The 54259-nt window shown below is 69.6% G+C and carries 66 protein-coding genes and 1 pseudogene (2 of these 67 only partly in view); 40 read left to right on the plus strand and 27 right to left on the minus strand.

From position 1 onward, the window contains the following. The 3 genes in view from FHR32_RS10180 to FHR32_RS10190 are tightly spaced (each overlapping or abutting the next) and all read left to right on the plus strand, a layout consistent with a single transcriptional unit that may run on beyond the window. Window positions 1-915, plus strand: partial view of a glycosyltransferase gene (locus FHR32_RS10180; RefSeq protein WP_184754081.1) — the 3' portion only. It extends 225 nt beyond the left edge of the window; only the last 915 of its 1140 coding nucleotides appear in the window; its start codon lies off the left edge, out of view; it ends in the stop codon at window positions 913-915. Continuing rightward, the gene (locus FHR32_RS10185; RefSeq protein WP_312882230.1) at window positions 912-1913 is read left to right on the plus strand and encodes a glycosyltransferase; all 1002 of its coding nucleotides are present in this window, start codon (window positions 912-914) and stop codon (window positions 1911-1913) included. The genes FHR32_RS10180 and FHR32_RS10185 overlap by 4 nt, the downstream gene beginning before the upstream one ends. Further along, on the plus strand, window positions 1910-3220 hold the full coding sequence (locus FHR32_RS10190; protein ID WP_184754082.1) for a glycoside hydrolase family 130 protein: 1311 nt from the start codon (window positions 1910-1912) through the stop codon (window positions 3218-3220). Before FHR32_RS10185 ends, FHR32_RS10190 begins: the two co-directional genes overlap by 4 nt. On the opposite strand, the gene FHR32_RS10195 is transcribed toward FHR32_RS10190, so the two are convergent. Then, window positions 3192-3413 (minus strand): hypothetical protein, encoded by a 222-nt coding sequence (locus tag FHR32_RS10195; protein WP_184754083.1) that lies wholly within the window; start codon window positions 3411-3413, stop codon window positions 3192-3194. The genes FHR32_RS10190 and FHR32_RS10195 overlap by 29 nt on opposite strands. A 6-nt stretch (window positions 3414-3419) precedes the next feature. Beyond that, window positions 3420-4274: a hypothetical protein gene (locus FHR32_RS10200; protein WP_184754084.1), complete on the minus strand. Its 855-nt coding sequence runs from the start codon at window positions 4272-4274 to the stop codon at window positions 3420-3422. Between the two features lie 193 nt (window positions 4275-4467). On the opposite strand from FHR32_RS10200, the gene FHR32_RS10205 reads away from it, so the two are divergent. The 4 genes from FHR32_RS10205 (at window position 4468) to FHR32_RS10220 (ending at window position 6493) form a co-directional block, all read left to right on the plus strand. Further along, window positions 4468-4605, plus strand: coding sequence for a hypothetical protein (locus FHR32_RS10205; protein ID WP_184754085.1), 138 nt, complete (start codon window positions 4468-4470; stop codon window positions 4603-4605). A gap of 98 nt (window positions 4606-4703) precedes the next feature. Beyond that, window positions 4704-5126 carry a hypothetical protein gene (locus FHR32_RS10210; RefSeq protein ID WP_184754086.1) on the plus strand — a complete coding sequence of 141 codons (423 nt, stop codon included), beginning with the start codon at window positions 4704-4706 and terminating at the stop codon, window positions 5124-5126. A 126-nt stretch (window positions 5127-5252) separates the two neighbouring features. Continuing rightward, window positions 5253-6374 (plus strand): sugar ABC transporter substrate-binding protein, encoded by a 1122-nt coding sequence (locus FHR32_RS10215; RefSeq protein ID WP_184754087.1) that lies wholly within the window; start codon window positions 5253-5255, stop codon window positions 6372-6374. Continuing rightward, entirely contained in the window at window positions 6350-6493 is a 144-nt protein-coding gene (locus FHR32_RS10220; protein WP_184754088.1) for a hypothetical protein, read from the plus strand. The genes FHR32_RS10215 and FHR32_RS10220 overlap by 25 nt, the downstream gene beginning before the upstream one ends. 93 nt (window positions 6494-6586) lie before the next feature. Here the strand turns inward: FHR32_RS10220 and FHR32_RS10225 are convergent, their stop codons facing one another. Further along, entirely contained in the window at window positions 6587-8248 is a 1662-nt protein-coding gene (locus FHR32_RS10225) for a PP2C family protein-serine/threonine phosphatase (protein WP_184754089.1), read from the minus strand. Window positions 8249-8373: 125 nt separating this feature from the next. Continuing rightward, complete coding sequence (locus tag FHR32_RS10230) at window positions 8374-9336, minus strand: anti-sigma factor RsbA family regulatory protein (protein ID WP_184754090.1); 963 nt, start codon at window positions 9334-9336, stop codon at window positions 8374-8376. A gap of 216 nt (window positions 9337-9552) precedes the next feature. Between FHR32_RS10230 and FHR32_RS10235 the strand changes: the two genes are divergently transcribed. Further along, a complete protein-coding gene (locus tag FHR32_RS10235) occupies window positions 9553-10551 on the plus strand; it encodes an NAD-dependent epimerase/dehydratase family protein (RefSeq protein WP_184754091.1) in 999 nt (332 codons plus the stop codon). Window positions 10552-10560: 9 nt separating this feature from the next. Here the strand turns inward: FHR32_RS10235 and FHR32_RS10240 are convergent, their stop codons facing one another. Continuing rightward, a complete protein-coding gene (locus FHR32_RS10240; protein ID WP_184754092.1) occupies window positions 10561-11145 on the minus strand; it encodes a YceI family protein in 585 nt (194 codons plus the stop codon). A 140-nt stretch (window positions 11146-11285) separates the two neighbouring features. Between FHR32_RS10240 and FHR32_RS10245 the strand changes: the two genes are divergently transcribed. The 4 genes from FHR32_RS10245 to FHR32_RS10260 all read left to right on the plus strand — a co-directional run bounded on the left by FHR32_RS10245 (window position 11286) and on the right by FHR32_RS10260 (window position 16174). Continuing rightward, entirely contained in the window at window positions 11286-11675 is a 390-nt protein-coding gene (locus FHR32_RS10245; protein ID WP_184754093.1) for a winged helix-turn-helix transcriptional regulator, read from the plus strand. Window positions 11676-11826: 151 nt separating this feature from the next. Continuing rightward, complete coding sequence (locus tag FHR32_RS10250; protein WP_184754094.1) at window positions 11827-12465, plus strand: TetR/AcrR family transcriptional regulator; 639 nt, start codon at window positions 11827-11829, stop codon at window positions 12463-12465. Further along, window positions 12459-14192, plus strand: a complete 1734-nt coding sequence (locus FHR32_RS10255; protein ID WP_184754095.1) for an ABC transporter ATP-binding protein — start codon at window positions 12459-12461, stop codon at window positions 14190-14192. Before FHR32_RS10250 ends, FHR32_RS10255 begins: the two co-directional genes overlap by 7 nt. Beyond that, the gene (locus FHR32_RS10260) at window positions 14189-16174 is read left to right on the plus strand and encodes an ABC transporter ATP-binding protein (RefSeq protein ID WP_281390857.1); all 1986 of its coding nucleotides are present in this window, start codon (window positions 14189-14191) and stop codon (window positions 16172-16174) included. Before FHR32_RS10255 ends, FHR32_RS10260 begins: the two co-directional genes overlap by 4 nt. Before the next feature lie 151 nt (window positions 16175-16325). Here the strand turns inward: FHR32_RS10260 and FHR32_RS10265 are convergent, their stop codons facing one another. Then, a complete protein-coding gene (locus FHR32_RS10265) occupies window positions 16326-17207 on the minus strand; it encodes an NAD(P)-dependent oxidoreductase (protein WP_184754096.1) in 882 nt (293 codons plus the stop codon). Window positions 17208-17303: 96 nt separating this feature from the next. On the opposite strand from FHR32_RS10265, the gene FHR32_RS10270 reads away from it, so the two are divergent. Continuing rightward, window positions 17304-17660 (plus strand): winged helix-turn-helix transcriptional regulator, encoded by a 357-nt coding sequence (locus FHR32_RS10270; RefSeq protein WP_184754097.1) that lies wholly within the window; start codon window positions 17304-17306, stop codon window positions 17658-17660. Between the two features lie 88 nt (window positions 17661-17748). Here the strand turns inward: FHR32_RS10270 and FHR32_RS10275 are convergent, their stop codons facing one another. After that, on the minus strand, window positions 17749-18462 hold the full coding sequence (locus FHR32_RS10275) for an HAD family hydrolase (RefSeq protein WP_184754098.1): 714 nt from the start codon (window positions 18460-18462) through the stop codon (window positions 17749-17751). A gap of 264 nt (window positions 18463-18726) precedes the next feature. On the opposite strand from FHR32_RS10275, the gene FHR32_RS10280 reads away from it, so the two are divergent. From FHR32_RS10280 to FHR32_RS10290, 3 genes are all read left to right on the plus strand, one after another. Next, window positions 18727-19092, plus strand: coding sequence for an ArsR/SmtB family transcription factor (locus FHR32_RS10280; protein WP_184754099.1), 366 nt, complete (start codon window positions 18727-18729; stop codon window positions 19090-19092). Between the two features lie 11 nt (window positions 19093-19103). Continuing rightward, window positions 19104-19439 (plus strand): DUF3703 domain-containing protein, encoded by a 336-nt coding sequence (locus tag FHR32_RS10285; protein WP_184754100.1) that lies wholly within the window; start codon window positions 19104-19106, stop codon window positions 19437-19439. 118 nt (window positions 19440-19557) lie between these two features. Then, window positions 19558-20673, plus strand: coding sequence for a MerR family transcriptional regulator (locus tag FHR32_RS10290; protein WP_221465346.1), 1116 nt, complete (start codon window positions 19558-19560; stop codon window positions 20671-20673). Between the two features lie 48 nt (window positions 20674-20721). Here FHR32_RS10290 and FHR32_RS10295 read toward each other — a convergent pair whose 3' ends face one another. Next, the gene (locus tag FHR32_RS10295; RefSeq protein ID WP_184754101.1) at window positions 20722-20937 is read right to left on the minus strand and encodes a hypothetical protein; all 216 of its coding nucleotides are present in this window, start codon (window positions 20935-20937) and stop codon (window positions 20722-20724) included. A gap of 114 nt (window positions 20938-21051) precedes the next feature. Between FHR32_RS10295 and FHR32_RS10300 the strand changes: the two genes are divergently transcribed. Further along, complete coding sequence (locus FHR32_RS10300; protein WP_184754102.1) at window positions 21052-21261, plus strand: hypothetical protein; 210 nt, start codon at window positions 21052-21054, stop codon at window positions 21259-21261. Here FHR32_RS10300 and FHR32_RS10305 read toward each other — a convergent pair. Both FHR32_RS10305 and FHR32_RS10310 read right to left on the minus strand, forming a co-directional pair. After that, window positions 21251-21898, minus strand: coding sequence for a response regulator (locus tag FHR32_RS10305; RefSeq protein WP_184754103.1), 648 nt, complete (start codon window positions 21896-21898; stop codon window positions 21251-21253). The genes FHR32_RS10300 and FHR32_RS10305 overlap by 11 nt on opposite strands. Continuing rightward, entirely contained in the window at window positions 21886-23238 is a 1353-nt protein-coding gene (locus tag FHR32_RS10310) for a sensor histidine kinase (protein ID WP_184754104.1), read from the minus strand. The genes FHR32_RS10305 and FHR32_RS10310 overlap by 13 nt, the downstream gene beginning before the upstream one ends. A 287-nt stretch (window positions 23239-23525) precedes the next feature. On the opposite strand from FHR32_RS10310, the gene FHR32_RS10315 reads away from it, so the two are divergent. Then, a complete protein-coding gene (locus FHR32_RS10315; protein WP_184754105.1) occupies window positions 23526-24308 on the plus strand; it encodes an ABC transporter ATP-binding protein in 783 nt (260 codons plus the stop codon). Beyond that, window positions 24308-26845: an FtsX-like permease family protein gene (locus FHR32_RS10320; protein ID WP_184754106.1), complete on the plus strand. Its 2538-nt coding sequence runs from the start codon at window positions 24308-24310 to the stop codon at window positions 26843-26845. Before FHR32_RS10315 ends, FHR32_RS10320 begins: the two co-directional genes overlap by 1 nt. A gap of 521 nt (window positions 26846-27366) precedes the next feature. Here the strand turns inward: FHR32_RS10320 and FHR32_RS10325 are convergent. From FHR32_RS10325 to FHR32_RS45850, 4 genes are all read right to left on the minus strand, one after another. Beyond that, complete coding sequence (locus FHR32_RS10325) at window positions 27367-27588, minus strand: hypothetical protein (RefSeq protein WP_184754107.1); 222 nt, start codon at window positions 27586-27588, stop codon at window positions 27367-27369. A 217-nt stretch (window positions 27589-27805) separates the two neighbouring features. Beyond that, entirely contained in the window at window positions 27806-28690 is an 885-nt protein-coding gene (locus FHR32_RS10330; protein ID WP_184754108.1) for a phosphotransferase family protein, read from the minus strand. After that, on the minus strand, window positions 28687-30051 hold the full coding sequence (locus FHR32_RS10335) for an NsdA family TPR-like regulatory protein (protein WP_184754109.1): 1365 nt from the start codon (window positions 30049-30051) through the stop codon (window positions 28687-28689). Before FHR32_RS10335 ends, FHR32_RS10330 begins: the two co-directional genes overlap by 4 nt. Before the next feature lie 187 nt (window positions 30052-30238). After that, entirely contained in the window at window positions 30239-30367 is a 129-nt protein-coding gene (locus tag FHR32_RS45850) for a hypothetical protein (protein ID WP_281390859.1), read from the minus strand. Between the two features lie 251 nt (window positions 30368-30618). On the opposite strand from FHR32_RS45850, the gene FHR32_RS10340 reads away from it, so the two are divergent. From FHR32_RS10340 to FHR32_RS10410, 15 genes are all read left to right on the plus strand, one after another. After that, entirely contained in the window at window positions 30619-30939 is a 321-nt protein-coding gene (locus FHR32_RS10340; RefSeq protein WP_184754110.1) for a hypothetical protein, read from the plus strand. A 225-nt stretch (window positions 30940-31164) separates the two neighbouring features. Then, on the plus strand, window positions 31165-31497 hold the full coding sequence (locus tag FHR32_RS10345) for a hypothetical protein (protein WP_184754111.1): 333 nt from the start codon (window positions 31165-31167) through the stop codon (window positions 31495-31497). 96 nt (window positions 31498-31593) lie between these two features. Continuing rightward, entirely contained in the window at window positions 31594-31911 is a 318-nt protein-coding gene (locus FHR32_RS10350) for a hypothetical protein (RefSeq protein WP_184754112.1), read from the plus strand. A gap of 304 nt (window positions 31912-32215) precedes the next feature. Continuing rightward, the gene (locus FHR32_RS10355) at window positions 32216-32656 is read left to right on the plus strand and encodes a 6-pyruvoyl trahydropterin synthase family protein (protein WP_312882234.1); all 441 of its coding nucleotides are present in this window, start codon (window positions 32216-32218) and stop codon (window positions 32654-32656) included. Beyond that, window positions 32653-33378, plus strand: coding sequence for a 7-carboxy-7-deazaguanine synthase QueE (locus FHR32_RS10360; protein WP_184754113.1), 726 nt, complete (start codon window positions 32653-32655; stop codon window positions 33376-33378). Before FHR32_RS10355 ends, FHR32_RS10360 begins: the two co-directional genes overlap by 4 nt. Before the next feature lie 67 nt (window positions 33379-33445). Next, on the plus strand, window positions 33446-34084 hold the full coding sequence (gene folE / locus FHR32_RS10365) for a GTP cyclohydrolase I (RefSeq protein WP_376773362.1): 639 nt from the start codon (window positions 33446-33448) through the stop codon (window positions 34082-34084). 50 nt (window positions 34085-34134) lie between these two features. After that, a complete protein-coding gene (locus FHR32_RS10370; protein WP_246466084.1) occupies window positions 34135-34599 on the plus strand; it encodes a phosphoribosyltransferase in 465 nt (154 codons plus the stop codon). Beyond that, complete coding sequence (locus FHR32_RS10375; RefSeq protein WP_184754116.1) at window positions 34583-35410, plus strand: class I SAM-dependent methyltransferase; 828 nt, start codon at window positions 34583-34585, stop codon at window positions 35408-35410. Before FHR32_RS10370 ends, FHR32_RS10375 begins: the two co-directional genes overlap by 17 nt. After that, a complete protein-coding gene (locus FHR32_RS10380; protein WP_184754117.1) occupies window positions 35407-36123 on the plus strand; it encodes a dTMP kinase in 717 nt (238 codons plus the stop codon). The genes FHR32_RS10375 and FHR32_RS10380 overlap by 4 nt, the downstream gene beginning before the upstream one ends. Then, the gene (locus FHR32_RS10385) at window positions 36113-37150 is read left to right on the plus strand and encodes a radical SAM protein (RefSeq protein ID WP_184754118.1); all 1038 of its coding nucleotides are present in this window, start codon (window positions 36113-36115) and stop codon (window positions 37148-37150) included. Before FHR32_RS10380 ends, FHR32_RS10385 begins: the two co-directional genes overlap by 11 nt. Then, window positions 37147-38256: a DegT/DnrJ/EryC1/StrS family aminotransferase gene (locus tag FHR32_RS10390; RefSeq protein WP_184754119.1), complete on the plus strand. Its 1110-nt coding sequence runs from the start codon at window positions 37147-37149 to the stop codon at window positions 38254-38256. Before FHR32_RS10385 ends, FHR32_RS10390 begins: the two co-directional genes overlap by 4 nt. 88 nt (window positions 38257-38344) lie before the next feature. Beyond that, entirely contained in the window at window positions 38345-39115 is a 771-nt protein-coding gene (locus FHR32_RS10395; protein WP_184754120.1) for a dTMP kinase, read from the plus strand. Window positions 39116-39217: 102 nt separating this feature from the next. After that, window positions 39218-40183: a phosphoribosylaminoimidazolesuccinocarboxamide synthase gene (locus FHR32_RS10400; protein WP_184756457.1), complete on the plus strand. Its 966-nt coding sequence runs from the start codon at window positions 39218-39220 to the stop codon at window positions 40181-40183. Between the two features lie 49 nt (window positions 40184-40232). Then, window positions 40233-40937, plus strand: a complete 705-nt coding sequence (locus FHR32_RS10405) for a 3'-5' exonuclease (RefSeq protein WP_312882236.1) — start codon at window positions 40233-40235, stop codon at window positions 40935-40937. A 59-nt stretch (window positions 40938-40996) separates the two neighbouring features. Continuing rightward, the gene (locus FHR32_RS10410; protein ID WP_184754121.1) at window positions 40997-41629 is read left to right on the plus strand and encodes a mycothiol-dependent nitroreductase Rv2466c family protein; all 633 of its coding nucleotides are present in this window, start codon (window positions 40997-40999) and stop codon (window positions 41627-41629) included. A gap of 154 nt (window positions 41630-41783) precedes the next feature. Here the strand turns inward: FHR32_RS10410 and FHR32_RS10415 are convergent, their stop codons facing one another. From FHR32_RS10415 to FHR32_RS10425, 3 genes are all read right to left on the minus strand, one after another. Further along, window positions 41784-42344, minus strand: coding sequence for an NUDIX hydrolase (locus FHR32_RS10415; RefSeq protein WP_184754122.1), 561 nt, complete (start codon window positions 42342-42344; stop codon window positions 41784-41786). Between the two features lie 335 nt (window positions 42345-42679). Then, window positions 42680-43153, minus strand: a complete 474-nt coding sequence (locus FHR32_RS10420; protein WP_184754123.1) for a hypothetical protein — start codon at window positions 43151-43153, stop codon at window positions 42680-42682. Next, entirely contained in the window at window positions 43153-43425 is a 273-nt protein-coding gene (locus FHR32_RS10425; protein WP_184754124.1) for a hypothetical protein, read from the minus strand. Before FHR32_RS10425 ends, FHR32_RS10420 begins: the two co-directional genes overlap by 1 nt. A gap of 21 nt (window positions 43426-43446) precedes the next feature. Here FHR32_RS10425 and dcd point away from each other — a divergent pair, with 21 nt between their 5' ends. Beyond that, a complete protein-coding gene (gene dcd / locus FHR32_RS10430) occupies window positions 43447-44022 on the plus strand; it encodes a dCTP deaminase (RefSeq protein WP_184754125.1) in 576 nt (191 codons plus the stop codon). A gap of 5 nt (window positions 44023-44027) precedes the next feature. On the opposite strand, the gene FHR32_RS10435 is transcribed toward dcd, so the two are convergent. The 4 genes from FHR32_RS10435 to FHR32_RS10450 form a co-directional block, all read right to left on the minus strand. Then, window positions 44028-44276: a hypothetical protein gene (locus FHR32_RS10435; RefSeq protein WP_184754126.1), complete on the minus strand. Its 249-nt coding sequence runs from the start codon at window positions 44274-44276 to the stop codon at window positions 44028-44030. 99 nt (window positions 44277-44375) lie between these two features. Further along, window positions 44376-44597, minus strand: coding sequence for a hypothetical protein (locus tag FHR32_RS10440; RefSeq protein WP_184754127.1), 222 nt, complete (start codon window positions 44595-44597; stop codon window positions 44376-44378). Window positions 44598-44650: 53 nt separating this feature from the next. After that, window positions 44651-45178, minus strand: a complete 528-nt coding sequence (locus FHR32_RS10445) for a tyrosine-type recombinase/integrase (protein ID WP_312882649.1) — start codon at window positions 45176-45178, stop codon at window positions 44651-44653. Window positions 45179-45309: 131 nt separating this feature from the next. Next, complete coding sequence (locus FHR32_RS10450) at window positions 45310-45978, minus strand: TetR/AcrR family transcriptional regulator (RefSeq protein WP_221465349.1); 669 nt, start codon at window positions 45976-45978, stop codon at window positions 45310-45312. Between the two features lie 110 nt (window positions 45979-46088). On the opposite strand from FHR32_RS10450, the gene FHR32_RS10455 reads away from it, so the two are divergent. Next, window positions 46089-46823 carry an SDR family NAD(P)-dependent oxidoreductase gene (locus FHR32_RS10455; RefSeq protein WP_184754129.1) on the plus strand — a complete coding sequence of 245 codons (735 nt, stop codon included), beginning with the start codon at window positions 46089-46091 and terminating at the stop codon, window positions 46821-46823. Between the two features lie 431 nt (window positions 46824-47254). Here the strand turns inward: FHR32_RS10455 and FHR32_RS10460 are convergent, their stop codons facing one another. The 4 genes and pseudogenes from FHR32_RS10460 to FHR32_RS10470 all read right to left on the minus strand — a co-directional run bounded on the left by FHR32_RS10460 (window position 47255) and on the right by FHR32_RS10470 (window position 50479). Then, on the minus strand, window positions 47255-48496 hold the full coding sequence (locus FHR32_RS10460) for an IS4 family transposase (RefSeq protein ID WP_184754130.1): 1242 nt from the start codon (window positions 48494-48496) through the stop codon (window positions 47255-47257). A gap of 158 nt (window positions 48497-48654) precedes the next feature. Beyond that, window positions 48655-49150 (minus strand): annotated as a pseudogene (locus tag FHR32_RS47650) (ISKra4 family transposase); the annotation flags it as partial. Next, on the minus strand, window positions 49060-49791 hold the full coding sequence (locus FHR32_RS47655; RefSeq protein ID WP_246466086.1) for a hypothetical protein: 732 nt from the start codon (window positions 49789-49791) through the stop codon (window positions 49060-49062). The pseudogene FHR32_RS47650 and the gene FHR32_RS47655, both read right to left, overlap by 91 nt. A gap of 112 nt (window positions 49792-49903) precedes the next feature. Continuing rightward, window positions 49904-50479: a hypothetical protein gene (locus tag FHR32_RS10470; protein WP_184754131.1), complete on the minus strand. Its 576-nt coding sequence runs from the start codon at window positions 50477-50479 to the stop codon at window positions 49904-49906. 267 nt (window positions 50480-50746) lie between these two features. On the opposite strand from FHR32_RS10470, the gene FHR32_RS10475 reads away from it, so the two are divergent. From FHR32_RS10475 to FHR32_RS10485, 3 genes are all read left to right on the plus strand, one after another. Then, the gene (locus FHR32_RS10475) at window positions 50747-51343 is read left to right on the plus strand and encodes an FBP domain-containing protein (RefSeq protein WP_312882237.1); all 597 of its coding nucleotides are present in this window, start codon (window positions 50747-50749) and stop codon (window positions 51341-51343) included. Between the two features lie 100 nt (window positions 51344-51443). Then, on the plus strand, window positions 51444-51896 hold the full coding sequence (locus FHR32_RS10480) for a GNAT family N-acetyltransferase (protein WP_184754132.1): 453 nt from the start codon (window positions 51444-51446) through the stop codon (window positions 51894-51896). Between the two features lie 54 nt (window positions 51897-51950). Then, the gene (locus FHR32_RS10485) at window positions 51951-52448 is read left to right on the plus strand and encodes a hypothetical protein (RefSeq protein WP_184754133.1); all 498 of its coding nucleotides are present in this window, start codon (window positions 51951-51953) and stop codon (window positions 52446-52448) included. Window positions 52449-53013: 565 nt separating this feature from the next. Here the strand turns inward: FHR32_RS10485 and FHR32_RS47775 are convergent. Together FHR32_RS47775 and FHR32_RS10490 are read right to left on the minus strand one after the other, a co-directional pair. Next, window positions 53014-53139 carry a hypothetical protein gene (locus tag FHR32_RS47775; protein WP_512700853.1) on the minus strand — a complete coding sequence of 42 codons (126 nt, stop codon included), beginning with the start codon at window positions 53137-53139 and terminating at the stop codon, window positions 53014-53016. 15 nt (window positions 53140-53154) lie between these two features. Next, on the minus strand, window positions 53155-54021 hold the full coding sequence (locus FHR32_RS10490) for an AraC family transcriptional regulator (protein ID WP_246466088.1): 867 nt from the start codon (window positions 54019-54021) through the stop codon (window positions 53155-53157). A 154-nt stretch (window positions 54022-54175) separates the two neighbouring features. On the opposite strand from FHR32_RS10490, the gene FHR32_RS10495 reads away from it, so the two are divergent. Next, a protein-coding gene (locus FHR32_RS10495; protein ID WP_184754134.1) for an alpha/beta fold hydrolase crosses the window boundary here: on the plus strand, window positions 54176-54259 show its start. It continues 867 nt past the right edge of the window; 84 of the gene's 951 nt are visible here — the first part of the coding sequence; the start codon lies at window positions 54176-54178; its stop codon lies off the right edge, out of view.

Consider the following 54259-nt stretch of genomic DNA (forward strand, 5'->3'; position numbering starts at 1 on the left):
TTCGACGTCGCCGTCGTCCAGCATGAGTACGGCATCTACCCCGGCCAGGACGGCCGGGACGTCCTGCCGTTGCTGCGCTGTCTCACCGTGCCCAGCATCGTGGTCCTGCACACCGTCCTGACCCGGCCCAGCCCCCGGCAGAGAAGGCTGCTGGAACAGATCGTGGCCGCCGCCGGCGCGGTCGTCACCATGACCGGCACCGCCCGCGACCGGCTGCTCGCCGGTTACCACGTCGACGCCGGCAAGGTGTCCGTCATCCCGCACGGCGCCGCCGACCACTCGCACGTCTCGGCTCAGCGCCGCATCCGGCCTCACCTGCTCACCTGGGGACTGCTCGGCCCCGGCAAGGGCATCGAATGGGCGCTGCACGCGCTCGCCCTTCTGGGGGACCTCACCCCTTCGCCCACGTACACCGTCGCCGGGAAGACCCACCCCAAGGTCCTGGAGCACCAGGGGGAGGCCTACCGCGACCGCCTGCGCCGGATCGGCGCGCGGCTCGGCGTGTCGACCGCCGTGCGATACGACCCCGTCTATCGTGACAACGCCTCGCTGAGCCGGCTGATCCGCTCGGCCGACGTCGTCGTCCTGCCGTACGACTCCCCCGAGCAGGTCACCTCCGGCGTCCTCATCGAGGCCGTGGCCGCGGGCATCCCGGTCGTCGCCACGTCCTTCCCCCACGCCGTGGAGCTGCTCACCGGCGGGCCCGGTCTGCTCGTCCCCCACGAGGACCCCGTGGCCCTCGCCACCGCCGTACGCCGGGTCCTCACCGAACCCGGCCTGGCCGACGACCTCGTCAATCGCACCCGTGCGCTGCTCCCAGCCCTGCTGTGGCCGGCCGTGGCGGCACGCTACGACGACCTCGCCCGGCATCTTCTGGCTGACCGCTCGCCTGCGGTGGTCGCGGCATTACCGTGAATCCCGCCGCCGGCTTCAGGCATCTGGACCGGCTGAGCGACGACACCGGACTGTTCGAACACGCCCGGCACGCCGTCGTCCGCCGCGAGCACGGCTACTGCACCGACGACGTCGCCCGCGGGCTCATCGTCACCAGCCGGGAGCCGAGTCCGGCCCCCGGGGTGGTGCGGCTCTCGGAGCGCTACCTGTCCTTTCTCACACACGCCCAGGACCCGTCCGGCGCGTTTCACAACCGGCTCACCTACGACCGGCGCTGGAGCGACCAGCCCGGCGTCGGCGACTGGTGGGGACGGGCGGTGTGGGGACTGGGCACCGCCGCGGCCCGCAACTCCGCTCCGTGGATCCGCGAGGAGGCCCTGCTCGCCTTCACCCTCGGCGCCGCCCTGCGGTCTCCGCACCCGCGGGCCATGGTGTTCGCGGGGCTCGGCGCGGCGGAGGTCCTGCGGGCCCATCCGGACAGCGCCCTGGCCGCCGGCCTGCTCGCGGACGCCGCCGTCGCGGTCGGCGCCCCCGCCGGAGACCCTGACTGGCCGTGGCCGCAACCGCAGCTCACCTACGCCAACGCCGCCCTCGCCGAGGTGGTCATCGCCGCCGGTCATCTCGGCGGCGACGGCTCGATGCTCGCCGACGGCGTGCGGATGCTGACCTGGCTGCGCGGCGTCCAGACGAGGAGCGGTCTGCTGTCGGTCGTCCCCGACGCCGGCTGGCGGCAGCACGCGCCGCGGCCCCGCCACGACCAGCAACCGATCGAGGTCGCCGCGCTCGCCGACGCCTGCGCCACCGCGGCCGCCGTCACGGGCGACCCGGGCTGGCACGCGGGTGTACGGCAGGCGGCGGCGTGGTTCCTGGGCGCCAACGACTGCGGCACGGCCATGTGGGATCCCGCGACAGGAGGGGGCTACGACGGCCTGACCCGGGACGGCCCCAACCTCAACCAGGGCGCGGAGTCGACCATCGCGCTCATCTCCACCATGCAGCACATCCGGCACCTGCCATGACCATCCGAGACCTGGCCACCCGCCTCGACCTGACCCTCGCCCCCGACCCGCGCAGAGTGATCATCAAGCTGTTCGTCCCCGGAGAGGACGCCGCGCTGGCACGGACCCGTGCCGCCGCTCTGATCGACCGCATCACGCTTCTCAGCCACGACGAGACCGCCGGAATGCTGCGGGACACGTTGCGGCGGTTCGGCGGCCGGCACCACGATCTCGAGGCGACCTTCCTCCACCACTACGACCTGGTCCGCTACCTGGTCCCCCACCACGTCGACCTGCGCCCGGCCGACCGTCTCCTCGTCGGCGCCTACTTCAGCCACGAGTACGCCGTGGAGGCCGCCGCGCTGTGCAATCCCTCGATGGTGGCCCATCCCGACCAGTCCGACCTGAGTCCCGGGCAGCTCCGTGTGGTGATCAGCATGCGGCAGATCGGCGAAGGCCACCTGTCGTCCATCGGCTTCGCCACGGCGCTGCTCGGACCCGGCACCGGCCTCACCGTCGCGGACCGCTCGGGACCGCTGACCGTCGGCCGCACCACCACACCCAGGATCCTCGAGGAGCTGCGCCGGATGACCGCCTCGGACTACACCGTGGCCTTCCCCGCCGACGTCCCCCTCGAACGGCGGGTGCTCTGGCCCGCCACCGCGGCCGAGAGCAACGGGATGGAAGACGCCCGTTTCGTGAGAGTCCTCCGCGAGGACGGCACGCTCTCCTACCGCGCCACCTACACCGCCTATGACGGACGGAACATCAGCTCACGGATGCTCGACAGCGACGACCTGCGCCGTTTCGAGATCACCCCGCTCCGCGGACCGGCCGCCGCCAACAAGGGCATGGCCGTGTTCCCCCGGCCGGTGGGCGGGCGTCGGCTCGCGCTGTGCCGCTCCGACGGCGAGACCATCGGCCTGACCGTCCTCGACCGGCACAACAGGTGGCAGCGGCCGATGCCGATCCACGCTCCCCGCAGCGGCTGGGAACTGGTCCAGGCCGGCAACTGCGGATCTCCCCTGGAGACCGAGTCCGGCTGGCTCGTCCTCACCCACGGCGTCGGCCCGATGCGCCGCTACGCCATCGGCGCCCTCCTGCTCGACCTGCACGAGCCGCAGCACGTCATCGCCGAGCTCCCCGGCACGCTCCTGACTCCCGACGACGCCGAACGTGAGGGCTACGTGCCCAACGTCGTCTACTCCTGCGGGGGTCTGCTGCACGCGGGCGCCCTGTGGCTGCCGTACGGGGCGAGCGACGCCCGGATCGGATTCGCCCACGTGGCCCTCACCACCCTCATGGAGGCGATGCGCCGGCCCCGTTGAGGCGGGTGAGCCCGGTCATGGGGACCTCGCGGCCGTCGAGGGTCGCTGCGATGAGCGCGTCACGCAGCAGGCCGGCGGGAGCGCGGACCACGCCTGAGCCGATGGCCGGGCGGTCGCGAGTGCTGCGGCCGCTCCACCGCATCACCACCACCACCGCCCGCCGGCTGACGCTGTCCGACCTGGACCGGCGCATCACCCCTCAGAACAGCCAGTCGAGCAGGCCGCCACCGCCTCTGCCCGGATTCTGGCTGGGGGCCGGGGCCGGGGCCTCCGTCGGGGCGGGAGCCTCCGTCGGGGCGGGAGCCTCCGTCGGGGCCGGGGCCTCCGTCGGAACGCTGGCCTCGGGCTTGGAAGAGGCGCGCTGCCGGGGGGTCAGGTCGTGGGTGTCGTCCTGGTTGTTCTCGGTGACCCTGGGGCGCGGTTTCACCGGCGGGGTGCTGTGCGTCGGGGCCGGCCGGGAGGTCTGCGTGCGAGGCACCGGAGCCTGGGAGACCTCGGGCTGGGGGGTCTCGCTCTCCTCGGCGGACGGTTCGGCCGTCTCCACGGGTTGGGTGGGTTCGGCGCTCGCCGTCTCCTCGGGAAGATCCGGCAGCTCGATCTTGGCGCATCCGACATCGGCCGAGCATGAGGCGTCGGGCGTCGACTTCATGGTGGAGGAGAGCATCCAGCCTGCCGTGAGCCCCACCACCACGATGCCCCCGACGGCCGTCAGCAGCATCCGGCTCCGGCGCCGGGGCCGGGGCCGGGGCCGGGGCCAGGGCCGGTCCTCGACCTCGGGCTCCTCCCGCCAGCCCGACCCCAGGAAACCGCGCGCCGGCTGCGGATCGTTGTCGGTCTCACGCGCGGAGTGCCAGTCGTCCTCGTCGTCCTCGTCGTAGGAACCCGCGGCTGCCGGGACCTCCGAAGCCCCCGGAGTCTCCCGGGTTCCCATGGTCTCCAGGATTCCCAGGGTCTCCGAGACCTCGTCCTTTCTGACCGGCTCCCGGGCGTCCTCCGGGCCCCACCCGTCCGACAGCACGTCACCGTCCGGGCGACCGGGTTCACGCTGTGGCACGACGGGCCCCATGGGTCCTGTCTGCTCACGGGGATCTTCGTCGTATGACCCATGCATACCGTCTCGCCCCACAATGAACCTCTCTGACATGAATTTCGGTCGGGCATCTTCCTAGCAGACCCGACAATGATCTGTCCGAAAAACTCACCCGATGATGGAAATTGTCAAACATTCGTGCCCCCAAGACAGGGCGGTGACGGTCCGGCCGGGCATGCACGCCGACGGCGAGACCGTGGCCGACGTGGTGCGGGTGTGCCGGGAGAGGGCGTCCTCCTCCGGAGATCCGGCGCCCGTCCCCGCCTGCGATCGGACCGTTCTCGGCGCGCGGTGACCGCCGGTTCCCCGTCTGCCGCGATCACCGGGCCCGGCGGGTGGATATCTGGTTCTCCGAAGACCATGGCATGGGCATACGAGAGGTACGGTCGGCTCATGTCTGAGCGCAGCATGCCGCACGACGCCGCCTCCTGGGCGTGCCCCCACGGGCAGGACGCCCGCCGAGGCTGCGTGGCCTGCTACCAGGAATCGGTCGATCCGGATCCGGCACTGTCGTGCTGGGAGGTCGCGGCCTGGTTCACCACCGAGCGGCCGGTCCCCATAAGAACCCTTCAGGACGTTCATCACCATGGCCGCCGCTTCGCCCTGGACCAGCCGTCCACCCCGCTGGTCTACCTGCTGACCGGCCATGCCCGCGCCCGCGGCAGCGTCCAGGCCGTCGCGGGCGTGATCGGCTTCCTCCTGCACAACCGTCACGTGGTCGCCAGCTTCACCGTGACCGAGATCCGGTCGACCTCCCAGTCGGCCGCGGGGGCGAGCACGACCCGCCAGACGGATGTGTGGGTCAGGGGCGCCTGAACGAAGGGATCGCGGCGGACCAGGTCTTCTCGCCCGGACCGGGGCCGCCGGACGCCGCACCCCCCACGACATATGACACCGAATGCCCTGTTTGGGTATACATGGTGATATTTCGGGGGGTTCATTGTGGGGATACGGCTGGCGCGACTGATGGCGTGCGGGATGGCCCTGGTCATGGGACTCGGAACGGCGGGCTGCGGGGCCTTCGGACACGCCGGGAAGGAGAGCTCCATCCCCGGACGCTCCGCGGCCGAGGGCTTCAAGATCGGCCTGCTGCTGCCGGAGTCGGAGACGACCCGTTACGAGAAGTTCGACCGTCCTCTCATCACCCAGAGCGTCGCCGCGCTCTGCCCCAAGTGCCAGGTCGTCTACGACAACTCCGACCATGACGCCTCCCGGCAGCGGCAGCAGTTCGAGGCGATGCTCGCCGAAGGCGTCAAGGTGATCATCGTGGACCCGGTGGACGCCGGCGCCATCGCGTCGTCGGTGTCCGAGGCCAGGGACCAGGGCGTGCGGGTGGTCGCCTACGACCGTCTGGCCCGCGGCCCGATCGACGCCTACACCTCCTTCGACAACATCCAGGTGGGCAAGATGCAGGGCCAGGCCCTGCTCGACGCACTCAGCGCGGGAGGCGATCCGAAGAGGGGCCCGATCGTGATGATCAACGGTTCGCCGCTCGATCCGAACGCGAGCGACTTCAAGAAGGGCGCCCACGCGATCCTCGACGGCCGGGTCGTGATCGGCAAGGAGTACGACGTCCCGGGCTGGAGCCCCGGGCAGGCCGGCGCCGACGCGGCCGAAGCGTTCGCCGCGCTCGGCGCCTCCACCGTCATCGGGGTGTACGCGGCCAATGACAGCATGGCCGGTGCTGTCGCCAACGCGATGCGGAGCGCGGGGGTGAGGAAAGGCACGCCGCTGACCGGCCAGGACGCCGAGCTGTCGGCCATCCGGCGCATCCTGCTGGGCACGCAGACGATGACCATCTACAAGCCGATCAAGCCCGAGGCCGAGAACGCGGCGCGGATGGCCGTCGACCTCGGCCTGGGCAGGAAGGTGAAGGGCAGCGGCAGCGGCAGCGGCACCGTGGACAACGACACCTCCTCGTCGATCCCCGCCCGGATCATCCAGCCGGTCGTGGTCACCAAGGACAACATCAAGGACACCGTGGTCAAGGACGGGTTCTGGAGCGTCCAGGAGATCTGCGTGGCGAGCGTGCGGGCCGCGTGCAAGGCCGCCGGGCTCTCCTGACAGGGAACGCTCTCCTGGAGGGCGACTCCGCCGAGCGGATCATCTCCGACAGGGTGGACGACCCCGAGAACCTGCGTGCCGAGCTGATCCGGCTGATCAGCGGCATCCGGGGGCAGTGACCCGGCCGCCCTCCCGCTCTCCGGTCCCGCGCGGGCTCCTGGAAGGACGCAGGACGATGGTTCGCCGGCCTGCGCTGACGGAAAAGATCGTTTTCACGAGCGCGCTGCGCTGAGCTCACCGGCCCCGGTGACCTGGGCGATCAGGACGCAGGTGTCGTCGGCCGCGTTGATCGGCACCATGGCCTCCATGACCGCCGACAGCCGGTCGGGAGACGCCGGGGAGATCGGCCGGAGCGCCTCGGCCACGGCGGCGCTCATGAGGTCGAGGCCCTCGTAGAGGTCACGGCCGCGCTTCTCGATGAGCCCGTCGGTGAACATCACCAGCAGGTCGTCGGGGCGGAGCCGTACGGTGCCGCAGGTGTAGCTCGCGTCCTCGAAGACACCGAGCAGGACGCCCGGGTGCAGCAGCCTCTCCACGTGGGAGCCGCGGGCCAGGAGCATCGGAGGATGGCCGGCGTGGGTCCAGCGCAGGGTGCGGTCGCCCGGGTGGTAGCGGGCCACGAGCGCGGTGGCCAGCGCGTCGGGCCGTAGCCTGCACAGCAGGCGGTTCAGCGCGGTGAGGATCTCCGCCGGGTCGTGGCGGGCGAAGGCCAGGCCGGTGATGGTGTGGCGGAGCTTCGCCATGGCGGAGGCGGCGGCCAGGCCGGTCCCGGCCACGTCGCCGACGACGAGCAGGACGTCACCGTCGTCCAGGCCGATCGCCTGGTACCAGTCGCCTCCCAGGTAGGCCGCCTTCTCGGCGGGCTGGTAACGCCCGGCCACCCGCAGGCCGGGCAGGGTGGAGGGCTCCGTCTGGACCGGCATGATGATTTTCTGCAGGTGGGCCGTGAGCCGGTTCTCCTCTTCCAGCTGCCGGCTGACGCTGGCCGGCTCGCCGGTCGTCTGGCGCCAGCTGGTGATGTCCTGCATGACGCCGTGGATCTCCAGGAGCCGGCCCGACGCGTCGTGGGTCGCCTCGGCCGAGATCCGGACGTGGCGGAGGGAGCCGTCGACCTCGATCCGGACCTCGAACTCGTGGGGCTCGGTGCTGCGTGTCCACACCTCCGCCGCCCGCTGGAGGATGGGGCGGTCGTCACTGTGGACGAGGGTGGCGTAGTCCTCGGCGGTGAGCGGGCCGTCGGCCGGATCCCGCCCGTGGATGCGGTAGAGCTGCGGTGACCAGGTGATCTCTCCGGTCAGCAGGTTCCAGCTCCCCCAGCCGAGGTTGCCGAGATGCTCGATGCGGGCGAGGCTCGCCTCCAGCCGTTGCCCGATGTCCGCGCGCACCCAGCTGACGAGCAGGCCGCCGTCGAACCGGGTGATGCGCATGACGTAGGTCGAACGGTGCGGGACGCCGTCGGCGACCTCGATGTGCTCGTAACGGCCGAACCGCTCGGCCACGCCGGTCTCCATCACGCGCAGATGGGTCTGCCAGAGCTCCGTGTCCATCACCGAGGGGTAGCTCAGCCGGACGCGCAGGCCGATCAGCTCCTCGCCGCGCCGACCGTGGATGTCCTCGGCCTCCGGGCTCACGGCCTGGATGCGGAGGTCGACGATCGCGCCCGACACGTCGCGGACCGGCACCGACCAGCTCGCCGAGCCGGGCATCACGTCGAGCATGGCCCGCGTCGCCGCGGAGGGGACGGACACGCGGTCCGCGGGCAGGAACTCCATGAGCCCCTCGAATGCGAGATCGGCGGCCGAGGCCGCGCGTGCCCGCGCCGGATCGGCGTCGCGCCTCGTGGGAAGCGGCGTGACCCCGGTGGTCGTCTCCAAAACGTTCGACCCGCTGGAGGGCAACAGTCGACGTTCGTCTCCTGGGCTCAGGATGGTCTTCCTTCCGGATGGCCCGTACAAGGCTCGGACGAGGCCGGTGACGAGAGCACCGGCACGGGCTTCAATCAGATGGTCGAGGTGGCTGGGAGGGCGAAGTACACGCGCACGGTGGTCCCGCCCTGGCCGGTGTGGGTGCGGACGAGATCGCTGAGGAGGTTGGTGACGAGCAGGCCGCGGGAGCCCCGCTGGTGGGGGTCGGCCGGTCTGCGCCCGGCCAGCGGGTCGGCGATGTGACCGGCGTCGCTGATGTCCATGACCACCTGCCCGTCCTCGGGCCAGATACGGACGACCCCCGAACCGCCCCCGTGGTCGAGGCTGTTGGCCGCCAGCTCGCTGGCGATCAGCCGCAGGTCCTCAAGGCGCTCTCCGGAGAGCCCCATGCGGGAGGCGTGCCCGACGACGAAGTCGCGCACACCCCCCAGGAGGCCCGGGTCCACCCGGCCGCCGAAATGATGAGTGGCGGCGCGCTCGGGGTCGGGCAGCGACCGGTTGCCGTCGCGGATGACGCGTCCGGGCGCGTAGTCGCCGCTGATGCGCGTGCCGGAGCCGTCCATGATGACGGGATGGGTCATGCGGGCGTCCTTGACGACCGAGGGATCGAGCCCGTCGAGGTCGTAGGGGCAGAGGATGGTGACCGCCCGGCCGGAGAACGCGAGGTTGATCAGCGCCTCGTGCTGGAGACACGCGGGATACTCCGCCGCCGACCGGCTGGGCCAGATCGGTTCGCCGATGATGCGGGCCCGGCGGGCGGGATGGAGGTCGGCGAAGGCGCACAGGACGGCGGGGATGATGCGTCCCGGGTTGCGGCCGACCTCCGTCATGTCGGAGAACCGCACCTCGGAGGCCGCCTCGCCGAGCTCGGCTCGGAGCAGCTCCATCCTCGGCGTGGGCACGGCCACCGCGACCGGTTCGCCCGCCGCCAGGCCCTCACGGATGAACGGCACGGTGCCGTCGAGATACTCCTCGATCCCCCGGTAGAAGAGTGCCGGATGGGCGAACGGCTCCACTGGGGTGATCGTGGTGCTCATCGCGTCTCCACTTCGATCGGGGGAGGGGTCCGATCCGAGCAGGGCGGGGACGGATCTCAGACGGTTAGACAGTAGGGCGCACGGCGAAAGAACACCTTCAAAAGTACCTGTTGTCGCCTTTCACGGTGAAAAGATGGCCGTAACCTCGGCAGCACGGCCTTCCGGAACGGGGAACGGGGCTTATCCAGTCATCCCTTATGCGGGAAAATGACAGTCATGCACATTCTGATCATTGGTGGCACCCGGTTCGTCGGGCGGCACATCACCGAAGCGGCGATCGCGGCCGGGCACGAGGTCTCTCTGCTGCACCGGGGGCAGACGGGACCGGAGCTGTTCCCCGAGGCGGAGCACCTGCGGGCCGACCGCAACGCGGACCTGTCGATCCTGCGTGACCGGCGGTGGGACGCGACGATCGACGTCAGCGCCTACGTCCCCTCGCAGATCGTCTCACTCGCCGGCGCGGTCTCCACCGGCCGGTACGTCTTCATCTCCAGCACATCGGTCTACGCCGTCCCCGAGGCGCCGGGCTTCGCCGAGGACTCTCCGCTGACCGAGTTCGACGGCCCGGTCCCGGAGACGGTCACGGGCGCGACCTACGGGGCGCTGAAGGTGGCCTGCGAGCGCACCGCGGTGGACTCCTTCGGGCCGGGGACGCTGATCGTACGGCCGACCTATGTGATCGGCCCGTACGACTACACCGGCCGCTTCACCTACTGGGTGAACCGGATCGCACGCGGCGGCGAGGTCCTGGCGCCGGGTGACCCCTCGGACCCGATCCAGGTGATCGACGGACGCGACATGGCCGCCTGGATCATCACCGTGATCGAGAAGGCGGGCTCAGACGAGAAGGCGGGCGCGGGGACCTTCCACGCGGTCAGCCCGGCCCCGCCGTTCTCCTTCGGCGACATGCTGGAGGCGATCGTGGCCGAGGTAGGGCCCCCTGGGACCACGCTGACCTGGGTCGGCACGGACTTCCTGCTCGCCGAGGGCGAGGACGGCCGGTCACTGCCGCTCTGGTCGGAGGGGAACGAGGGGATGGCGGCCAACACCGCGGACCCGGCCGCCGCCACCGCGGCCGGGCTCACCCCGCGCCCGCTGGGCCGGTCGGTGCGCGAGATCCACGCGTCCGAGGCGGGTTTCTCGACGGACACCATGCTCAGCCCCGCCAGGGAGGCCGACCTCCTGGCCGGATGGCGTTCCCGCCCGGAGAGCTGATCCGGCTCGCTAAGCGGCGGCACGGTCCTGGAGGACCGCCTGGATCTCGATGACGATCTGGACCTTCTCGCTCAGGGCCTTGCCGCCTCCGGGGATGGGTCCGTTGTAGCTGACGCCGAAGTCCATGCGGTTGATCTCACCGGTGGCCGTGAACCCGGCACGGGCACCGGCGAAGGGGTCGGCTGCGAACGGGTCGGGACCGAACCCGTTGATCTCAAGCTTCAACGAGACCGGGCGGGTCACCCCCTTGAGCGTGAGCTCGCCGTCGAGCAGGAAGTCGTCACCGTCGGGGCGGATCCCGCTGGAGGTGTAGGTCATGGTCGGGTACGTGCCGGCCTCGAAGAAGTCGGCGGCGCGCAGGTGCTCGTCCCGCTGCGCGTTGCCGGTGTCGACCGAGGCCAGCTCGACGGTCGCGGTCACGCTCGACTCCAGCGGGTTGGCGGCGGTGACGATCCGGCCCTCGAACGAGCTGAAACGCCCGCGCACCTTGGTGATCATGAGGTGCCTGACGACGAAGCTCACTTCTGAGTGGGTCGGGTCGATGCTCCACGTCCCGGCGACATAGCCGGGAACCTCGACAGCACTGGCCGTCATCGTGTCTCCTTTGGTTACGTAAGGTAAGTCGGTTCCCCTCCATCAAGTGGTTCTGAAGAGGAACCACCCTTATCCTGGGGATACTTTCCCGAAGAGCACAAGAAGGCACTTTTACCTCATTCGGTTACCTGGAGAGAACCATGGACGTCAGGGCCCCCTTCGAGCACACCCCGGCGAACTGCCGCGCCCGCGAGATCCTGGACCGCATCGGGGACAAGTGGTCGCTGCATGTGATCTCCCAGCTCAGCGACCGCACCAAACGGTTCACCGAGCTCAGGCGCGACATCGACGGCATCAGCCAGCGCATGCTGACCGTCACCCTGCGCGGGCTGGAACGCGACGGCATCATCTCCCGGACCATGTACCCGGTCATGCCTCCCCACGTCGAGTACGCGCTCACCCCCTTGGGGAACACGCTGCTCGACACCGCCAGCACCTTCATCTCCTGGGCCGAGAAGCACGTCGACGAGATCGAGACCACCCGCGCCCTCTACGACGCCCGCGTCCAGAGGTTCCACGAGCCCGGCTGAGGGACGGCCTCACACGCCGGCCGCGGGCGGTGATCCCGTCCAGCACGCCCATCCTGACTCCCCCGGCCTCCGGCATGGGCGCCGCCGCCGTAAACGAGGCCGCCGTAAATGAGTGAGTGAGTCACTCACTCATTCCTGTAGGGTGGCCCGCGTGACCTCCACTTCCCAGCGCGCAGCCCCCCTTCCGCCCGACGAACGGCGGGCCGCCCTCATCGCCTCAACCCTGTCGCTGGTCCTCGCCCACGGCCCCGACGTGAGCACCCGGCAGATCGCACAGGCGGCAGGCGTGGCAGAGGGGACGATCTTCAGGGTCTTCGCCACCAAGGACGAGCTCGTGAGCGCGGCCGTGACCAGTGCCTTCGACGCCACCCAGCTCCTGGCTGAGCTGACGGCCATCGACCACGACGCCCCGCTGGAGGACAGGCTCGTGGCGGTGGTCGAGATCCTGCAGCGCCATACGGCACGCATCTTCCGGCTGATAGACGCGCTGGGGATGAAGGGAACCGTGGAGACCCGCCATCACCGGAAGACCCGAGCCGACCAGGCCGCCATGATCCGGCAGGCGATCGCCGGACTGCTCCGGCCCGACCGCGACCGGCTGCGGTGCGAGCCGTACGAGACCGCGCGCCGGCTGCAACTGATGACCATCGCCGGCAGCCACCCCCGGCTCGTCGAGGAGGACCCGCTGCCCCCCAAGGAGATCGTCTCCACACTGCTGGACGGAATCCGCCTGCGCCCCGACCACGACGCGCTCCCCCCGGACGCGTCAGAGGGAGAACCCCCATGCTGAGCCGTCTGCTCCGCACCTACCTGCGGCCCTACTCGTCGGCGCTGACCGCTGTGGTGGCGCTGCAACTGGTCGGCACCATGGCCTCGCTGTACCTTCCCAGCCTGAACGCCGACATCATCGACCAGGGCGTCGCCACCGGCGACACCGGCTACATCCTGACCACCGGCGGCTGGATGCTGGCCGTCTCCCTCGTGCAGATCGCCTGCTCCATCGCGGCGGTCTACTACGGCTCCCGCGCCGCGATGGGATTCGGCAGGGATGTCCGCTCCGCCGTCTTCCACCAGGTGGGCGGTTTCTCCGCCCGCGAGGTCGCCCAGTTCGGGGCGCCCTCGCTGATCACCCGCAGCACCAACGACGTGCAGCAGGTCCAGATGCTCGTCGTGATGACCTGCACGATGCTGGTCGCCGCGCCGATCATGTGCGTCGGCGGCATCATCATGGCGTTGCGCGAGGACATCGGCCTTTCCTGGCTCATGCTGGTCTGCGTCCCGGCGCTGCTGATCTCCATCGGCCTGATCATCTCCCGTATGGTCCCGCAGTTCCGCGCCATGCAGACCCGGATCGACACGGTCAACCAGGTTCTGCGCGAGCAGCTCTCCGGTATCCGCGTCGTGCGCGCCTTCAGCCGCGAACGCGAGGAGACCGTCCGGTTCGGCGGGGCGAACGACGCGCTGACCTCGACGGCGCTGCGCGTCGGACGGCTGACCTCGCTCATCTTCCCCGTCGTGATGCTGATCCTCAACGCCTCCAGCGTCGCCGTCCTCTGGTTCGGCGCCGGCCGGGTCGACGGCGGCGACATGCGGATCGGCGCGCTCACCGCCTTCCTCATGTATCTGATGCAGATCCTCACCTCGATGATGATGGCCACCTTCATCTCGATGATGATCCCCCGCGCCGCGGTCTGCGCCGAGCGCATCGGCGAGGTGCTGGACACCGAGTCGTCGGTGCGCCCGCCCGACAGTCCCGTGCGGCAGCCGCACGGCCACGCCGAGCTGGAGCTGCGTGACGTCGAGTTCCGCTACCCGGGTGCGGCGGCGCCGGTGCTGTCCGGCATCTCCTTCCGTGCCGTCGCGGGGCAGACCACCGCCGTCATCGGCAGCACCGGCTCGGGCAAGACGACGCTGGTCTCCCTGGTGCCCCGGCTGTTCGACGCCACCTCCGGCACCGTGTCGGTCGACGGCGTCGACGTCCGCGACCTCGACCCCCAGGCGCTCTGGACCCGCATCGGCCTGGTGCCGCAGAAGCCGTACCTGTTCACCGGCACCGTCGCCAGCAACCTGCGGTACGGCAACCCGGACGCCACCGACGAGGAGCTGTGGGAGGCGCTGGACGTCGCCCAGGCCCGCGACTTCGTCGAGGCGATGCCCGAAGGTCTCGACGCGCCCATCACCCAGGGCGGCACGAACGTGTCCGGCGGGCAGCGGCAGCGGCTCTCGATCGCCCGGGCGCTGGTCAGCAGACCCGAGATCTACCTGTTCGACGACTCCTTCTCGGCCCTCGACCTGGCCACCGACGCCCGGCTACGCGCCGCCCTGCGCCCCCACACCGCCCAGGCCGCCGTCGTCATCGTCGGCCAGCGGATCTCCACCGTCGCCGACGCCGACCAGATCATCGTCCTGGACGACGGCGTGATCGTCGGCAGGGGCACCCATGACGAGCTGCTGGATTCCTGCCCGACCTACATCGAGATCGTCGAGTCCCAGATGACCGTGGAGAGCGCAGCATGAGCGAACGGCCCATGACCACCACGCGGCGTCCCCCGGTGGGAGCCGGCGGCTTCGGCCGGGGGCCCTTCGCGGGAGCAGGGATGCCCGCGGAGAAGTCGATGAACTTCGGACCGTCCACGCGACGGCTGCTACGGCGCCTCAGCCCCGAGCGCATGCGGCTTTTCGCCGTGCTCGGCCTCGCCGTGATCAGCGTCGTGTTCGCCGTCGTGGGGCCGAAGATCCTCGGCCGGGCGACGGACCTCATCTTCAGCGGCGTGATCGGCAAGCAACTTCCCGCCGGAACGACCACCGAGCAGGCGGTCGCGGCCGCCCGCGCGTCGGGCAACGACAACTTCGCGGGCCTGCTCGCGCAGATGGACGTCGTCCCCGGCCAGGGGATCGACTTCCCCGCGCTGGGCACCGTCCTGCTGTGGGTGCTGGGGCTCTACGTCGCGGCATCGGTCTTCAGCTGGCTGCAGGGCTACCTGCTCAACGACGTGGTGCAGCGCACCGTCTTCCGGCTCCGGTCGGACGTCGAGGACAAGCTGAACCGGCTCCCCCTGCGGTTCTTCGACGGCCAGCCGCGCGGCGAGCTGCTCAGCCGGGTCACCAACGACATCGACAACGTCTCGCAGACCCTGCAGCAGACGATGAGCCAGCTCCTGACCTCGCTGCTGACCGTGATCGGCGTGCTGGTGATGATGTTCGTGATCTCGCCGCTGCTCGCGCTGATCGCCCTGGTGACCATCCCGCTGTCGATGGTCGTCACCGGGCAGGTCGCGAAACGCTCGCAGAAACTGTTCGTCGCGCAGTGGGCCGGCACCGGCGCCCTGAACGCCCACATCGAGGAGGCCTTCACCGGCCACGAGCTGGTGAAGGTGTTCGGCCGCCGGCCGGAGGTCGAGAAGGTCTTCCAGGACAGGAACGAGGAGCTGTTCAAGGCCAGCTTCGGCGCCCAGTTCATCTCCGGGATCATCATGCCGACGATGATGTTCATCGGGAACCTCAACTACGTCGCCATCGCCGTCGTCGGGGGCCTGCGGGTCGCCACCGGGTCGATGAGCCTGGGTGACGTCCAGGCGTTCATCCAGTACTCCCGGCAGTTCACCCAGCCGCTGACGCAGGTCGCCTCGATGGCCAACCTGCTGCAGTCGGGGGTGGCGTCGGCCGAGCGGGTCTTCGAGCTGCTGGACGCCACCGAGCAGGACCCCGACCCCGCCGACCCGGTGCTGCCCACCACCCGGCAGGGCCGCGTCGAGTTCGAGCACGTGTCCTTCAGCTACACCCCCGAGCAGCCCCTCATCGAGGACCTGTCGCTGGTGGCCGACCCCGGGCACACGATCGCCATCGTCGGCCCGACCGGTGCGGGGAAGACCACCCTGGTCAACCTGATCATGCGCTTCTACGAGCTGGACGCCGGCCGGATCACCCTCGACGGCGTCGACATCACCGCGATGCGCCGCGAGGACCTGCGCTCGCACATCGGCATGGTGCTCCAGGACACCTGGCTGTTCGGCGGCACCATCCGCGAGAACATCGCCTACGGCAACACGCAGGCCACCGAGGAACAGATCCAGACCGCCGCGCGGGCCACCTACGTCGACCGGTTCGTCCGCACCCTGCCCGACGGCTACGACACCGTCATCGACGAGGAGGGCAGCAACGTCAGCGCCGGTGAGAAGCAGCTGCTGACCATCGCCCGCGCCTTCCTCGCCAACCCGTCCCTGCTCATCCTCGACGAGGCCACCAGCTCGGTCGACACCCGGACCGAGGTCCTGGTGCAGCACGCGATGGCCGCGCTGCGGACCGACCGCACCAGCTTCGTCATCGCCCACCGGCTGTCCACCATCCGCGACGCGGACCTCATCCTGGTGATGGAGGCGGGAAGCATCGTCGAGCACGGCACCCACGACGAGCTGCTCGCCGCCCGGGGCGCCTACCACCGGCTCTACTCCGCGCAGTTCAGCGGAGCCCTCGTGCCGGAGGACGACGGGGCCCCGTGAGCTGAACCCCGCATGCCGTACGGCACCGCGCCGTACGGCATGCGGCCCTGCTGCAACGTCACCACCCCGCGTGAGCCGGGGAGGAACCGCCCGGTCATGGTGTGGATCCACGGCGACGGGGCGGTCGGCGTGGTGCTGATCCTCACGTCCTTCAGCGGACGAGCAGGTCGATCACACCTGTGGTCCCCTCGTCGCCGTGGCCGTCCGCGAGGCGGCGCTCCATCAGGGCCGTGAACGGGGTCAGCAGCTCGGCGCTGACCCCTTGCTCCTCGGCCGTGCGCAGCAGGGTCGAGTTGCCCTCGACCATCATGGCGAGATTGGAGACCACGCCCTTGGTGTAGTCGCCGCTCTCCAGGTGGCCGGCGGTCCCGTACGCGTAGGGGGCCATGGCGGTGAGCCAGTTGACGAGCAGAGGGGCCAAGCCCGCCGGCGCGATGTCCTCCTTGCGGATCAGCGCGAAGGCGTGCGAGATCCCGGCGAACATTCCGGTCATCGCGCTGAGCAGCGCCACGTCGTGGAGGGCCGCGAAGCCGGGATCCTCACCGACGTACATGGTGCCGGCCGGTACGGCCAGCGCGCCGTGGTGGGCGTCGAAGAGGGCGCGGGATCCGCTGTAGAAGACATAGCCGCCGGATTCCGGGGCGCCGATCATCGGCGGGACCGCCATGATCCCGCCGTCCAGGAAGCGGGCGCCGCGCTCCTCGGCCCACTCGGCACGGGCGCGGGCCTGGGCGGGAGTGCCGGTGGTGAGGTTGACCAGGTCCTTTCCCGTCAGGTCGACGCCGGCGAGGGCCTCGCCGACCGAGGCGTCGTCGAGCAGGCAGACCACCACCAGCTCGCCGGCGGCCACTGCGTCGGCGGCCGTTCCGGCGATCTTCGCGCCCTCGGCGGCGAGCGGCTCGGCCCGGCTGGCGGTGCGGTTCCAAACGGTCAGCGGATGCCCGGCGGCGAGCCATGCGCGGGCGAGCGCGGTACCCATGTCGCCGAGCCCGAGAAGGGTGAGCTCAGTCTTGTTGAAGGTGTCATGTTCCATGCCGATTAGTCTTGGTCCAGGCCCCGGAAGGATCAATTACGCACTTTGAAGTGGGTGATTACTGTGGGGTAAGCGAGCAGGCGAGAGGGGTGTGCCATGGGGACCGCGCGGAGACCGGGAGCGTATGTCTGCGGGATCGACGCGGCGATGGACGTCATCGGCGGCAAGTGGAAGGTGCTGATCCTCTGGGCGCTCAACGAACGGGCGTGCCGCTTCGGCGAGTTGCGCAGGCTGGTGCCGGGGGTGACCGAGAAGGTGCTCGCCTCCCATCTGCGGGAACTGGAGGTGGACGGAATCGTGCATCGCGAGGTGCACGACGAGATGCCGCCCCACGTCGAATACTCGCTGACCTCGCTCGGCGTCTCGCTCAACGGGGCGCTGGCGCCGCTCGGCCGATGGGGACGGGAGAACATACTCGGCGGCGCGGAGAACACTCACCACGTCCCGCGCTAGAGCCGGTCCTGTGGATCCGAGAGCCGGTTCAGGACCGCGATGAGCAGGACCCGCGCGGTGGACGACGGATTCCTTCAGGCCTGACCGTTCACCGCGGATCCGGCACTCCCAGTACGGCCCGCACGACGGCGTCGGTGTCGCTGAGGTCCTCCAGCACCAGCTCCGCGCCGGCCTCGCGGAGCGCCTCGGTGTCGCTGAAGCCCGTGGCGACCGCGACCACCCTCGCCCCGCCCAGGTGACCGGCCAGGACGTCGTTCGGGGTGTCGCCGACCAGCACGGTGCTGCGCGGGGTGAAGGATTCGCCGTACTTGCGGGCGGCCCGTTCCTGCGCCAGGCCCACCAGGGCGGCCCGGTCCTCGTGGTCCATGCCGTAGGCCGCCACCTCGAAGTCCACGAGGTGGTCCAGCCCGAACGCCTTCAGCTTGCCGATCGCGAGAGGCTCCATGTTGCCGGTGAGCACCGACTGGACGACATCGTCCCGCTCCGCCAGCGCCTCCAGCGCCGCCAGCGCCCCCGGCAGCGCCCGGCCGCGCTCCCGGATGGCGGCCTCGTAGCCGGCGAACGCCTCGGCGATGGCGGCGCCGAAGGAGTCGAGGAGTCCGTCCGACACCTCGATGCCGTGCGACCGGAGGACCTCGGTGCTGATCGCCCGCTCGGTCCGCCCGGCGAAGTCCGCGATCCGCTCCAGCCGCCGCCCGGTGGCCGCGTGCAACGCGTCGGCGTAGATGTTCCTGGTGACCCCGCTGATATTGATCAGCGTGTGGTCGATGTCCCACAGCACGAGCGTTCTCGAAGAGCTCACCCCCCGACCCTAACCGGGCACCTGTCTCCTGTCGCCGGTCCCTCAGCGTCCACCTCGCCGAGCAGCCGGGGCGTATCGAGCGGGTACGGCCGGTCGAACGAGAAATCATGCACCGAACGACCTCCTTCCTCCTCATGATTCACCGCCGGACGTGCCGGCCTTATCCCTCGAAGCAGGGGCATGAGCCCCCTTATCGAGGGGTCTCGGCATAAGAGCTGACCACCCCCTTGTCAACACATCCAATTATCGAGATATCATCGCCATATGGCGATTAATCATGAGGGCGGGCGGTGCGTGAGCGCCGACGTCGCCGCGGGCATCCCCCCGGCGGTGGCGCTGTTCCACTCGCTGGCCGATGAGACCCGGCTGCGCATCGTGCAACGTCTGGCGCGCGGGGAGGCCCGGGTGGTGGACCTGACCGCCGAGCTCGGGCTGGCCCAGTCCACGGTGTCCAAGCATCTGGCCTGTCTGCGTGATTGCGGGCTGGTCGACTACCGCGCCGAGGGCCGCCAGTCGTTTTACGCCCTGGTGCGCCCGGAGTTGATGGATCTGCTGGCCGCCACCGAGCAGTTGCTGTCCGCCACTGGGCACGCGGTCGCGCTGTGCCCCGTCCACGGCCCCGGCCAGTGACCCGCCGGGCGATGCCCTCCCCCGTGCGGGCCGCCTACATCCGCGAGATGACCGCGGCGCGCACCGCGCCCGACCCCGCCGCCCGGTGGCGGCACCTGGAGCGGGCGCACATCCTGTCCCAGCCCTGGCCGTGGCCGCACACCCGCAACCACCTGGCGATGTTCGCCCTCGCGATCGCCCAGCGCGACCGGCGCGAGGCCCTGGGCCAGGTGGTGCGCATCGTCGTGGCCGCGCCCGGTTCAGCGCTGGGCCGCTACCCCGAAGGCAACACCGGTCGCGCCGTCGTCGCCCTCACCCGGCCCATGCCGGTGCCCGAGGACCTGGCCGCCCTTCTCCGGGCTGCCTGAACCAGACCATCGCTCTGGCTTGCAGGAGTCGCCTCGGACCGTTGCTTCGCGTTCGGCTCTTGCTGCCGTGAGTGAGGCTCTTGACCCTCACGTGGCGTCAGGCTGCACAGTCGGTGCCGTGGAGGATCACTGGACCGTGGGACGCGTGGCCGAGCTGGCCGGCGTGAGCGTCCGCACGCTGCATCACTATGACGAGATCAGGCTCGTTCGGCCGTCGGCGCGGACCGTGGCCGGGTACCGGGCCTATTCGGCGGGCGACGTGGAGCGGCTGCGGGAGGTGCTGGCCTATCGGCGGTTGGGCTTCGGGCTGCGGGAGGTTGCAGAACTGGTCGGCGACCCGTCCACCGACGCGATCGCGCACCTGCGCCGACTGCGCGGCCTGCTGCTGGAGCGGCGTGATCGCGCTGACGCCATGGTGGCGGCCATCGACAGGGAACTTGAGGCACGGGCGAAGGGACTGACGGTGACACCGGAGGAGCAACTGGAGATGCTCGGTGCACGGCTGTACGACGCGATCGGCGGCGCCTACACCGCGACACGGCGTACCGAGCCGCGGATCGCCGCGCAGATCTGGGACGCGCTCGGGGACGCGCAGACGGTGCTGAACGTCGGGGCCGGCACCGGCTCCTACGAGCCTGCTGATCGCGACGTGATCGCGGTGGAGCCATCGGCGGTCATGCGGGGGCAGCGGCCTCCCGGCTCGGCGCCGTGCGTGGCCGCCGCCGCGGAGAGCCTGCCGTTCGAGGACCACTCCTTCGACGTCGCGATGGCCGTCTCCACCGTCCACCACTGGGGGGACCCGATAGCGGGGCTGCGCGAGATGCGGCGCGTGGCCCACCGCGTGGTGGTGCTCACGTTCGACACCGACGAGCCCGGATGGCAGGACCGGTTCTGGCTTACCCGCGACTACCTGCCCGAGTTCGCCGCCGTCCTCGCAGAATTTCCCTCGCTTGCTGGGATGGCCGACGCGATCGGCGCCCGCGCTGAGCCGGTGCCCATCCCGTGGGACTGTGCTGATGGCCTGTTCGAGGCGTACTGGCGCCGACCGGCGGCGTATCTGGAGGATCACGTACGCCGTGCGATGTCGGTGTGGACGAGGGTCGGGCCGAAGGCCGAGCAGCGGGCGGTGCGAAGCCTCAGCGACGACCTCGACTCCGGCCGGTGGGCCGAGCGCAACAGCGACCTCGCCGACCTCGACGCGGCAGATCTCGGCCTCCGCCTGCTCATAGCTTGAACCGCGTCGCAGCGTCAGCGTCATGGCGGCTCCTGGACGGCCCGCCGGTCATGTGCGGCGCTGAGCGGGCATGGCGCTGTGGACGGGACCGGCGGCGCGACCCGGCATGCCCAGGTCGATCGCCCGCGAGCTCCGCTGGTCGATCCGCACAAGCTTGTCTTCCGCTCCGGCGAGGCTGATTCGCAGACCTTCGATCTCGCCGAGCCATCCTTCGCATTCGGCTTCGGCGATACGGGCGAGCAGGTTGTCCCGGATCTCCTCCAACCGGGCGCGTTGGGCCGGGTCGGGTCGGAGGAGCGAGCGCTGCGATTCCTCACAGTTCTCAACTGATCATGTCCCGTGCTGGTCAAGAAGGCCGTTCCATACGATGATCTCTGCATGTCGCCCCGTACGTCCGCCGCGCTGGCGGGCTTAGCCCTGGCCGTCCTGGCCGCCGGATGCGCCGATCCGGCCGCCGACCGGGTGTCGCCCGTCAGCGCGACCCAGCCCCCGGCGTCCCCGCCACTGCCGTCGCTCACGGTGGTCCCGCCGCCCTCGCCCATGGTGTCCTCGGGTCCCGCAACTCCTGGTCTGGGCGTCATGCGTTGAGATAGGCGAGCACCGCGAGCACCCGCCGGTTGTCATCTTCCGAGGCGGCCAGCCCCAGCTTGGTGAAGATGTTGTGGGTGTGCTTGCTGACGGCCTTCTCGGTCACGAAGAGTATGGTGGCGATGCCCGCGTTGGACCGTCCCTCGGCCATCAGGGCGAGCACCTCGCGTTCCCTGGCGGTCAGGGCGTGGATCGGGCCGGTCGCCGTGTCGTGCTTGGTCAGCAGCTCGGAGACCACCTTGGGATCCATGACTGTGCCGCCTGCCGCCACCTGTCTGACCATGTCGACGAACCGTAGGACGTCGAAGACGCGGTCCTTGAGCAGATAGCCCACCCCGCCGCGGTCGTCGGAGAGCAGCTCGCGGGCGTAGAGCTGCTCGACGTGCTGGGACAACACCAGTACGGGCAGTCCCGGTACCTCTTGGCGGGCCTTGATCGCGGCCTGAAGTCCCTCGTCAGTGAAGGTGGGCGGCAGCCGTACATCGACGATGGCGACGTCCGGCCGGTGGGTCAGCAGGGCGCGCAGCAGCGAGGGGCCGTTGTCGACCGCCTCGATCACGTCGAAACCGTGGACCGTGAGCAGTTGCACCATGCCCTCCCGCAGCAGGGCGAGGTCCTCGGCTATCACAACGCGCACGGCAACTCCATGGTCACAAGGGTCGGTCCGCCCACCGGACTGCTGAGTTCCAGCACCCCGTCGAACGCGGCGAGCCTGCGCTGCAGCCCGCGCAGGCCGCTGCCGCCCTCAGGGTCGGCGCCGCCCCGGCCATTGTCGCCGACCTGCATCCACAGGCTGCCGTCGGCGTACCACATGCGCACCCAGGTACGGTCGGCGCCGCTGTGCTTGGTGGCGTTGGCCAGTGCCTCGGCGATGGCGAAGTAGGCGGCGGACTCCACCGGCGGCCGCGGCCGGGACGGCAGGGCGAGGTCCACCTCGGTCGGCAGCGCCATGGACACCGCCAGGGCCCGTACGGCGCCCTCCAGTCCGCGCTCGGCGAGCACCGGCGGGTGGATGCCGCGCACCAGGTCGCGTAGTTCGGACAGGGCTGCGCTACTGGAGTCCATGGCGTCGGCCAGGAGCCGGCGGACCATGACGGGGTCGCGCTCGACCAGGGTGTCGGCCAGGCCCAGGCTCATGCCCAGGGACACCAGACGGGCCTGGGCGCCATCATGCAGGTCCCGTTCGATGCGGCGCAGCTCGGCGGCCTGGGCGTCGACGCTCTGCGAGCGGGTCTCGGTCAGCCGCTCGACGCGCAGCGCGAGCCGGGCGGCGCGGGTGGGCGCCAGCAGCAGGCGGTTGAAACGCGCGTGCAGGGCGAGCACCGGCGAGGCGACGAGCAGGCCCACGACCACCAGCAGCACACCCTGAGGGATGGCGAGGTAGGCGTCGGTCTGGTTCCTGATGGGCCAGATCAGGCCGAAGCCCCAGCGCGGGCCCATCTGTTCCCACAGCAGGGGCGTGACGAAGACGCCGTTGAGGCCGTAGGCGACCAAGGAGGCGGGCAGCAGCCCCAGCACGAGTCCGATGGGCGCATCCAGCAGCATCCACACCAGGTCGCGCCAGGTCGCGGGGTCCGCCAGCAACCGGCGGCAGTGCCGCCAGGAGCCGACGGCCTCGTACGCGTCGACCTCCCCGGCGCTCCGGTAGGGCACGTCGATGCGCACGCCGGACCACTCCCCGGACACTCGGCGCTGGTAGTTGGCCAGCCCGCGGACCGCGATCATCACGACCGGCAGTGCGAACAGGCCTACTCCGACGGTCACGGAGACGATGGCGAGGACGGTGACGATGAACAGGGGGAGGCTGCCGACCTGGGCGAGTACCGCGATCAGCAGGCCGCAGCCGCACGAACCCAACCTCCCCGCCCAGGTGATGCCGCTCTTGACGCCCGCGTCGCCGGTGGCGCTCACCCTCGGCCTGCGCGCGCCGGTCGGCCGCCCGCCGCCGGCGGTCCCCCGCGAACGGCTGGACCTCATGCCGCACACTTGCCCTGACCTCCTATGTGACCAAAAATGTGGTTGTCTCCTCGTGCGCATCCATCATGCAGGACGGACCGGATGCCCCCGCGCCACTGGGTGCGGCGGCACGGTTTCTCAAGGATCGCGGGTGAACCCTGGAAAAGCAGTAGGGAGTGCCCCCAGGACGAAAGTGGAGTTTTGTCCACCCCTGATGGCGTCGTAACCCCCTCGGCTGGCGTGCCCTCCGCTCCGTAGCGTTGATCATGTGATCGCGTTCCCAACGCGACAGTTACGGGGAGCTTTGAATGGATACCACCACCGTCGACACGGTACGGCTGAACGCGGTTCGCAAGGTCTACGGCAAGGGCGGTACCAGCGTGATGGCCCTTGCCGGAGTCACACTGGGTTTCCAGCGTGGCAGCTTCACGGCGGTGATGGGCCCGTCGGGGTCAGGCAAGAGCACGTTCTTGCAGTGCGCGGCGGGACTTGACCGGCCGACCTCCGGCACCGTCCTACTGGACGGCGAGGACCTCGCCGGCTATGACGAGACCGCGCTGACCAAGATGCGACGCGAGCGCATCGGCTTCATCTTCCAGGCGTTCAACCTGTTGCCCGCCTTGACGGTGATGCAGAACATCACGCTGCCGCTGAAGCTGGCCCGGCGCAGGCCCAACCCCGCGCGGGTGGCCGAGGTGATCGACCGGGTCGGGCTCAGTGAGCGTACGGGCCACCGTCCGGCCGAGCTGTCGGGAGGTCAGCAGCAGCGAGTGGCGATCGCCCGTGCTCTGGTCACCGGGCCCGCGGTGGTCTTCGCCGACGAGCCCACCGGTGCACTGGACACCCGCACGGCCCGTGAAGTGCTGCACCTGATGCGCGAGTCGGTGCGGACGCTGGGCCAGACGATCGTGATGGTCACCCACGACCCGGTGGCGGCCTCGTATGCGGACCGGGCGGTCTTCCTGGCCGACGGCCGGTTCGTGGGCGACATGTACAACCCCACCGCCGAGGTGGTCGCCGAGCGGATGACGCGCCTGGGCGCCTGGGCGGGCGAGACGCAGGCGCAGCCCGCGACTGGAGGCGTGTTCTGATGCTCTCCCTGGCTCTGCGCACGCTGCGTTTCCGCATGGGCGGATTCGTGGCCACGTTCATCGCCATGTTCTTCGGCACGGCCGTGATCATGGCCTGTGGCGGGCTGATGGTGACCGGCGTCGCCAACGCCGTCCCGCCGCAACGGCTGGCCGCCGTCCCTGTCGTGGTCGTCGGCGACCAGCACAACGATTCCTCCACGCTGGCCGAGCGGGTGCGCCTGGACGAGGCGAAGGTCGCTGTCATCGCCTCGGTGCCCGGCGTCGCCAAGGCCGTCCCCGACGTGTCCTTTCCCGCCACCGTCGTGCGTGACGGTCGCCCGGTGACGGAACCGGGCGACGGCGGTACCCGCTCCTTCGGGCACGGCTGGCAGTCCGCGCAGCTAACCCCCTACTTGCTCACCGCCGGTGGCCGCCCGGATGGCGCCGGGCAGGTGGTCCTCGACGCCGCGCTGGCCCAGCAGGCGAGCGTCTCCATCGGCGACCGGGTGGACATCGTGGTCAGTGGCCGGCCCCAGCGGTTCACGCTGAGCGGGATCGCGCGGCAGGCGGGAGGCAGGCCCGCCGACCGGCCCGCGGTGTTCTTCAGTGACGCGCAGGCTCAGTCTCTGGCCGGCCACCCCGGTTCGGTGGACGCCGTCGGTGTGGCGCTCCAGCAGGGCGCCGACCTCGCTGCGGTGAGCGCCGGGATCCAGCAGGCGGTGGGCGACCAGACGGTCGTCACACTCAGCGGTGACGACCGCGGGCTCGCCGAGTTCCCGCAGGCCGCGAACACCAGGCAGAACCTGGTCACGCTGTCCGCCATCTTCGGTGGCTGGGCGATCATGGTGGCGATGTTCGGGGCGTCCTCCACGCTCGGTCTGACCGTCGCCCAGCGGCACCGCGAGATGGCCCTGATGAAAGCGATCGGTGCCACCCCCGGGCAACTGCGCCTGATGATCCTGGGCGAGACGCTGGTGATCTCGGTGATCGCGTCCGTGCTCGGCACGCTGCCCGGCGCCGCCCTCAGCGCACTGCTGTACGGCAAGCTCATCGACGCGGGACTGGCCTCCAGCGCCGTGGAGTTGCGGATCGGCTGGATACCTGTCGCGGTCGCGGTGGGCGCGTCCCTGCTGGCCGCAGTGGGCGCCGCGTACATCACCGCCCGCAAGGTCGTCAGGACCCGCGTCACCGAGGCGATGGCCGCAAGCGTCACGGAAGGTCCGTGGCTGACCCGTACGCGGGTGATCCTGTCGGTGGTCTTCCTGGCCGGCGGCGTGAGCATGGCCGTGATGACCATGACGATGATGACCGGCGACCTGACGGCGAGCACCGCGGGACCGGCCTGCATCATGTGGGCGATCGGCCTGGCCCTGCTCTCACCCGGCTTCACCAGGGCGATCGTCGCTCTCCTCAAGGGGCCGCTGCACGCCGTCTCAGGAGTCTCCGGCCGGCTCGCGGTGCTCAACGCCAAGGCGTACACGGTCCGGATGGCCGCCACGATCACGCCCATCATCCTGCTGACCGGCATCGCCACCGGCACGCTGTACATGCAGCAGATCGAGGACGCCTCCAACCGCGACGCGCACACCGGCATCCTGCGGGCCGACGCCGTCCTGACCTCCTCCATCGGTGGTCTGGACGCCGGGCTCCTCGGCCGGGTCCGGCAGGTGCCCGGCGTCGCGGCGGCCTCCGGCTACGTCTCCAGCACCGGCTTCGTCCAAAGCCCGCAGGACCCAGGGCAGACCGGTGACGGCTGGCCGCTCCAGGGCGTCAGCCCCGGGAACCTCTCGGTGCATGTTGCCTCAGGCAACCTGGCGGCCCTGGACGGCGACACCGTCGCGCTGCCCGTCGAGCGAGCCCGGGCACTGGACCGAGGAGTAGGTGACACCATCACCCTGCGGCTGGGAGACGGCGCCCCGGCCAAGGTGCGGATCGTGGCCACCTACCAGGCCGGCGGCGAGTCGACCGCGCTGCTGCTGCCGCCCCACCTGCTGGCCCCCCACACCACCGACGGGGCGGCGAGCCAGATCCTGGTGCGCCTGGCCGGAAGGGCGGACCACGCCCAGGTCACCGCGGAGCTGACCGCGATCGCCGAGGACCGGCCCGGCGTCCAGGTCTCCGGCAGCGGAGCACTGACGGCCGCGCGTACGGCCGGGCAGCAGCAACTGGCCACCATCAACTACCTGGTGGTCGGCATGATCGTCGGATATACCGCGATCTCCGTGGTGAACACCCTGATCGCGGCCACCGGCCGGCGCCGCAGGGAGTTCGGACTACAACGACTGACCGGATTCACCAGGCGACAGGTGATGACGATGATGAGCCTGGAGAGTGCGCTGACCGCGATCATCGGCACCGTCCTCGGCTCGGTGGCCTCCACCGTCACCTTGTTCCCTTACAGCGTGGCCAAACTGGGCCAGGTGGTGCCCGCCGCGCCGCTGTGGATCTACTTCACAATCGTGACCGCCACGCTGATCATCACCTTCACGGCGACCTTGCTGCCGACCTGGCGGGCCACCCGGTTCCGCCCCGTGGAAGCCACGACCACAGTGGCCTGACCGGTCATCCAACCCTTCACGCCCCGGCCAGCGGGGGTCCCGGTAGTACTGGCGAAAAATCCAACGGATATGCAGGTCAGAGCTTCTTTAAGAACCTTCGGGCACAGCCTGGAAGGTGGGCCGCTGACCTGCATCTCCGTTGTTTCCTGCGTCGTTACTACTGGGATCCCAGGTGCGGGCGGCCGACATGATGGTGTGCCCGTGTTCGCCCCCTCGTGGGGCGGGTATGAGGTTGTGCGCAGCAGCTATGCCGGTTTCACCCGAATCCGACACGCCAGATTCGGGCATGACTGGCAGAGCCGGGGCCGGATCGATTACTCTGGCTCCTAGCTTCTGGTACCGGCCCCGGGCAAGCGAAAACCCGCCGGGATCCGGTGGCCTGTAATCGAGGGTCCTTGCGCAAATCTTCCTGGCAGTTGATCAGGCGCGAGGGCCCTCGTGGCGTTTTATGAAGTTGTTCGCCGTCCCCGGCGTTGACGCTCCTCGTCTAAGCGGTCTCTCAGGTGAGCTGCGCGGCGATGCTACGCGGCGACGTCGTCAGTGAGTAGCAGGGTCTCCTGCTCGGCAGGCACCCTGGAGCGCAGGTGCGGCGGCGGGATCTCAGCGCCGCGGTGAAGGGCAAGCAGATAGTCCGCCGCCTCATCCGCGCTCTTGAACCCGTACTCGGCCCACCGTCCGTGTGCCAAAGTGAACGTGAAGTCCACATAGTCGCTGAAGCTCTCGAAGCCCAGCTTCTCCCACACATCAGTCGCGTGGTTTCAGACCTCTTCGTTCCGGAACCGAATGCTGCGCTTGTGGCCACCCTTGGCAGGGCGTCCAGGCCCTCGACGGCCAGTCTGCAGTCCACTCATAGCGGCAGGCATTATCGGAACCCGAATCCCTTATGCAGGATCTTTCGGCCGACACGCCGAGTTAATCTCAGGTGTCGCATCGTCCCCACCGCCCTCTTCATCCGCGACATCATGGCACTGGCGTCCAGAGCCATGGGCGCGACCCGCGCTCGCCGCGCAGGCACGCCAACCGCAGCACGATCTCGTCATGCCGCGCAGGGTTCTCCGCGGCCACCTGCGCGGCCATGCACGTCATCCGGAACTCACGGATGTCCCGCAGGACCTCGAACCCCGCCCACGCCGTCACGTCGTGCCCGTACGCCCGCACGAACACCTCGTAGTCCGCAGCTGTGATGCCGGCCAGCGTGAACGCCTTCACCGCGGTGGAGGTCAGGTCCCATTCGGGCGGCCCGACCGAGCAGCGCTCAAGGTCGAGCAGCACCACGTCGTCGTCAGTGCTGACGACGTTGCCAACCCAGGCGTCGCCGTGCACGACGCACTCGGGCAACCCTGCGGGCAGCTCGGCGTACCGGGCTTCCAGCTCGCCCAGGTGCCGGCGCATCCAACGCCGGTCGGCCTCGGGAAGCATGGCGCGCTCGATGCGGTCGGACAGGCGCACGAACGGGTCAAGACGGCCAACAGCGAACAACGGCGGCGGCAGGTCATGCAGGCGGCGCAACGCGGTAGCCACCTGCAACGCCGTCCCGTTCTTGTGCGGAGGCAACTCCCGCCACCAGGTGACCGCGCGGCCGTCTACCTCCACGGGCTGGTCGACGTCGGGCCACACCTGCACGGCGGACACGTCGCTCGTTTCCAGCCACCTGGCCACGGCTACCTCGCGCGCCGCCGCAACGATCTGACCAGGCCGAGTGACGCGGGCGATGATCCCGCCGCGGAGTCGGAACAGGGCATTCTCGCCGAGCCGGATCAGCTCGGCCTCGTCCGGGTCGAGCCCCGCCCGGAGGCTGGCCACCCCGAGCACCACCCGGGCGGCCGCCTCCGCGTTGCTGGTCATGCCTGGATCGCCTCGCGGATGCGATGCCGCAACTCGGCCACCGGCGTCCGCCGCTCGTAAGGGCGGGCGAACCGAGCGAGCTCGCGCATGTCATCCTGGGCGCGGCGTGAACGGACCGTGCCCGCGTCTGTGACCGCGCGTGCGCTGATCTGGACGGCCTCCTCGGGGTCACCGGCCGCCATCGTCAGGGAGGCGAGCTTGATGCCGCTGATCGCCCGGGACCGGACGTACGCGGCGGTATGCCCGGCCACCGCGCCAGCAAGCCTGCTGGACGCCTCTCCGACGTACGTGGCGTTGACCGGGTTGGGGATGACCTGCCCGTCGACCATCCTGCTCACGGCGCCGAGGTCGAGCGCCAAGTCGAACAGCGCATGCCCGGTGTCACCCTGATGTTGGGCTGCGTCGTAGTACCGCATCCACGGCATTTCCTCGGTGGCGTGGATGCGGTTGAACTCCCGGTCGGCGTCATTGACGGCCTGCCAGGTCTCCGCTACTCGGCCGAGCTTGGCGAACGCCCGCGCCTGGGCCGACCGCAGCATGGCGCGCTCGGCCGGGGTGAGCCGGTCGGACCGCACGAGAGCGAGTTCCACCAGTGTGAGCCCATTGTCGGCGTCCCCGACCCAGATGGCTTGCCGCGCCATGCTGGACAGCACCTTGGCCCGAAGATGCCAGTCCTTCGCCTCCTCCGCGCAGGCGAGGGCGAGCCCGAACATCCGGCGAGCGTCGTCGTGGGCGTAGGCGTCGAACGCCATGAACGCGGCCGCATGGGCGAGCCATCCGACTGCGGAGTACAGGGGGTCGTGCAGCTTGAACGAACAGCGGGACTCCTTCAGGAGCCCTACCGCGAAGCGGAGTTGCGCGGTGACCGCCTCACGGACCAGGCCGCCGCCGTAGGTGTGATCCCAGGTGGTGAAGGTCTGGGCGATGCTGCGTAGCTCGACGATGTCGGACGGTTGGACGACGGCGGGCAGACTGATGACCTGGCTCGGCATGGCCAGCTCGGCAATGGGGAGTGCGACCGCAACCCCCATTGCAGTGCGAATGAACTGCTGGCGGTCCACATCTGTAACAGTAGCTGGCGGCTTGCCCCGTTGCGGGCGGGCAAATCCCAGGTCCCGATCCTCATCTACCCCGCATATGGCACGCAGCGCTGCCCGGTAGGCGGCGTTGGGCCAGCGCACGATCCCGCGCTCCAGCTTGCCGACGTAGTTGGCCGTCCACGTCCCCACCCGGTTCTTCTCATCTAGCATCCAGGCGTTGACCAGGTCTGCAAGGTCCTGCCGCGACGCGGGTTCCCCCGGCGCTGACGGTGACGGCACGCGTTCACGCGCCTGCTGCAAGAGCACGTTAAGTTCCGCCACAGCACACCTCCTCGCGGGCATCGTCGCACGGCGAGGCATCCGGGGGCCCGCGAATCTGCCCTCAATCTGCCCCTTGACCGCCCTACTCGATGGCGTTCCCAAGCGCTCGCCATGACTCCAAGGTGAAGGGGACCCCTCACGGCACGTAAGGACGGCGCCAGATGCACGCACTCGACGCGGAACCCCATCAGCTCCGTGCTTGCCCGGCCAGACCGCCGGGCCCGTCGACCTGGCTCACCCTCCTGGTGTCGCTCGACAGGGGCGCGACGTGGGCGACCGCGGGCACGCTGAAGGTGCCCACCGGCCGGCACGACATGGCCGCGCGGCTTTTCCTTATGACGGCCATGAGCGCGGTGGCCGAGGGGCACGTCGCGAACACCGTGTGGAAGGCGCTCGCTTGGCCCGCCTGTGAGGGGGAGGAGCTCCCCCCACCACGTCGGCGGTCGTGTCGCTCCGCAGCGACGGCGAGCCGAATGCTGGAGGCTAAGGATGACTGACTCCACCCTGGCGACTGTCTGCTCTCCCGCTGTGGCGCACAAACCCCTACAGCGTTCGGAACGGATCTTGATGGGCACCGTTGACCTGCCTCCCGCTGTCCAGATGGCGTTGAGCCTCGCCACGGCGCTGGGCCGTGGCCACGGCATCATCGTTGATGTGCAGCCGTTCCTCTTGCAGGGGGAGACACTGATCTCCGTATGGATCGGGCTGGTCGTCCGCACGGACGGGCGCCGGTACCGGTGGGTTGTCCCCGGCTCACAAGCGACACGTGGCCGGCCATTGTGGACATGGGCCAAGAAGCCAGGACGCGCCGCCACTCGGCTGGCCGCCGAGTACGAGCAGCTCCGTACCCAACCTGTGGCGGCCACCGTCCTCGGGGCCCGCTGCTGACCGACGACCTACTCGTCTCGGTTGCCCAGGGGAATCGTGCGGGTGCAGGCCCCCAGTACCTCCCCGTCTGACAGACCTGTGGCAGGCCCTTCGCCCTTACCCCGGGCCCCGCTCGATACCCAGCCTGCGGGGCCACCAAGGGTCTGCCACTCCGAGCGGCCCCGGGACGCGTCAGGAGGAACACCTCCCGGGGCCGCACCCCACCAACATGGAAGGAGCCCGGTCGTGATCCCCTATCCCGGCACACCGGCAGCTAATCGATTGAACGCGATCACGTCTCGGCAGGTCGCGGTCGTTGCGCTCCACCGCCTACAGGAGCTGCTGCACCGCCATGGCGTCTACACCGCAGTCGCCTACGACGATGAGCAGCCGCAACTGCGCGCCAAGAGCGATCTCACCGTGTGGGGCGACCCGGAGGGGCTGACGTTCTTTTGGTCCACCGGCCCGGAGCACGGGCGCGCTGAGCGCGGGCCGGTCGCCGAGCTGGAGAACGTCGCGCAGCGCATCGCCTCCCAGGTCGCCGAACCAGTAGAGACGCCAGCGACGGCGGCGCTGTGAGACCGGTGCGGCGGCCTGCTGGAGCCGGCCGGCGGGTGGGTACCCACGGGTCGCCGCGCCGCTCCACCCCCTCGGCCCCTTCCCGAAGGAGACAACGTGAGTCCGTCCTACATCACGCCGGCAGGTGACCGGTTGATCGAGGCCACCAGGCGACCCGCTTCCGGTGTCGTCATCCAGCGCCTGCGCACCGATCTCAACAAGAGAGAGATCTACCCGTCCATCGTCTACGAGAAGGGATCGCCTCGCCTGGTGATCAGCGGTGCCCTGACCGTATGGGCCAACCACATCGGCACCGTCATCTATTGGGGTGCCGACCCCGACAAGAAGCCCGCCGGCCAGGCGCCAGGCAGCGACCTGACCAAGGCCGCGCAGAAGATCGCCGAGCAGGTCTACACGAACCGGGCGACCTTATGAACCCGCGACGGCACGGTGATCACTCTCCTGTGCTGTCGCGGCCCCGACTCCCGCGAGCGGTGGCGTGTACCAAAAGGCCGCTCGCGGGGCAGACGTGACCGCACGGCACCTCGCGCCGTCGTAAGCCAACCCCCGCTTGTCGCAGTGATACTCCGCTTTGGCTCATCATCCGGGTCGGACACCACACCCTCCGGGATCGCCGTAGCAGACCGATAAGGAGGCAACGGCAGTGCCAGAAAACGACGCTGACCAGCAGGGCTGGTCGGCCCCCACCCTCACGCCGCAGCGGAAAGAAGAGCCAGCGGTGAGCGGACATCAGACCCCTGCAGGGGCACCGCACGGCAGCGACGGTCTGAACGGCTTCCACGTCGAGATCAGCAAGCACTTCGCCTTCGAGGCCGCCCACCGTCTCGGCGGCCTGCCCGAAGGGCATCAGTGCGGCCGCCACCACGGGCACAGCTACCGCGTTGAGGTACGGCTGACCGCAGACGAGTTGTCCGGCCCGGGATTCATCACCGACTTCGGTGAGCTGGAGCCGTTCGCCGCCTACATCAAGCAGAGTTTCGACCACCGCGACCTCAACGAGGTGCTGAACGTCGAACCGACCTCTGAACTGCTGGCGGTGCACCTGGCGCGATGGTTCATCGAGCACGTGGAACCGGCCATCCCCGGCCGACTGGTCGCGGTCGTCGTCAGCGAGACCGCGAAAACCTCCGCCACCTGCACAGTGAGCGAGCGAAAATGACCGGCCTCCTGACGGTCCAGGATGCGGCCGGCGAGCAGTTTCTCCTGGTGGCCGAGTGCTTCGGACCCACCCTGCAGGGTGAGGGGCCCAGCAGCGGCTGGCCCGCCAAGTTCGTGCGCCTGTCGCGGTGCAATCTGTCCTGCACGTTTTGCGACACCCCGTTCACGTGGGACACCTCCCGATTCGATCTGCGGCAACAGACCACGCGCATGTCGGTCGCGGACGTTCTGGCCTGGGCGCTGAGCAGCCCGGTCGACCTCATCGTCATCACCGGCGGGGAACCGCTGCTGCAGCAACTTCCGCTGGTCACATTGGTGAATGCCTTGCTGCGGGCAGGGCGGCGGGTGGAGATCGAGACCAACGGCACCGTGCTACCTCATCCTGACCTGCTGGTCGACGGGGTGTGGTTCAACGTCTCACCCAAACTCGCCAACGCGCACCTGCCCCAGCACAAACGCATCATCGGCGACACGCTGGCCGCGCTGGCCACCAGCGGCCACGCGTTGTTTAAGTTCGTCGCCTGCGACCTGGCCGACCTGCAGGAGATCAGCCAACTGCAGGAACGCTTCGCTCTGCCGGACGTGTGGGTGATGCCGGAAGGCACCACACCGGAGCAGGTCATCACGCGGGCACGGCTGCTGGTCGATGCGGTGATCGCGCGCGGCTGGTCGCTGTCGCTGCGGACGCACGTCCTGCTGTGGGGCGACGAACGTGGCCGCTGACGAGCCACCGCTCCGTGCCTCCTGGCCCAGCCCCTGGAAGCGAGGAAGAAACATGACCACGAACGCCGTGCGGTTCCCTGATACGGCGCATCCCGGCCGAGCCGTTTCACAGCCGACCGATGACGTACCGGGCTCAACGGTAGACGCGCCCCGCGTGACCGAGCTCGTCCGCGAACTGCTCATCGCTCTCGGAGAGGACCCCCACCGCGAGGGGCTGCTCAACACGCCGGCCCGCGTCGCGGCCTGGTGGCGCGACTTCCTGTCGCCGGACCCCTCGGCGATGGCGACGTGCTTCACCGAAACCCACGCCAGTGACCAGTTGGTCGTGGTCGGGGGGCTGAACGTGTGGTCCCTATGCGAGCACCACATGCTGCCCATGAAGCTGGACGCGCACGTCGGCTACCTAGCCGACGGCACCGTCCTGGGGCTGTCGAAGTTCGGCCGGATCGCGCAGCGCCACGCCGGGCGCCTCCAGGTGCAGGAGCGCTTCACCCGCCAGCTCGCCGACGAGGTAGTCGCAGCCATCGGCAGCGAGGACGTGGCCGTCACGGTGCACGGCGTGCACCTGTGCATGAGCATGCGCGGCGTCCGGATGGAGGCGGCCCGCACTTCCACCGTCCAGGCCGGCGGCCGGTTCAAGACTGATCCGCTGCTCTCCCAGCAGTTCCTCACCCTCACCACCGCCGGCCAGCGGGGGACCGCGTGATGGCGACTGGTAGCGACGGGCGGGGGGTCACGCACCTGACGTGGCCTCGAATGGAAGAGCTGGTCAGCCGGATCGCCGAGACGATCAGGGATGACGGTGCTCCCCAGACTCTGGTAGCGGTCCTGCGCGGTGGTGGCATTCCGGCCGTCTGGCTCTCTCACAAACTCCAGCTGCGGGATGTCCGGGGGGTCGAGGTAACCCACACCGCGGACGACAGCACCAACGCCGCGAAGACTCCGCATCCAGTGGCCGTGAACCCGGCCTCGCTGGGCGACCTCACCGGCCGGGACGTCCTGATCGTGGACGACGTCGCTGGCACCGGGCACACCCTCGCCGCCGCGGCGCGACTGGCCGCCGATGCGGGAGCCGGTCGGGTTCGGACCGCGGTGTGCGTGGTGAACGAGGACAACCGGACCGGCCGCCTCCCGGCTGAGGCTGCCGTCACCTACATCGGCACGATCACCCACGGGTGGGTGGTCTTCCCCTGGGAGGGCAACGATGAGCACGAGCACTGATCAGCTTCCCGAGCAGTTCCGCACCCGGTCCGGGACCCCCATGATGGGGCCCTACAGCACCAACCAGATGGATGACTTCTACGCGGCGCTGCACCGCGGGGAGGCTAAGGCATCGGGGCTGATGAACCTGATGCAGCACCTCATCGTCGCCGAGCGGTGCGCGCCGGGCGCGAAGGTGCTGGACGTGTGCTGCGGCCGCGGGCTGGCGCTGCCGCTGCTGCGCCGGTACACGCCGGAGATCGAACGGTACGTCGGGCTGGACATCAGCCCCGGCAACCTGAACGAGGCCCGAGAACGGATCGCGTTCTTGCGAGAGACCTACGGAGGGCTCTTTTCGGTCGAGCTCGTCGAGTGCGATGTGGCCCAGCCCTGGCCGCAACTGCCCGCCTTCGACGTGGCGCTGTACACCTCGGCGCTGGAGCACCTGCCCTTCGAACTCGGTGCGCGCAGCCTGCGCAGCGCAGCGCAGGCGCTCGCGCCCGGCGGGGTGCTGTTCCTGTCCACGCCGGCGGCGGTCGGCCCGCCACCGCGGCCTCTGCAGTACCGCGTCCACGTCTACGAGTGGTCGCGGAAGGAGGTGGAGCAGGTCGTCGGCGAGGCGGGCCTGGTCGTCGAGGACGTGATGGGCCTGCTGCCGCCCGAACCGGACGTGGTGGCCGACGAGCTCACCGAACGGTACGGGCAGGGTGCGGCCGACTGGTACCGCGACCTTGCCGCGCGCGTCCCCCGGGCACTGCTGGACACGGTCTCGGCGGTGTCGGTGCCGAAGAGGGCGACCGAGCTGCTGTACGTCTGCCGGAGGCCCGCATGAGTGCCGCCGCTGTCCCTGCGCCGCGCCGTGAGCCCGCCCCTGCCCGGCCGCTGTGGGTGAGCGTCGAGGGCATCAACGGCGTCGGGAAAACCACCGCGGCCCGAGCGCTCGCCGCCTGTCTCGGTGAGCGGTGCCTGCTGCTGGACGAACTCACCGACCGGGGTGGAGACACGCTGCCCGGACGCGTGATCTCCGCGCTGGCCGCGGAGGACGACGTGTTTCTGCGCACCGGATATCCGGTCGTGGAGACGTTGGCCCTGCTGGCGCTGAAGGTCCGCGAAGTCGAACGCCTCGCCGTCCTTCCGACCGCGCCGGAGGTGGTGATCGAGGACCGCGGCGTCGACTCCGTGGCCGTCTATCAGGCCGCGATCCTCTCCGCGCAGGTGCCAGGAGCCGATCCCGCGGACGTCGCACGGCACGTGCTCTCGACCGTGTCGCGGTGGCGGCTCCTGCCCGACGCCACCGTCTTGCTGACCGACAACCGGGAGGTGTGTACGCGGCGCTTCGCCGACCGGATCGGACGGACGCTGGCGCTACGGGACCTGCGCGTGATCGAGCAGGCCGACATCCTCTACACCGGGCTGGCCGCCGCCGAGCCCGACCGCTACACCGTGATCGATACCACCGGGCGGCCCGCCGAGGCCGTCGCCGATGAAGTGGGCGCGCTCGTGCAGGACCTCGTGAAGCAGCGGGAGGCTGACCATGCCGCGTGATGCCACCCTGCTCTGGGCCCTGCGCTCGCCCTGCGCGTTCGCCTGCCCCCACTGTTACTTCGGCACGATCGAGGAGCACAAACCGGCCCCGCCCAACGAGGTCGGCGTCTTGTCGCACCTGTCCCGCAACGACCTGCCGCCCCGGGCGCTCAAAGCGTTCGCCCGGACCCTGGCCGGTTCGCCGATCGAGCGGGTGGTCATCGTCGGCGGCGAACCGCTGGACTGGCCCCCCACGCTGGAGGTGATCGAACTCATCAAGGAGGCAGACTGTCAGGTCGTGATCGCCACCAACGGGATCCCGCTCACTCGCCCGCCGGTGGCCAGGCGGCTCATCGCGCTCGGCGTCGACGGCGTTTCGGTCTCCCTGGACAGCGCGGACGCGCAGACCAACGACCGGCTGCGCCCCTCCCGTTCTGGGCGCTTCGGCTACGACGATGTCCTGGCCGGTATCCGCGCCCTGTTGGAGGTCCGGGGCGACCGGCACACGCCGCGGGTGGGGATCTACACCGTGGTGATGCGCCAACGCCCGCAGGAGATCACCGACATGGCCCATCTGGCCGACGAGCTCGGCGTGGACTACTACGTCCCCCAGCCGATCTCGCTGACGCCCGACCACAAGCTCTTCAAGGAGCTGACCCACCGCCGCGAAGACGTGCAGGCCGTGGCCGAACAGCTCGACCGTCTCTACGACGAGCCGGGCAGGCTGGCGCTTCCGGACCCCTCCTACGCACGGCGCTTCATCGCCGCGATCTCTACCCAGGAGAGCGGGCACGTCCCCGACTGCTTCGGCGGCGCCCGCCTGTTCTTCATCCAGCCTGACGGCTCGGTCTGGGACTGCCCGTCCGACCGCCGGATCGCCGCCACCGCGCCCGAGCGGCAGCGCACCATCCGAGACGGCGACGCGCGCACGCTCTTCGCCACGAGGCCCGCGTGCACGGACTGCTCGCTGTTCAGCCGAGACTGCGTGAACATGTGGCCGCTCGTGCTGGACATGCCGCGGCTGCTGAACCCGGGGGCTTCCCGATGACGCTCCCTCACGTCCCCGGCGGCGCGCAGCCGATCACGGAACAGCTCGCCGCCGTGATCGAGCAGATGCCCGACCCGAGCGGCGGTCCGGTCGCCGGACAACTGGAGCGCGACCTGGCCGAGACGTTCGGCGTCCCGCACGCCGTCGCGGTCGCCTCCGGCACCGCGGCCCTGCACACCGCGCTGTCGGCCTGCGGCATCGGCCCCGGCAACGAAGTCCTCGTGCCGGCGCTGACCGTCGTCATGACCGTGGCGCCCCTGGTCGCCCTCGGGGCAACACCGGTATTCGTCGACAGCGACCCGGCCACCTTGGACCTGGACTACGACGACGCGGCCCGCAAGGTCACCTCGCGGACCCGGGCGATCATCCCGGTGCACCTGTGGGGCCGGATGGGAGACCCGGCAGCCCTGGCGGCGTTCGCATCCGAGCACGGGCTCGCCGTCGTCGAGGACGCCGCGCAGGCCGCCGGCACCGCGCGCGACGGGCAGCGGGCCGGCACGGTCGGCACGGTCGGCTGCTTCAGCATGAAGGACGGCAAGATCCTGTGGAGCGGTGAGGGCGGCTTCCTGCTCACCGCCCGCCGCGACGTGGCAGAGCACGCGACCGCGTTCCGCAGCCACTGGCAGCCGGCGCCTCCGGGCGAGGCCCCGCTGAGCCGCCTGGCAACCAACTCCCGCCTCGCTGCCCCCCTCGCCGCGATCGCCCTGGCCAACCTCCGCCGGTTTCGGGGCCTGGTCGAACTGCGCCGCGCACAGACCCGCCACCTGCTGCACGCCCTGGAGCAGGCACCCGGCCTGGTCGCTCTCGCCCCGGCTGCCCGCGAGGAGTGGAACGGCTTCGCGGCGCTCCTTCACATCGGCCTGCCGAACCCCCGGGCGTTCGCCGAACACCTCGCGCAGCAGGGAGTGCCGAACTCCACCGGCAGCTTCCGGCTCGTCCCCTGCGACACCCGGCCCATGTTCACCGACCGCGGCCGGCCGTGCCGCGGCGCCGCCCAGATCCTCGACCACATGCTCGCCGTCATCCTCACCGAACGCGACACCGAGACCACACTCGACCGCTACGCCGCCGTCACCGCCACAGAGGCCACCGCATGGGCCAGGTGACCGACGACCCGGAACCCGCACCGACGAATCCCCCCGGAACGACCCTTCCGGTGGGGCCCTGTCCTCGCCCCTGAACGGATCCTGCCGCATGACGATCACACCGGTACGCCATTCCTGCACCCGCGGCCCGCTGGTCTCCGCCGAGGGCATCAACGGAGTCGGCAAGACGTATCTGACCAACCGCGCCGTCGAAGCCCTCGACGACAAGCCGCTGATGCTTGACGAGTTCTCCCAGCGGGCGAACGGGCGCCCGGGACTGGGCGAAGCCCTGCTCCGCTTTCTGCGTGAGGCCAGCGCAGGGGACCCGTTCCTGCGCGGGGGCACCCCCATGGCCGAGGCTCTGGTCCTGCTGGCCATCAAGCGGCATGACCTGGACACCGTCATTCCCGACCTGTCCAGCGGGCGTGCCGTCGTCGAGGGCCGCAGCGTCGACACCACGGCGGTGTGCCAGGCTCTGCTGCTGCGCCCCGACGACCCGGACGCTGCCCTTGAGACGGCAACCGCCCTGCTGGAACTCGCGTCCTCCTACCGGCCCCTCCCCGACCTCACGATCCTCGTCACCGACGACGCCTCCGAGGCCGTCGTGCGCGCGCAACGGCGCGACCGGCGCGTCTTCACGACCGAGCAGGCCACGTTCATGCGTGAGGCATGCGCGCTCTACGAGCGGCTCGCCGCCACCGATCCGGCACGCTACCGGGTCGTAGACCGGCGCAGCGTCGGCGAGCACGAGGCGGCCGAGCAGATCCGGGCGTGGATCCACGACGCCGGGACCGACCTGGGCTGCTTGCGCGAGCCGTGGCAGGGCCCGGGAGCCCGGTGCATGTGCTGCGGCCACCGCGCGGAATCGGCGCCGGCATGAACGAGGCGGCCGCACCGCACGACGCTGCGCCGAACACCACGCCGCCACGATCAGCAGATTCCGCCAGATGACGGCGTGAGGCCATCACACCAAGGGAGCATGATGCCCATCCTCCACTCAACCAAGAACCTAGAGATCATCGAACCTCCCACGACAACGAGGGAGGGTGTCGGAATCTTCGAATACACCGACAATTACACGGTGTTCCATTACGGCAGAATGCCGGACCAGATCCCCGGGAAAGGCGAGGCGACCTGCCGCATGGCCGTCTTCAACTTCACAATGTTGGAGGCGGCGGGCGTGCGAACCCATTTCCGCCGGTTCGTCGCCCCGAATCGGATCGAGTTCGATCTCGCGCGTGTCCCGGGCCCGGACGCCGGGCCGCTCACCCCGGACGCTGGAAACTACCTCATTCCCGTGCAGGTCCTCTTCCGCAACGAGCTCCCTCAAGGAAGCTCCGTTCACCGCCGGCTCGCAGCCGGCGCGCTGACACCGGCCGAGGTCGGGCTCCGCGGCATTCCCGCGGTCGGCGAGAAGCTGCCCCATCCGCTCATCGAGTACGCGACGACGCTGGAAGACGTCAACCGGTTCGTCGACGGGCCCGAGGCCCAGCGCCTCGCCGGTCTGAGCGACGAGCAGTTCCAGGCGATGCGCGACACCACCGTCAAGGTCAACGAGGTGCTGACCGGACACGCACGCGAGCTCGGGCTGAGCCACTGCGACGGCAAGGTCGAGTTCCTGGTGTCGAGCGATGCGCGCATCGTGCTTGCCGACAGCCCCGGCACACCGGATGAAAGCCGCCTGATGTTCAACGGAGTGCACTGCGGCAAGCAGGTCCTCCGGGACTGGTACGTGAAGAACGGCCTCGAAGTGCCAGTCAGCAGACTGATCGCCGAGGACGTGCCCAGGAGCCGGTGGCCGCAGCCGGCACCGCTCCCGCCCGCGTTCCTGCCGGTGATGTCGGACCTGTACCGGTCCCTGAGCGAGACCTGGACGGGCGAGCGCCCCTGGAACGCGCCGGACCTGCGAGCCGCCACGCAGGCCGTTGCCCGCCTCATCAGACAATGACGGCACACCGCGGCTGGGACTCAGGCATGCTCTCCCCGATGGGGCGGGCGTGGGCCTGCAACGCCACGGAACCTGCGAGAACGGTGGATACATGGGCGGCTTGACAGCAGACCCCGCCTTCCTGGCGACGACGTTCGTAGTCATCGACTTCGAGGCGACGACCCCCACCGGCTACCCGGCCCAGCCCATCGAGGTCGCCGCTCTCGCACTCCGCTACGAGGAAGGCGCGTGGACAACGGTCGGCAGGGGCACATCTCTCATCCGGCCGCCCGCGTTCGCCCCAGTGACGCCAGCCGTTACGGCCCAAACCGGCCTGACCCCCGAGCAGGTCAAGCAGGCCCCTAGCCCGGCCGAAGCGCTGGGCGCACTGGATCGGCGCTTCACGGCCAGCAACCGGTACCTGCTGGTGGCGCAACACGCCGCCACCGAGGCCAAGCTCATCCACAACCAGCGCGAGCACTGCCCGGCGCTGGCCCGCGTTGACCTTCTTGACACGATCCCGTTTGCCAAACACCTCGTCCCGGGTCTGCCGAACTACAAACTCGACACGCTGCTGGCGCATTTCTCCATCAAGCAGCCGGCGGATCGCCACAGAGCCGCCGCCGACGTCGACGTCACCGCGCAGGTGTTCTTCCGGCTCGTCAGCGCCGCGGACGAGGATGCTCAGCTCAGCGATCTCGCGGCTCTGGTGAAAATCGCGGGGCGCACCGCCAAGTGCAACATGCCCGCCCAAGACGGATTGTTCGACATCTAGCCTTCCGGCGGGAGAGAGCATAAGCACAACCGGTCTGAGATAGGACGGTGCTCATTTAGATGATCAAGGAAAAATCCGGCCGCGACGAGGTCCCATTCTGGTTCGATCCGCTGTGCCCCTGGGCGTGGATCACCTCGCGCTGGCTCCTGGAGGTCGAGCAGGTTCGACCGGTGCGCGCCGATTGGCGGATCATGTCACTGGCCTACCTGAACCTCGTCCAGCGCGAGGGCAAGGGACTCAGCGCCGACTACCTGGACCTGATGGAGAAGGCATGGGGTCCAGTGCGGGTCTGCGCGGCAGCCGCTGAGCACAGTGGCCGCGGCGTCCTCGGACCGCTGTACACCGCCATCGGCGCCCGGCTTCACAACCAAAGACGTCGCGACGATCCCACCGTCATCACCGAAGCTCTCACGGAGGCGGGCCTGCCCGATTCGCTGGCCGCAGCCGCCACGAGCACGGAGTTCGATCAGCTCATCAGAGACTCGCACGACGAGGCGTTCAACGATGTCGGCCTCGATGTCGGGACGCCCGTTCTCCGCATCGGCGGCACGGCCCTGTTCGGCCCCGTGATCACGCCGGCCCCTCGCGGTGAAGCTGCCGGGCGACTCTGGGACGGCCTGGTCATGGTCGCCGGGACGGACGGCTTCTTCGAGCTCAAGCGGAGCCGGGACCGCAAACCGTCCTTCGACTGAGTGAACACCACAGCTCGGCCGACATCGGCTGAGGCTACGACCGTCGAGGCTCCCGCGTTCGGTTCGACAAGGAGGCGAACGACAACCGCGGAGCCTCGACAGGTGCGCACCGTGATCCGGTGCCGCTGCCGACCGGAGTGTTCGACGGGTCCGATCAACCGATCCGGACCGGTGCGCTGACCGCTCGCGCGATGCGGTGCCCGACAAGGCGCTCGGCCGCGTCGAGCGAGTACCAGGCGGCGCCCCTCACCTCGGACTCCTGGATGCGCCCCACGTCGGCATCCGGTGTCACGAAGGAGTACCCGATGTCGAGGTGGTAGTGATCCGGTTCGTCCTTCTCCGGCCGTGCCGGAACCCTGCCGTACTCGATGTAAACGGGGGCCTGCGACGCTGGGAAGACCTTGCCGGGATCAACCCCGGTCTCCTCCGCCAACTCGCGCACTGCCGCGTCGATCAGTGTGGTATCGGTCGGCTCAAGGTGACCTCCGGGCTGCAACGTGATCCCGTACGCGCGATGCTCGACAAGCAGGATCTCGTCGTCACCGCGGACCAGCAGCGCACCGACAGTCACGTGCATCGGAAAATTCCGCCGCGAGGCGAAATCCCCTCCCTGCGACAGCAGCTGCACCGGCTCAGCCAGCAGCGCGGCCTCGTCCGGATAGCGCTTGATGTAGGCCGAAAGCGCACCCGAGATGTCCGAGTCACTGATCGCCACGGGGCACCCCCACACCAGCCGGAGAGCAAAGCTCTCCGTGACCGACTGCTCGGATGTGAGCGACGAGCACTGACACCAGCTCCTTAGAAAGCGCGTGGCGTACGAAGGGGTTCGCACCTTACAAGTTGGGCCCGACCGGTGCGCGCATGCCACGCCGAACAGACACAGCAGGTGCCCACACTCCGTTCCGCCGGGAGATGGCGCCCCAGCCTCCCAGCTGTTTCGCGTTCACGGCTCGACGGCGGCCGACTCCCATGAGGGGCTGGCAGCGTCCACGTCGTCGTACGGGTGCCACCGGAATACGGAAGAAACGGGCCGTGGGGCTGCCAGGGCAGTCACAGCCACTCCTCGCGGTGGCCGGGCGAGCCGAACCTGTACGGCGCGGCGACCATACGCAGCGTCCGACACGGGTAGCTGGCCGACTTACACTCCCGGCACCTCAAGACTCGTTCGGGAGCGCCGCCGCGCCCGTCCATGACGATGAGTTCGGTAGGCCCGTGCCACCCCATCAGGGCGACGTCGGCATCGGCACGGTGGCCGACGAAAGCCGGATCCTCGCGGCGTGAAGCGCGATCGCTGATCGCCTCACGCAGCCACCGAGCGAACGCGGCCGCCTGCTCCCGGACGTCGACGGCCAACGGTGGCACCTCGTAGACGGCGCCGCGTTCGTGGCAGGCCCGGCACTCGCCGAGGTGCGGCCACCCGGACTCCTGGGGTGGCCCCCACCAGTCCGGGGTGACGGGGATCTGGTCGGCCGGGTCGCTGGTGTACCAGGAACAGAAGCGGTCCCCGTGCTGCACGAACGGCATCAGCGGTGCCTCGCCATCTGCTCGTCGGTCGCCTCACGCACAACCGTCACGATCCGGCCGTCGACCAGGATCGCCTCCAGGGTCAGGCGCGGCCGAACCTGCCGTACCAATGTCGGCGGCACGAACTCGACAACCTCGGCAGGGGGATCGATGCTGGCGCGCGCGTCGCGGACTTGGGCCGGGGCAGGCCCGGATGGGGTGCCGTACGCCAGGCGGTCGGCGACCTGCTCCAGCCAGGCCCGCGCGGCGGCCGCGGCTTCGGGAACGGTCACCGGGCCTGTAGGTTGCCCCCCGTGCTGCTTTCCGACCGAGACATCCTCACCGCAATCGACGCCGGACGCGTCCGGCTGGACCCCTTCGACCAGGCGATGATTCAGCCGTCCAGCGTCGACGTCCGGCTCGACCGGTTCTTCCGGGTGTTCGAGAACCACCGGTACCCGCACATCGACCCAGCAATCGAGCAGCCCGACCTCACCCGGTTGGTGGAGCCCGAGGGCGATGAGCCGTTCATCCTCCACCCGGGGGAGTTCGTCCTGGGGAGCACGTACGAGGTGATCAGCCTGCCCGACGACATCGCGGCCCGGTTGGAAGGCAAGTCCAGCCTCGGGCGCCTCGGCCTGCTCACGCATTCGACGGCCGGGTTCATCGACCCTGGGTTCAGCGGGCACGTGACGTTGGAGCTGTCCAACGTCGCCACGCTCCCGATCAAGCTGTGGCCGGGCATGAAGATCGGGCAGATCGGCCTGTTCCGCATGAGTTCGCCGGCGGAAAGCCCGTACGGATCGGCGAAGTACGGCTCCCGCTACCAGGGCCAACGTGGTCCGACGCCATCGCGGTCGTTCCTCAACTTCCACCGAACCAAGATCTGACGACGTCACCGCGCCTGCCCTCCCTCGGCTGGAAGGGCGGCCTCAAGAACGGACGGCGCGTCAAGGGGAGCCTCGTCCCAGTGAAAGCCGCACGACTGGCAGTGCCGGGCCAGCCGTTCCGGCCGGGCGACGTCAACGACGTAGGCGGTGTTCCAGGGGAGGGCGATCGGGCCGCGCGCCTCCCGGTATTGCAGGGACGCGCCGATCCAACCGCACTTCGGGCAGGTCGGCTCAAGACCGCTGTACGGCGGCAACGCCGCGGCGTCGGGGGCTGTTCCATAGGGGTTGTGCTTCCTCTCGCTGTGGGGCGAGAGGAAGCTAGACCATCAGATCGTTAACGTCTTATCCGCAGGTCACGGCATCGGGACGGGCACGCAGGGCTCGTCCTTGGCGTCCTCGAACAGGCGCATGCACTTCCCGCAGGACACGGTGATGACGTCGATCTCGGTGTCGGCGGGCAGCTCGAACCCGGGGGTTTCGCCACGGGCGGCGGACACGAGCATGTCCTGAATCTGCTCGTTGTTCACAGGGAGCGTGGTGGCGGCCTGCCACTGGTGCGCGGTGGTCATAGTCATGGGGGCAATCTTGGCCACCGGCAGGGCTTAGTGTCTCCTTCTGGTGGCCAAGATCACGCGCCCGGGGTCCGGCGGCGCGGGGCGGCACCCGGCAGGGGCACCGCGTCGGGGGTAGCCAGCTTGTCGACGGCTGTGCGGCGCACCCGCTCCGGCCGCCGGTCGTACCGCGCCGTCGTGGCCGGGGAAGCGTGCCCGACGAGGGCCTGCGCGGTGGCCAGGTCCACCCCAGCATCGAGCAGTTCACCGATGAACGTGCGCCGGAAGTCGTGCGCTTTCGGGACCTCGTCCAGCCCGGCCTGCTCGGCGCGGGCGGCGAGCACGTTACTGACCGTCCGCGCGTCGATGAACCCGATCCGGCCGTGCTCGTCGCGGCGGATGTGTCGGCCGCGCGGGGTGAATGGCGGGAACAGGCCGCCCGCATCGCGGCGGCGCACGGTCAGCCACGCCTCGATCCGGCCGACCGCACTGGCCGTGAGGTAGACCATCCGCTCCTTGCTCCGCTTGCCCTTGATGCGCAGGGAGCGGGTTCCCGGGTCGTAGGGGTCCCGGTAGTACTGGCGAAAAATCCAACGGATATGCAGGTCAGAGCTTCTTTAAGAACCTTCGGGCACAGCCTGGAAGGTGGGCCGCTGACCTGCATATCCGTTGTTTCCTGCGTCGTTACTACTGGGATCCCTGATGGCGCGAGTGTGTCGAACCGGGTGGCGACGCGCTATGGCGTGCCGGTGAGCCTGCCCAACACCTCGAAGACCTGTTGCGGTGCCAGGGCGCCGACGGGGAGCGGGTGGTGGGCGGCCTCGGCGCGCAGTCCGTCGAGCAGGAACGTGACGCTGCGACGCCAGGCATCGGGGGCGGCGTCCGCACCGGCGCGGGCGAGCAGGGCGATGGCGCCGAACGTGAGCGCGAGGTCCTCGCCAGTGAAATCCGGACGCAGAGTTCCGGCCTGCCGGGCTCGCTCGATGATCCGCGTGGCGGCGTCGCTCGCCCGGGCGCACAGGGCCATGAGGCGTTCGGCGCCCGGATAGCGGCCGCTCAGCACGTCGGCGAGCGCGGGATCGGTGGCCTGCAGCTCGCAGACCTTCTCGATGTAATAGACGAAACCCTCCCAGGCGTCCGCGCAGGCCAGGGCATGCTCGGCGACCTCGTTCAGCCGGTCCGCCGCCAGGTCGGCCACCACCTCATCGATCAGCGCCTCACGGCTGCCGAAGAGGTTGTAGAGGGTGCCGTGGCTCACGCCTGCCCGGCGGGCGATCTCCTTCAGCGGCACCTGAAGGCCGCGCTCCTGAAAGAGCTCGGCCGCGGCTGCTCGCAGCTTGCCCGCGTTTCGTTCCGCGTCGGCCCGCATCCGCTGTTCCTCCTGGTACTGGCTGGCGGATTCCATGATCGCATCCCTCAGGCTCAACTTGGCCCAGGGGTCAACTTTCATGCTACCGTCGACGAGTCAAGTTGACCCATAGGTCAACTTATCGCCTGCAGTGAGGAGCAACCCCTATGTCCAAAGTGATCGCCGTCTTCGGAGCCGGTACCGGGCTCGGCGTCTCGGTGGCCCGCCGTTTCGGGCGCGAAGGCTTCCGCGTGGCCCTGGTGGCCCGCCGCGAGGGCCGGCTGGACGCACTCGCCGCGCAGCTCGCCGACGAGGACATCGAGGCCGCCGCCTTCGCCGCCGATCTGGCCGAGCCCGCTCAGGTCCCCGCGCTGGTCGCCGCCATTCGCGACCGGTTCGGCAGGATCGACGTGGTCGAGTACGGACCGGTCCCCGCTGGTCAGGGCTTCACCTCGGCCACCCGGCTGGACGCGGCCACCCTCGAGGCACTGATCCCGCTGTTCCTGCTCACTCCGGTCGAGGTGGTCCAGGCCGTGCTGCCGGAGATGACCGAGCGCGGAGATGGCGCGTTCCTGCTGACGCAGGGCTTCTCCGCGGTGCTGCCCAGCCCCCACTTCAGCGGCCCGGGCCCGGTGATGGCCGCAGCCCGCAACTACCTGTACTCGCTCAACGGCGAACTGGCGGGCACCGGCGTCTACGCCGGAACGCTCGCCATCGCGGCGGCCGTCGCCCGCAGCGAGAACGCCCCTGCCAAGCCTGACGCCGCGGCGTTCGAGGGTATCGAGTTCCCGGTCGTCGACCCGGACGACATCGCCGAGTGCTACTGGGACATGTACACCCGGCGCGACCACGTCGAGCAGGTCTACCCCGAGTTCATGACCCCACAGGCCGAAACCGCCTGATGCGTGTGCCGTGCTTCGAAGCCGGCCCGGTTATAGGCAATCCCCGACCCCACCCCGACCGCCGAACGGAGCGCTTCGGCCCAGAACCGTGGACGGGTGGCGGTCCGGCTTCCGGCGGCCCCGAGCACCTGCCCGACGACCATGCCCGCGATTCCCATGCCGATACGGCCGAAGACACCGACGACCGCGCCGATGGTGCTTTCCAGCCGCCTCTTGCCCCAATGCCGCTAAGTTAAGCCACCGTCGGGAGTCCTTCGAGCTTGATCGTTGGTGGGCTGGTGTGGGTGATGCCGACGTCGCCGGGACGTTTGACTCGGTAGGAGTTGTGGCGGGCGCGTTTGACGACGCGGGGACAGGTCCGCATCCGGCGTTGCGGGTTGAGTCGCCCCAGGATCTCGGCGAAGACGGCAGCAGTGATCGCGGATAGGCGGTCAGGGGGAAAAGGCCGCCGGATCGTCGATCCGGCGGCGGACGACCCGGACGGTCCGGATGAAGCTGACCCGGTCAGGGTCGTGCTCGGCCTCATCAGCGGCCCGGCACATCAACTCCCGGATCGCGTAGTGGGCCAGCAAGATGCCCCACATTTCCTGCTCCACCAGGTCAGGGCTTTGGGACCGGAGGATGGAGCCGCCGCCTCGCAGGTGGGTTTTGATCTCATCCAGCCCGGACTCGTGTTCCCATCGCTGGTGGTAGGCGAAGGCGATCTCGGCGGCGGTCAGTTCGGCCGGGTCCAGGACGGTGGTGATCACACAGATCAGCTCACCGTCGGCGTTGCGGTCAGGCACGGTGTACTCCACCGCCCGCACGAGTCGGGCCAGGTCCTCATCGAGCCCCTCCCCGGCACGGGCGGCGGCCAGCAGAGCGGCTTTGCGCTTGGCCGTGGTGTTCGGCGCGAAGATCAGCGCGAGGTAGGAGCCGTCGGGCAAGCGCCGCACGAGCGGCAACCTCACGGCCGCGCCGACCCGCCGGCACAGGGCGGCACCGGTCGCGGCGTAGCGGTCCCACAGCCGCCAGGAGTAAAAGCCCGAGTCCGCGGTGATGAGCATGTCGGCGGTCAGATGGCCGGCCAGCTCGATCGCAAGCTCGCGCTCCCCGGTGCGGCACGACCCCATCGCGGCGGCGATGTGGGCGTGGGTCCCGCACTCCGACAAGGACACGATCTGCAGCTTCGGGAACGCCGACTCCTTGGGGCCGCTGCCCATCTTGCCGAATGCCCCGACGTTGTCAGCGGTGTCGGGCACATCGAAACTCGTCCCGTCGATCGCCATCAGCCTGCGTCCGCGCAGCCATGCGCCCTTGGTGCCCATGCCCGCGACCGGTACCGCCGCCCGGTGGAACAGCTCTTTGAGCGGTGCCGATCCCAGCCGCTGCCGCGCCTGGGTGATCGCCGAGGTGGACGGCACCTTCCAGTCCCGCTCCCAAGAGCCCAGGCGCTGCAGGGTGCCGGTCATCTGCCGCATGACCTCCTCGTACGGCTGGCCGAAGAACAACCCCAGGCCGATCACGTACCGGACCATCACATGAGCGGGCAGCAGCCGCGACCGCTTCTCCCGCTTCCCGGTCGCATCGATGACCTCCTCGATCAGATCCCGGGGAAAGGCCGCGGCCAGCACGCCCAGCGAGATGTGATCAGTCAAACGGCCGTCCGGTGACGACTCCTGTGCTCCAGCCACCGCCGCAACCTACCGGCCACAGCCGCTCACGCCCAAGACACCCGCCCCAACCTGCTGAAAACCACTAACTTAGCGGCATTGCCTCTTGCCCCGCCACTCGTTGTAAGAAGTCCTAACAGAATGAATTGGGTGTAGCTCTTTCTCAGGGACTGGGCTGATCAAGCAGTGAGGTTGAGTTCGTCCTGGTAGCGGGTCTGGTGAACCCGGCGGTGCTCTTGAGCGAGATGGAAACGCCAGTAGGCATCGAAGTCGCCGTTCGCGACCACAGCTCGGAGCGTGAGGACGGCCTCGGCCCCGGGCAGGCCCCACCGGGCACCGGTGATATCGAGGCGATCTCCGATCAGATGGCGGCAGGCTCCCTCGATGACGCCGGTGGCGATCGGCCAACCGGATGCCAACGCCTCGTCGTAGCGTAAGATCGATGACGATGTTGATCCGCACACCGCGGCGCTCGGCCTCGGCATGAACGAGGTCGAGCTGATGGCGGGCGCCGTCGACCAGCACCACCCAGGTCCGCACATGGACCGGGTCGCGGGCCTCGGCCTGGTCGAACACCGATCCGATCACCTCGTCGGGGTCGGCGGACACCGACCCGCACAGCCACTTACCGCGGGCCTTGGGTCCGGGTCGCAGCGGCCGATGGCCGTGCCGTCCACGCCCTTGCCGTCCACCGACACCACCACCAGCACCTCTTCGGCGGTGCGCGGCAGCGGAATCCGCTGCCGATAAAAGACGTCGATATCGGCTGCAGCGGCCACCACCGCCTCCTCGAGCTGCCGTTTGCCGATCACCGGCCCGCACCGGGACACGATCGCCGCCTTGGCCGCGTCGAACGACCCGCGCACCGCCTCGGCCACCGCCAGCCGGGCCAGCCCATGGCCATGCCGCCCCACCGGCAACGACAGCTCGGCATCGGCCGGATACACATTCGGCGCGCCCGGGGCACGCCAGGCGCACCGCGTGACGGTCACCGTCCCCATGATCGTGGCCAGCTGCCGGTGATGACCCGCCTCCAGGCGGCGCCGCACCACCTCATCGGCGCCGGTCACCTCGAGGGCCTCGCCCACCTCACGGGCCTTGATCGCCGTCTGGTGCTCGCGCTCGGCCCGCAGGTCCAGGTGGGCCTGCAGCAGCCGGCGCAGCAGCTCACGGCCCCGCTCGGCGAGCATCTCCTCCAGCAGGTCATGGGTGAACGCCGCGGTCGCGGGGTCGGCGAACTGTCCGATCAGACAGTTGAAGGTGTTCTGCGCCGACGCAAAGCAGTCAGCCGGCACGGCGATGTCGTACGGTTCCATCACGGGCTCTTCCTCCGGCCGGTTCGGGCAGGGTCGCACCCTCGAACCTGACGGCGGAAGAGCCCCGCCGGCAATCACCCCGCCGGTAACGACGCGGTGATGTCACCCCCATCTATCGGGTGAGCTGGGCGGCCACCTGCTCGGTCACCGAAAACAGCCCCGGGGCATCCTCACTCAGCCGGCCCCGCTCGACCATCCGCTTCAGCTTCGAACGCAGGCCCTCGACCTTGGCCGCCTGGACCGGCAGCCCCACCGCCGCCACGATCTTTTTGGCCCGCATCGCGCCACCGGCATCGACCAGCACCTCCAGCACATCCTGATACGCCCGCGGCAACACCGATACGCCCATGCCCACCCGCCACCGCGGCACCGTCAACACCCCGATCGGCGAGGTTCCCGAACTCGAGACCACCACCTCCACCACCTCCACCGCCTCCACCGCCTCCACGCGGTCCGGACCGTCCACAACGACGGTGCCGGGCGGCTGCTCTACCGGGCCGGCCGCTTGGCCCAGGATCTCCACCACCGTCTCCCGCGTGATCACCAGCCGGGACAGCAGTTCCTCCTCGGCCGCCGGCCGCTGGCCCAAGTGCTCGATCTGCTCCCGGATCGCCTCGGCCCGTTCCCTGGCCGCCGCCTCCCGCCGAACCAGTTCCTCCAGCAACGAGCCCATCGCGATCGCCTCCACCTCGCACGGTAGAAGACGATCCCGCCCACGGCGAGCAGACCTTCAACCTCCCAGGTCAACAGGTCCCTGAAAACGAGCTACACCCAAAAGAAATAGCCCTGGCCGACCGCTCTTGAGACGATCGGGTGGGCCCACGACGGTCCGGTCCGGATCGAGCTCGCGTCGATTTGCGCCAGTCAACCTATCTAACTTAGGCTAAAACCTAGTTAGATTAGGTTTTGTTCCAGCGGGGTCGCCCATGGCCATGCGGGCCGGACAGCGGATCGCATGGCGGACACAGCCGCGGGCCTGGCGTACGCCGGGCCGGAGAACATCACGGCGTACGCGTCGGAACGGAGTTGGATCATGAACCCGGTCGGTGAGAAAGAGATACGCGGATCTTTCGTCAACTGCTCCAAGGGCGAAGCCCGCAGGATCAACCTGCCCAGGGATCTGCCCGAGTTCCCCTGGGCCGATCTCGACTTCCTGGGCTGGCGCGACCCGGGCGCACTCGACCGCGGCTACCTGGTCGCCGAGCGGGGCGGCGAGCTCGTCGGCGTCACGCTGCGGCTCTCTCCGGAGGTGCGCAGGAGCTTCACCAAGAGCACCGTCTGCTCCATCTGCGTGACGGCTCACTCCGGCACCGGGGTCGCCCTGTTCACCGCGCCCAGAGTCGGCGCCTCGGGCCGCCAGGGCAACACGGTCGGCACCTACATCTGCGCCGACCTGGCCTGCTCGCTCTACGTGCGGGGCAAGAAGAAGACCGACCTCGGCATGCAGTTCGAGACGCTCACCGCGGAGGAGCGGATCGTCCGCACCGTCGCGAACCTGGAGGCCTTCCTGGACAAGGTCGCCGAGGACACCCTGAGCTCCACGATGGCCTGAGCCCGCCGTGCTCATGCTCGGGACTGTCGTTCACCCCCTTGAGCCCCTGGCCGCCGGAAAACACCTCGGCCAGGAGCTCAAGGGCTGAAATACTCCCAGAATGAGCATTACCGACATAAATCCTGACAACGGAGCCCTGGGCCGGGACCTGCTCGCCATCCAGCACGCGGCCTACGCCGTCGAGGCGAAGATCATCGGAGACGACCGCATCCCTCCGCTGCACGAGACCCTTGAGGAACTGTGCGCGGAGCGGCTGACATGGCTGGGCGCCTTTGACGGCGACCGGTTGGTCGGGGCCGTGGCCTGGTCGGAGACGGCACAGGCGGTCGACATCGACCGGCTCGTCGTGGATCCGGGCGCGCACCGGCGAGGGATCGGGGGCGCGCTGGTGAGGGAGGTCATGGCGCGGGCGGGTGACCGTCAGATCATCGTGGCCACCGGCAAGGCCAACGTGCCCGCCCGCACGCTCTACGAGCGGCTCGGTTTCGGTGAGGTCGAGGACGTCGAGGTGATCCCCGGCCTCTGGATCACGAGGTACGCCCGCCCCGCCTGAGGCCAGCGCGTCCGGCCTCGCGAGACGGACGATGATCCCCCAAGAGGAGCGACCATGGAGACCGCGGAGACGAACACCCTGAAGGCGCCCGGCGCGACCCTGTACTACGAGGTCCGCGGCTCCGGTCCCGTCCTGCTGCCGATCTGCGGCGGGATCTACGACGCCGCCGGATACGGGGGCCTGGAACTGGCCGCTCGCCACCCCTGGCAGGTGCGCACTCTGGTCGCCCACGAGCCCCCCGTCCTGGATCTGCTGCCCGACCGCGACCACTGGCACGCCGTCATCCGGGACGTGGAGGAGGCGTTCCTCAAGGAGGGCGCCGGACAGGCGATGCAGGTCTTCGCCGCCGGATCGGGGATGGACGGCGGCGAGCAGGAGGACGGCGGGGAGCAGGCCCCGCAGGGGCAGGGGGAGCCGGACCCCGAGATGACGGCGATGACGGCGCGTATGGGGAAGAACATGGAGTTCTTCATCGGCTACGAGGTGCCGCCGTTCACCAGGCACACCCCGGACATCGCCGCCAGGCTCCACGAGGTGATGTCGGGCTCCTGAGAGACGCGGCGGCCGCCGTACCGGCACCCCTTGTGCGCGGCGTCGGTACGGCGGGCCCGGGGATCAGCTCTTGGGCATCAGGACGGTGTCGATGATGTAGACGGTGGCGTCCTCGGCGGAGTCGAGCGTGTCGCCCAGCCCTGCCTTCTGCGCATCCGGGTCTTCACCGTCGGCAACGGGACTTTCAGCAACTCGGTGACCGTCGTGATGGTCACCGACCGGGCGCGATCCGTGTTCCGGTCTCAGGCACCTTCCTCCGCCCTCGGACCCGACGCATACACCCCTACTTCGGAGCAGGGTCCGTCGCGGATTGCCGAGAAGCGACGCTCAATATCCGCAGATCGGCGGGAAAATGGACATGAGGGGCCGAGATCATTCCAGACAGCTTCTTTGCGGCTAATTCATGCTGCGAGCTGTCGATCCAGATACTCGTTGTAGACCTCTAGCGGGGTCCTATAGCCGTATCCATTCAGGCCCGTGATTGATCAGGCGGTTTGTGGTGGCATCCAGGGGTTGCCGGCGAGGGCGTTCAAGGGGTGGATGTCTTGGCTGCGGGCGGTGGTGTTCATGCTGGGGGTGGTCTCGCATGATGAGAGCCGCTATTGCGGCGGCGAATGTCGACCCCGACCTTGCGGAGGGAGGGCGCGAGTTCGCTGATGCGCTGCCCGGCCGCTTTGACGCTGTCGGGCAGGTCGGTGGCAGGCGACTAGAGGCGTGGGTCTTGGGCGGGTGTTCCGTGGCTGCTCCATGCGATGTCGTCAACCGCCAGCCATGGTTCGCTGGCCACGGTCGCCGGGGTCACTCCGGTGAACGCCACGACGTCCCGATGCAGGTGGGACTGGTCGGCGTAGCCGCCCTCCACCGCGACTCGGGCTGCGCCTTCACCCGCGGCCAGGCGGTGGGCGGCATGGTCGAAGCGGACCAGCTTCGCAGCGCGTTTGGGCGGCAGGCCGATCTGCGACCGGAACCGGGACCACAGGCGTTTGCGGCTCCATCCGACCTCGGCCGCCAGTCTGTCGACCCGGACCAGGCCACGGCCGGCGACGATTCGGTCCCAGGCCCAGGCCACCTCCGGGTCGACGGACGACCCCGTCTCACATCGGCGGGCGAGTAACGCGTCCGTCAACGCGAAGCGTTCCTCCCACGAGGAGACGTCGCCCAGTTGTTCACGGATCCGTGACGCCTCCCGGCCCCACAGGTCGTCGAGGGCCACCACGGTGCCGTCCAGGTCGGCCGGGGAGGCGCCCAGAACCGCGCGTGCGATCACCGGGGACAGGCGCACCTGCACGCACTCGAAGTTCTCCGCCCGCCGCACCCGGACTGTTCCGAACCCGAGCCCGGCGACGAGACTTCCTCGCTGCTGCCGCCCGGTGGCATCGTCCACGGCGACCGGGCCGGCGCCGAACACCAGAGCCAGCGTCACGGCCGGGTGCGGGATCAGCCGGAGGCCAACCGGGGTCATGCCACGGTCACGAAACCCGGCCATGGTGACACCGGCCACCCGGCTGGGCCGCGCTGGGCGTGCGACATCCCACACAGCCGCATCGTCACGTTCGTGCATGGCGGACCGCATCGTCCCATGCTACGCGAGCCGACTGAGGGGAACATTTGTCCAAGCCACCGGCGCGCACCGGCGGCGACAGTGGGCTCATGATTATTCCCCCGGGGCTCGATAACCCCGCCAGTTCGACGACACCGATCCGCGGTCTCCCGACCGGGAAACGCACGTGAGCCGCGCGGGAAGCCGCCGACGGCGCCGCCTGATAGCCTCGGCCGTCCTACTCACCGTCGCCGGACTGCTCGTCGTGAAC

Origin of the sequence: Streptosporangium album, assembly GCF_014203795.1 — a bacterium.
Lineage (GTDB): Bacteria > Actinomycetota > Actinomycetes > Streptosporangiales > Streptosporangiaceae > Streptosporangium > Streptosporangium album.

Bases quoted from the DNA above. Each gene is read 5' to 3' on its own strand.
- FHR32_RS10255 (WP_184754095.1), top strand. From the start codon at position 12,459: ATGCTGAGCCGTCTGCTCCGCACCTACCTGCGGCCCTACTCGTCGGCG.
- FHR32_RS10270 (WP_184754097.1), top strand. From the start codon at position 17,304: ATGGGGACCGCGCGGAGACCGGGAGCGTATGTCTGCGGGATCGACGCG.
- FHR32_RS10285 (WP_184754100.1), top strand. From the start codon at position 19,104: ATGCCCTCCCCCGTGCGGGCCGCCTACATCCGCGAGATGACCGCGGCG.
- FHR32_RS47655 (WP_246466086.1), bottom strand. From the start codon at position 49,791: ATGGAACCGTACGACATCGCCGTGCCGGCTGACTGCTTTGCGTCGGCG.
- FHR32_RS10490 (WP_246466088.1), bottom strand. From the start codon at position 54,021: ATGCGGTCCGCCATGCACGAACGTGACGATGCGGCTGTGTGGGATGTC.
- FHR32_RS10370 (WP_246466084.1), top strand. From the start codon at position 34,135: ATGGAAGAGCTGGTCAGCCGGATCGCCGAGACGATCAGGGATGACGGT.
- FHR32_RS10280 (WP_184754099.1), top strand. From the start codon at position 18,727: ATGGCGATTAATCATGAGGGCGGGCGGTGCGTGAGCGCCGACGTCGCC.
- FHR32_RS10360 (WP_184754113.1), top strand. From the start codon at position 32,653: ATGACCGGCCTCCTGACGGTCCAGGATGCGGCCGGCGAGCAGTTTCTC.
- FHR32_RS10240 (WP_184754092.1), bottom strand. From the start codon at position 11,145: ATGACGGCCAGTGCTGTCGAGGTTCCCGGCTATGTCGCCGGGACGTGG.
- FHR32_RS10410 (WP_184754121.1), top strand. From the start codon at position 40,997: ATGATCAAGGAAAAATCCGGCCGCGACGAGGTCCCATTCTGGTTCGAT.
- FHR32_RS10480 (WP_184754132.1), top strand. From the start codon at position 51,444: ATGAGCATTACCGACATAAATCCTGACAACGGAGCCCTGGGCCGGGAC.
- FHR32_RS10245 (WP_184754093.1), top strand. From the start codon at position 11,286: ATGGACGTCAGGGCCCCCTTCGAGCACACCCCGGCGAACTGCCGCGCC.
- FHR32_RS10450 (WP_221465349.1), bottom strand. From the start codon at position 45,978: ATGGAATCCGCCAGCCAGTACCAGGAGGAACAGCGGATGCGGGCCGAC.
- FHR32_RS10265 (WP_184754096.1), bottom strand. From the start codon at position 17,207: ATGGAACATGACACCTTCAACAAGACTGAGCTCACCCTTCTCGGGCTC.
- FHR32_RS10385 (WP_184754118.1), top strand. From the start codon at position 36,113: ATGCCGCGTGATGCCACCCTGCTCTGGGCCCTGCGCTCGCCCTGCGCG.
- FHR32_RS10235 (WP_184754091.1), top strand. From the start codon at position 9,553: ATGCACATTCTGATCATTGGTGGCACCCGGTTCGTCGGGCGGCACATC.
- FHR32_RS10310 (WP_184754104.1), bottom strand. From the start codon at position 23,238: ATGAGGTCCAGCCGTTCGCGGGGGACCGCCGGCGGCGGGCGGCCGACC.
- FHR32_RS10230 (WP_184754090.1), bottom strand. From the start codon at position 9,336: ATGAGCACCACGATCACCCCAGTGGAGCCGTTCGCCCATCCGGCACTC.
- FHR32_RS45850 (WP_281390859.1), bottom strand. From the start codon at position 30,367: ATGTCGTGCCGGCCGGTGGGCACCTTCAGCGTGCCCGCGGTCGCCCAC.
- FHR32_RS10375 (WP_184754116.1), top strand. From the start codon at position 34,583: ATGAGCACGAGCACTGATCAGCTTCCCGAGCAGTTCCGCACCCGGTCC.
- FHR32_RS10315 (WP_184754105.1), top strand. From the start codon at position 23,526: ATGGATACCACCACCGTCGACACGGTACGGCTGAACGCGGTTCGCAAG.
- FHR32_RS10380 (WP_184754117.1), top strand. From the start codon at position 35,407: ATGAGTGCCGCCGCTGTCCCTGCGCCGCGCCGTGAGCCCGCCCCTGCC.
- FHR32_RS10485 (WP_184754133.1), top strand. From the start codon at position 51,951: ATGGAGACCGCGGAGACGAACACCCTGAAGGCGCCCGGCGCGACCCTG.
- FHR32_RS10390 (WP_184754119.1), top strand. From the start codon at position 37,147: ATGACGCTCCCTCACGTCCCCGGCGGCGCGCAGCCGATCACGGAACAG.
- FHR32_RS10260 (WP_281390857.1), top strand. From the start codon at position 14,189: ATGAGCGAACGGCCCATGACCACCACGCGGCGTCCCCCGGTGGGAGCC.
- FHR32_RS10300 (WP_184754102.1), top strand. From the start codon at position 21,052: ATGTCGCCCCGTACGTCCGCCGCGCTGGCGGGCTTAGCCCTGGCCGTC.
- FHR32_RS10420 (WP_184754123.1), bottom strand. From the start codon at position 43,153: ATGCCGTTCGTGCAGCACGGGGACCGCTTCTGTTCCTGGTACACCAGC.
- FHR32_RS10440 (WP_184754127.1), bottom strand. From the start codon at position 44,597: ATGACTATGACCACCGCGCACCAGTGGCAGGCCGCCACCACGCTCCCT.
- FHR32_RS10475 (WP_312882237.1), top strand. From the start codon at position 50,747: ATGGCGGACACAGCCGCGGGCCTGGCGTACGCCGGGCCGGAGAACATC.
- FHR32_RS10320 (WP_184754106.1), top strand. From the start codon at position 24,308: ATGCTCTCCCTGGCTCTGCGCACGCTGCGTTTCCGCATGGGCGGATTC.
- FHR32_RS10195 (WP_184754083.1), bottom strand. From the start codon at position 3,413: ATGCGCCGGTCCAGGTCGGACAGCGTCAGCCGGCGGGCGGTGGTGGTG.
- FHR32_RS10330 (WP_184754108.1), bottom strand. From the start codon at position 28,690: ATGACCAGCAACGCGGAGGCGGCCGCCCGGGTGGTGCTCGGGGTGGCC.
- FHR32_RS10395 (WP_184754120.1), top strand. From the start codon at position 38,345: ATGACGATCACACCGGTACGCCATTCCTGCACCCGCGGCCCGCTGGTC.
- FHR32_RS10400 (WP_184756457.1), top strand. From the start codon at position 39,218: ATGCCCATCCTCCACTCAACCAAGAACCTAGAGATCATCGAACCTCCC.
- FHR32_RS10190 (WP_184754082.1), top strand. From the start codon at position 1,910: ATGACCATCCGAGACCTGGCCACCCGCCTCGACCTGACCCTCGCCCCC.
- FHR32_RS10340 (WP_184754110.1), top strand. From the start codon at position 30,619: ATGGGCACCGTTGACCTGCCTCCCGCTGTCCAGATGGCGTTGAGCCTC.
- FHR32_RS10455 (WP_184754129.1), top strand. From the start codon at position 46,089: ATGTCCAAAGTGATCGCCGTCTTCGGAGCCGGTACCGGGCTCGGCGTC.
- FHR32_RS10210 (WP_184754086.1), top strand. From the start codon at position 4,704: ATGTCTGAGCGCAGCATGCCGCACGACGCCGCCTCCTGGGCGTGCCCC.